General features: G+C 36.2%; 40 protein-coding genes, 2 tRNA genes, 1 other RNA gene and 1 pseudogene (1 of these 44 only partly in view). 26 read left to right on the top strand and 18 right to left on the bottom strand.

Annotated elements, in window-relative coordinates:
• The first annotated feature begins 147 nt into the window (after window positions 1-147).
• The 5 genes from AACP56_RS16085 to AACP56_RS16065 all read left to right on the top strand — a co-directional run bounded on the left by AACP56_RS16085 (window position 148) and on the right by AACP56_RS16065 (window position 5,207).
• Entirely contained in the window at window positions 148-774 is a 627-nt protein-coding gene (locus AACP56_RS16085) for a hypothetical protein (RefSeq protein WP_339335278.1), read from the top strand.
• 757 nt (window positions 775-1,531) lie between these two features.
• The gene (gene istA, locus AACP56_RS16080; protein WP_116186017.1) at window positions 1,532-3,076 is read left to right on the top strand and encodes an IS21 family transposase; all 1,545 of its coding nucleotides are present in this window, start codon (window positions 1,532-1,534) and stop codon (window positions 3,074-3,076) included.
• A 24-nt stretch (window positions 3,077-3,100) separates the two neighbouring features.
• Entirely contained in the window at window positions 3,101-3,838 is a 738-nt protein-coding gene (gene istB / locus AACP56_RS16075; RefSeq protein ID WP_116186018.1) for an IS21-like element helper ATPase IstB, read from the top strand.
• Window positions 3,839-3,951: 113 nt separating this feature from the next.
• Window positions 3,952-4,260: a putative quinol monooxygenase gene (locus AACP56_RS16070; RefSeq protein WP_339335280.1), complete on the top strand. Its 309-nt coding sequence runs from the start codon at window positions 3,952-3,954 to the stop codon at window positions 4,258-4,260.
• A 74-nt stretch (window positions 4,261-4,334) separates the two neighbouring features.
• Window positions 4,335-5,207, top strand: coding sequence for a helix-turn-helix domain-containing protein (locus AACP56_RS16065; RefSeq protein WP_339335282.1), 873 nt, complete (start codon window positions 4,335-4,337; stop codon window positions 5,205-5,207).
• Between the two features lie 153 nt (window positions 5,208-5,360).
• Here the strand turns inward: AACP56_RS16065 and AACP56_RS16060 are convergent, their stop codons facing one another.
• Entirely contained in the window at window positions 5,361-6,290 is a 930-nt protein-coding gene (locus tag AACP56_RS16060) for an AraC family transcriptional regulator (protein WP_339335284.1), read from the bottom strand.
• Window positions 6,291-6,462: 172 nt separating this feature from the next.
• Between AACP56_RS16060 and AACP56_RS16055 the strand changes: the two genes are divergently transcribed.
• The 5 genes from AACP56_RS16055 to AACP56_RS16035 all read left to right on the top strand — a co-directional run bounded on the left by AACP56_RS16055 (window position 6,463) and on the right by AACP56_RS16035 (window position 11,436).
• Window positions 6,463-7,962, top strand: coding sequence for an aldehyde dehydrogenase family protein (locus AACP56_RS16055; protein ID WP_339335286.1), 1,500 nt, complete (start codon window positions 6,463-6,465; stop codon window positions 7,960-7,962).
• A 66-nt stretch (window positions 7,963-8,028) separates the two neighbouring features.
• The gene (locus AACP56_RS16050) at window positions 8,029-8,382 is read left to right on the top strand and encodes a DUF779 domain-containing protein (protein ID WP_339335288.1); all 354 of its coding nucleotides are present in this window, start codon (window positions 8,029-8,031) and stop codon (window positions 8,380-8,382) included.
• Between the two features lie 917 nt (window positions 8,383-9,299).
• Entirely contained in the window at window positions 9,300-10,025 is a 726-nt protein-coding gene (locus AACP56_RS16045; protein ID WP_339335290.1) for an HNH endonuclease, read from the top strand.
• A 188-nt stretch (window positions 10,026-10,213) separates the two neighbouring features.
• On the top strand, window positions 10,214-10,585 hold the full coding sequence (locus tag AACP56_RS16040) for a transposase (protein WP_339335292.1): 372 nt from the start codon (window positions 10,214-10,216) through the stop codon (window positions 10,583-10,585).
• Window positions 10,543-11,436, top strand: coding sequence for an IS3 family transposase (locus AACP56_RS16035; protein WP_339339997.1), 894 nt, complete (start codon window positions 10,543-10,545; stop codon window positions 11,434-11,436). The genes AACP56_RS16040 and AACP56_RS16035 overlap by 43 nt, the downstream gene beginning before the upstream one ends.
• 279 nt (window positions 11,437-11,715) lie before the next feature.
• On the opposite strand, the gene AACP56_RS16030 is transcribed toward AACP56_RS16035, so the two are convergent.
• From AACP56_RS16030 to AACP56_RS16000, 7 genes are all read right to left on the bottom strand, one after another.
• Window positions 11,716-12,099 carry a DUF6730 family protein gene (locus AACP56_RS16030; protein WP_339335294.1) on the bottom strand — a complete coding sequence of 128 codons (384 nt, stop codon included), beginning with the start codon at window positions 12,097-12,099 and terminating at the stop codon, window positions 11,716-11,718.
• Between the two features lie 12 nt (window positions 12,100-12,111).
• Entirely contained in the window at window positions 12,112-12,981 is an 870-nt protein-coding gene (locus AACP56_RS16025) for a relaxase/mobilization nuclease domain-containing protein (RefSeq protein WP_339335296.1), read from the bottom strand.
• A complete protein-coding gene (gene mbpA / locus AACP56_RS16020; RefSeq protein ID WP_339335298.1) occupies window positions 12,978-13,274 on the bottom strand; it encodes a mobilization protein MbpA in 297 nt (98 codons plus the stop codon). The genes AACP56_RS16025 and mbpA overlap by 4 nt, the downstream gene beginning before the upstream one ends.
• Before the next feature lie 236 nt (window positions 13,275-13,510).
• Window positions 13,511-14,779 carry a site-specific integrase gene (locus AACP56_RS16015; protein ID WP_339335300.1) on the bottom strand — a complete coding sequence of 423 codons (1,269 nt, stop codon included), beginning with the start codon at window positions 14,777-14,779 and terminating at the stop codon, window positions 13,511-13,513.
• A 218-nt stretch (window positions 14,780-14,997) separates the two neighbouring features.
• Window positions 14,998-15,072 (bottom strand) — tRNA-Pro (locus AACP56_RS16010).
• Window positions 15,073-15,098: 26 nt separating this feature from the next.
• A tRNA-Ser gene (locus AACP56_RS16005) sits at window positions 15,099-15,182 on the bottom strand.
• Between the two features lie 168 nt (window positions 15,183-15,350).
• Entirely contained in the window at window positions 15,351-17,390 is a 2,040-nt protein-coding gene (locus AACP56_RS16000) for an HD family phosphohydrolase (protein ID WP_339335302.1), read from the bottom strand.
• Between the two features lie 115 nt (window positions 17,391-17,505).
• Between AACP56_RS16000 and AACP56_RS15995 the strand changes: the two genes are divergently transcribed.
• Together AACP56_RS15995 and AACP56_RS15990 are read left to right on the top strand one after the other, a co-directional pair.
• The gene (locus AACP56_RS15995) at window positions 17,506-18,681 is read left to right on the top strand and encodes an acetyl-CoA C-acyltransferase (RefSeq protein WP_339335304.1); all 1,176 of its coding nucleotides are present in this window, start codon (window positions 17,506-17,508) and stop codon (window positions 18,679-18,681) included.
• A 14-nt stretch (window positions 18,682-18,695) separates the two neighbouring features.
• The gene (locus AACP56_RS15990) at window positions 18,696-19,448 is read left to right on the top strand and encodes a C40 family peptidase (protein WP_339335306.1); all 753 of its coding nucleotides are present in this window, start codon (window positions 18,696-18,698) and stop codon (window positions 19,446-19,448) included.
• Between the two features lie 50 nt (window positions 19,449-19,498).
• On the opposite strand, the gene AACP56_RS15985 is transcribed toward AACP56_RS15990, so the two are convergent.
• Both AACP56_RS15985 and gyrA read right to left on the bottom strand, forming a co-directional pair.
• Window positions 19,499-20,743: a tetratricopeptide repeat protein gene (locus tag AACP56_RS15985; protein ID WP_339335308.1), complete on the bottom strand. Its 1,245-nt coding sequence runs from the start codon at window positions 20,741-20,743 to the stop codon at window positions 19,499-19,501.
• Window positions 20,744-20,773: 30 nt separating this feature from the next.
• Window positions 20,774-23,305 (bottom strand): DNA gyrase subunit A, encoded by a 2,532-nt coding sequence (gene gyrA, locus AACP56_RS15980; RefSeq protein WP_339335310.1) that lies wholly within the window; start codon window positions 23,303-23,305, stop codon window positions 20,774-20,776.
• Between the two features lie 258 nt (window positions 23,306-23,563).
• Between gyrA and AACP56_RS15975 the strand changes: the two genes are divergently transcribed.
• Entirely contained in the window at window positions 23,564-26,116 is a 2,553-nt protein-coding gene (locus AACP56_RS15975) for an ATP-dependent Clp protease ATP-binding subunit (protein WP_339335312.1), read from the top strand.
• Between the two features lie 207 nt (window positions 26,117-26,323).
• Complete coding sequence (locus AACP56_RS15970) at window positions 26,324-26,746, top strand: STAS/SEC14 domain-containing protein (RefSeq protein WP_339335314.1); 423 nt, start codon at window positions 26,324-26,326, stop codon at window positions 26,744-26,746.
• A gap of 5 nt (window positions 26,747-26,751) precedes the next feature.
• On the opposite strand, the gene AACP56_RS15965 is transcribed toward AACP56_RS15970, so the two are convergent.
• Window positions 26,752-28,287 (bottom strand): NAD(P)H-hydrate dehydratase, encoded by a 1,536-nt coding sequence (locus tag AACP56_RS15965; RefSeq protein ID WP_339335316.1) that lies wholly within the window; start codon window positions 28,285-28,287, stop codon window positions 26,752-26,754.
• Window positions 28,288-28,536: 249 nt separating this feature from the next.
• On the opposite strand from AACP56_RS15965, the gene thrA reads away from it, so the two are divergent.
• The 8 genes from thrA to AACP56_RS15925 all read left to right on the top strand — a co-directional run bounded on the left by thrA (window position 28,537) and on the right by AACP56_RS15925 (window position 36,870).
• A complete protein-coding gene (thrA, locus tag AACP56_RS15960) occupies window positions 28,537-30,981 on the top strand; it encodes a bifunctional aspartate kinase/homoserine dehydrogenase I (protein WP_339335318.1) in 2,445 nt (814 codons plus the stop codon).
• Window position 30,982: 1 nt separating this feature from the next.
• Window positions 30,983-31,906, top strand: a complete 924-nt coding sequence (locus tag AACP56_RS15955) for a homoserine kinase (protein ID WP_339335320.1) — start codon at window positions 30,983-30,985, stop codon at window positions 31,904-31,906.
• Between the two features lies 1 nt (window position 31,907).
• A complete protein-coding gene (gene thrC / locus AACP56_RS15950; RefSeq protein ID WP_339335322.1) occupies window positions 31,908-33,203 on the top strand; it encodes a threonine synthase in 1,296 nt (431 codons plus the stop codon).
• A 91-nt stretch (window positions 33,204-33,294) separates the two neighbouring features.
• Window positions 33,295-34,380: a glycine cleavage system aminomethyltransferase GcvT gene (gcvT, locus tag AACP56_RS15945; protein ID WP_339335324.1), complete on the top strand. Its 1,086-nt coding sequence runs from the start codon at window positions 33,295-33,297 to the stop codon at window positions 34,378-34,380.
• 10 nt (window positions 34,381-34,390) lie between these two features.
• Window positions 34,391-35,218, top strand: coding sequence for a sugar nucleotide-binding protein (locus tag AACP56_RS15940; RefSeq protein WP_339335326.1), 828 nt, complete (start codon window positions 34,391-34,393; stop codon window positions 35,216-35,218).
• 21 nt (window positions 35,219-35,239) lie between these two features.
• Window positions 35,240-35,524 carry a 4a-hydroxytetrahydrobiopterin dehydratase gene (locus AACP56_RS15935; RefSeq protein WP_339335329.1) on the top strand — a complete coding sequence of 95 codons (285 nt, stop codon included), beginning with the start codon at window positions 35,240-35,242 and terminating at the stop codon, window positions 35,522-35,524.
• 71 nt (window positions 35,525-35,595) lie between these two features.
• The gene (locus AACP56_RS15930) at window positions 35,596-36,306 is read left to right on the top strand and encodes a YebC/PmpR family DNA-binding transcriptional regulator (protein WP_339335331.1); all 711 of its coding nucleotides are present in this window, start codon (window positions 35,596-35,598) and stop codon (window positions 36,304-36,306) included.
• Between the two features lie 69 nt (window positions 36,307-36,375).
• Window positions 36,376-36,870 carry a hypothetical protein gene (locus tag AACP56_RS15925; protein ID WP_339335333.1) on the top strand — a complete coding sequence of 165 codons (495 nt, stop codon included), beginning with the start codon at window positions 36,376-36,378 and terminating at the stop codon, window positions 36,868-36,870.
• A gap of 110 nt (window positions 36,871-36,980) precedes the next feature.
• On the opposite strand, the gene AACP56_RS15920 is transcribed toward AACP56_RS15925, so the two are convergent.
• The 6 genes from AACP56_RS15920 to AACP56_RS15895 are packed head-to-tail and all read right to left on the bottom strand — an operon-like array spanning window position 36,981 to window position 42,150.
• Window positions 36,981-37,520: a 1-acyl-sn-glycerol-3-phosphate acyltransferase gene (locus tag AACP56_RS15920; protein WP_339335335.1), complete on the bottom strand. Its 540-nt coding sequence runs from the start codon at window positions 37,518-37,520 to the stop codon at window positions 36,981-36,983.
• A 27-nt stretch (window positions 37,521-37,547) separates the two neighbouring features.
• Complete coding sequence (locus AACP56_RS15915; protein WP_339335337.1) at window positions 37,548-38,678, bottom strand: iron-containing alcohol dehydrogenase family protein; 1,131 nt, start codon at window positions 38,676-38,678, stop codon at window positions 37,548-37,550.
• The gene (locus AACP56_RS15910; protein WP_339335339.1) at window positions 38,678-39,385 is read right to left on the bottom strand and encodes an HAD family hydrolase; all 708 of its coding nucleotides are present in this window, start codon (window positions 39,383-39,385) and stop codon (window positions 38,678-38,680) included. The genes AACP56_RS15915 and AACP56_RS15910 overlap by 1 nt, the downstream gene beginning before the upstream one ends.
• A complete protein-coding gene (gene kdsB, locus AACP56_RS15905; RefSeq protein WP_339335490.1) occupies window positions 39,376-40,089 on the bottom strand; it encodes a 3-deoxy-manno-octulosonate cytidylyltransferase in 714 nt (237 codons plus the stop codon). The genes AACP56_RS15910 and kdsB overlap by 10 nt, the downstream gene beginning before the upstream one ends.
• A 26-nt stretch (window positions 40,090-40,115) precedes the next feature.
• Window positions 40,116-40,685 carry a DUF4126 domain-containing protein gene (locus AACP56_RS15900; protein ID WP_339335341.1) on the bottom strand — a complete coding sequence of 190 codons (570 nt, stop codon included), beginning with the start codon at window positions 40,683-40,685 and terminating at the stop codon, window positions 40,116-40,118.
• Between the two features lie 25 nt (window positions 40,686-40,710).
• The gene (locus tag AACP56_RS15895) at window positions 40,711-42,150 is read right to left on the bottom strand and encodes an ATP-dependent DNA helicase (protein ID WP_339335343.1); all 1,440 of its coding nucleotides are present in this window, start codon (window positions 42,148-42,150) and stop codon (window positions 40,711-40,713) included.
• A gap of 101 nt (window positions 42,151-42,251) precedes the next feature.
• Between AACP56_RS15895 and AACP56_RS15890 the strand changes: the two genes are divergently transcribed.
• From AACP56_RS15890 to AACP56_RS15880, 3 genes and pseudogenes are all read left to right on the top strand, one after another.
• Entirely contained in the window at window positions 42,252-42,899 is a 648-nt protein-coding gene (locus tag AACP56_RS15890; protein WP_339335345.1) for a hypothetical protein, read from the top strand.
• Entirely contained in the window at window positions 42,880-43,704 is an 825-nt protein-coding gene (locus AACP56_RS15885) for a DUF3822 family protein (RefSeq protein WP_339335347.1), read from the top strand. The genes AACP56_RS15890 and AACP56_RS15885 overlap by 20 nt, the downstream gene beginning before the upstream one ends.
• 5 nt (window positions 43,705-43,709) lie before the next feature.
• Window positions 43,710-44,240 (top strand): annotated as a pseudogene (locus AACP56_RS15880) (RsmD family RNA methyltransferase); the annotation flags it as partial.
• On the opposite strand, the gene rnpB reads toward AACP56_RS15880, so the two are convergent.
• Window positions 44,238-44,537: RNase P RNA component class A (rnpB, locus tag AACP56_RS15875), an RNA gene on the bottom strand. The pseudogene AACP56_RS15880 and the gene rnpB overlap by 3 nt on opposite strands.
• Window positions 44,538-44,644: 107 nt before the next feature.
• Here rnpB and AACP56_RS15870 point away from each other — a divergent pair.
• On the top strand, window positions 44,645-46,079 hold the 5' portion of the coding sequence (locus AACP56_RS15870; protein WP_339335349.1) for a DNA polymerase III subunit gamma/tau. It continues 299 nt past the right edge of the window; only the first 1,435 of its 1,734 coding nucleotides appear in the window; the start codon lies at window positions 44,645-44,647; its stop codon lies off the right edge, out of view.

The following is a 46,079-nucleotide window of genomic DNA, read 5'->3' as shown; positions in this document are numbered from 1 at the left end:
CGTGTAAAAGTAATAGCGACTTGGTTTTTTTAATTCAAGTCGCTATTCTTTTTTATTTTGTAAATTACTTTCCGAAAGTGATCGCAAAAATTTCGCTACTACTCATACACAAATACGTTGGCAAACATTTAATCCGAATATCAAACTATGAGATTAACATTCATATTTATCCTTTTTACTTGCCTTACTTTCGGTCAAGAAAAACCAATAGTTTTCTATAATGAAAGTGGAGAAAAAATAAGTAAAGAAAATTTCATAAAAACTAAAGATTATAGTAAAAATTTAGATTTATATTTTGAGAACGATACAACTCAAATAGGTTTATTGGTAACTCGAAAAAAATTTGGACAACTTGACAAAAATACTTTTGAGAATTTAAAATCATACTTAACTGAATTGACCGAAAAAAAAATTGACTCAACTCAAAATATTGTTATCAACTACTTAACTGCATATCCGAAAAAGAATGAAAATACTAACTCAAAATCAGGATGGAATGTTTTACACAGAGATTACTTAAAAAAACTGCACAAAATCGCGAATATTAATCAATTCTGGATACACTCATCCGAATGTGATAATGTTGAATATAATCATCAAAGAAGAATAAATTGGAAAGTAGACAAAGATGATTTACTAAAAAAACTCTTTTTCCCTTACGAAGTCAGATATGGAAATTTTATTCTAATTAAGCCTGACGGAAAATTTTACTATTATTTAGGAGAACATAGTAAATATCAAATTTGGGAGGATGCTAAAAAATATTTTAAATAAAAAAACGATTTGCCAACAATGGCTATAAGTAATTGCTTGTTATCGCCTACTTTGGAAATTCCTGCGGAATTTCCAACTTGGTGTGTACTTGCAAAGTTAATCGCTAAACCACGCAACTACTCATAGCCGAGACCGTTGTGTAAAATTCAGCTGAAGCTGACCTATGTTGCTATACTTTGCTATGCAAAGCCCCGCACCACAGGAAATTTTACACAACGCCCCGCTAAACCAAATTGCTTTCCCCTACAAACAACAATCAGCTTTGGCACTGCCGCCTCAAGCCGAGCACATCACACAACAATCGCTAAAAGCAATTTGGCAAGGTTCACTTGTCATTTAAAATCAAGGGAATAAATTCCCTATTTTTAAAAAACAGAACCTCACTACGTTTAGCGGGGCGTTCTCTGCAAGTAAAAGGAAAAAAATCACCAAAGAATAAATTATCCATGCTAAATATAGAATTGTCCATGTTTTAGAATACTTGAGGGAAGTAATTTTGTGAATAAATAATTAAAACAATTCAACATGTAAAATCTAAAAGTTTATTTACTTGTTTTTGGAGTTGCAATTTTTGGACTCCTTTCACTTTTTTCTTTCACAAATTGGAAACGCCGGACATAGTATACCACCCTCGCCGGGTTAAAGTGACCATAGCTGGCCGGACGAAAGTGACCCACCCCCGCCGGGCCAAAGTGACCCACCTTTAGATTAGATCTATCTGTAAAAAGTCTAAGTGCTTTTTTTGTTAAAAAGCACCATGGCGAACAAGCAGATAGACATGCGAAAAACAAAACTGATTTACAAACTGTACACCTCCGGTACGAGCAAGCGTGGGATAAGCCAACAATTGGGCATATCCCGTGTCACGGTCAGGAAGTACATCGAATTCTTCAGGCGGTACCGTTTTACCGCCTACGAAGTGGAGAAGATGACCCTAGAGGAACTCCACAACCTTTTTAAGGACGGGCAAAAGCGCAAGAGCCAACGTTTGCTGACCTTAAGGCAGTACTTTCCCTATTTTGACAAAGAGCTTCGCAAGACCGGGGTGACCAGACAATTGTTATGGGAAGAATATTATGCCAAGCACCCCGATGGCTTCAAGCTCTCACAGTTCAAGTATTGGTACGCCGAATGGCGCAAGGAGACCTCTCCGGTAATGCACATGGAGCACAAGGCCGGCGACAAGCTCTTTATAGACTTCACGGGAAAGAAACTCCATATTGTTGACAGGGACACCGGTGAACTGAAGGAACTGGAGGTGTTCGTGTGTATACTCGGTAGCAGCCAATACACTTATGTAGAGGCCTGTGCAAGCCAAAAACTGGAGGACTTCATCCGCTGCACCGAGAACGCACTATGGTTCTACGGCGGCGTACCAAAGGCCTTGGTGCCGGACAACCTTAAGTCGGCGGTTACCAAGAGCAGCCGTTACGAGCCCAAGGTCAACGAGGTGTTCGCCGACTTTGCCGAACACTACGAAACGGCAGTACTGCCCACACGTACCTATAGGCCAAGGGACAAGGCCATAGTGGAGAACGCCGTGAAGATAATCTACACCAGGGTGTTCGCCCCTTTACGGAACCAGGTCTTCCATAGCATGACCGATATCAACATCGCGATAAGGGAACTGTTGGAAAAACACAACGCAATGTCGTTCAGGGGAAGGGAATATTCCAGGTGTTCGCTTTTTATGGAGATCGAGAAGGGCGAACTGATGCCGTTACCGGCGAAACGCTATGAGGTAAAACGCTATGCCCAGGCCACCGTACACAAGAACAGCCATGTTTATTTTGGGAAGGACAAGCATTATTACAGCGTGCCCTACAGGCATATAGGCAAACAGGTCAAGCTGGTCTATACCGACAGTATCGTCGAGATCTACCATAAGCACGAAAGGTTCGCCGTACATACAAGGAACAGGAAGAAATACGGCTATACCACCTTGGCCGACCATATGCCCTCGCACCATCGTTTCATAAGCGAGTGGAGCAGTGAAAAGTTCATCGATTGGGCAAGCGATATCGGCGGACACTGTAAAGGGTACATCATTGCCATCCTGGAGAAGAAGCAACACCCGGAACAATCCTATAAGTCCTGTCTGGGCGTGCTCCACCTTGCCAAAAAGTACGGAAGGGAACGTCTTGACGGTGCCTGTAGGCGTGCCGCGGAATATGGTGCGTACAATTACAATATGGTCGAGCGCATCCTGAAAAAGGGGTGGGACCAGATCGATGAAGGTATCGACGGGGACATGGAAATGCCCGAGCACAACAACATAAGGGGAGGAAAATACTACGAATAGGAACAATACTTAAAAACAGAACATATGAACGAAAAAACAATGCAATCGATGAAAGAAATGAGGCTCTATGGAATGCACAGGGCCTTCACCACAACAATGGAAACCGGCGGTCCGTCCACCGGTTACACCAACGATGAACTGATCGCCTATCTCGTCCAGAGCGAATGGGACGACCGTCACAACCGTAGGATAGAGCGATTGACCAAGTCCGCAAGGTTCAGGTATACGGCCGTCATGGAAGCTATAGACTACCGACCGTCGCGCCAACTGGACAAGAACCTGGTCCGGCGGCTCGGTTCCTGCGGGTTCATCCAAAAAAGGGAGAACATACTTATTACCGGTAGTACCGGCGTGGGCAAAAGTTACCTGGCATCGGCCATCGGCCACCAGGCCTGTTCCATGGGGTCAAAAACGATGTACTTCAATACTGCGAAGCTCTTTACCCTGCTCAAGACATCAAAGGCAGACGGTTCCTATCCAAAACAGATAAACAAACTTGAAAAACAGGACTTGCTCATCTTGGATGACTTCGGCCTTAAACCATTGGACAACATCAATAGGCATGCACTTATGGAGATCATCGAGGACAGGCACGGCAAAAAATCCACTATAATAGCATCACAATTGCCCGTATCAAAGTGGCACGACATTATCGGGGAGAAAACACTGGCCGATGCCATCCTCGACCGTTTGGTGCATACAGCCCACAGAATAGATATAAAAGGAGAATCAATGAGAAGAAAATTGAAAAATAAAAACTAAGTTTAACCCAAGGATAGATCAAATCTGGGCAGTCCATTTGCCATGGTCAGTTTCATCCGGCGAAGGTGGGTCAGTTTACCCGGCTTATCCACACAAATCAAAATTTTAAATCAATGGAAAATTCAGAAAAATTAGGATTATTTGTAATTGTCAATGCTAAACCTGAAAAAGCAAATGATGTCAAACAATTCCTAATGGGAGCCTTACCTCTCGCCAATCAAGAATCGGGTACAAAATCTTGGTATGCTTTCCAAATTGACGAAACCACTTTTGGTATTTTTGACACCTTTGCAGATGAAGATGGACGAAATGCTCACTTAAATGGAGACATCGCAAAAGCTTTGCTGGAAAATGCGGACGACTTATTGGTAGGTTTCAAAGTAAGCGATATTAACAAGCATGAGATTATTGCTGTAAAGTAGGATTTCTCTAAACATTTATTTCATATCTGGAGTAAATTCAATTGCTCCAGATATGATTTTTAATTTTAATAGATATGGGATTTCAAAGCATCAATTCTACAATTCTTACTAAGAGTACCAATGAATTAGCGTTTAAATTAACTTCGTTTAAAAATTTAGATGTCTTTGACCATTTGGTCCGTTATAATTATTATTCCATCATATTAATCGAAAAGGGTGATTTTCAGTTAAAAATAGATTTGGACACTTACGATGTTCCTCCTGAAACAACAATCTGTCTTTCTCCCTATCAACCATTCATGATGACAAGTAACGAAGAAACTGTTGGGTATATGCTAAATTTCCATCCTGATTTTTTTTGTACTTATCGTCATCAGAATGAGATAGAGACAGAAGGGGTGCTATTCAATAATTTTTCTTCAGAACCATTTTTTTCAGTTAATAACATATCCAAACTCATTGGACATATTCACAATATGAATTCGGAGATTAAAGAAAATGGAATTGGAATCCATGAAGTGCTTATTTCATCTCTAAAAATTTTTTTAATCATTCTTGTTCGAGAAAAACGAACTTTTGATAAGACAAATAATTTATCCAAGGTAAATGAAAAACCAGCTTTGATGCAGAGTTTGGTTGATAGTATTGAAAATAATTATAAAAGTTTGCACACCGCAGGCGACTATGCGAAGATTCTTTTTGCTACACCTCAACAATTAAACAAGGTGGTAAAATCATATTGTAACATTTCCGTTTCTCAAATGATAGTAAACAGGATTATGATTGAAGCCAAAAGAGAATTATATTTAACTTCAAAAGCCGTAAAGGAAATATCTGGTGACTTAGGATATAAAGATGAATTCTATTTCAGTAGAGTGTTCAAAAAACAAGTTGGTGTCTCACCAAAATTGTATCGTGATACAGTTGGCTTTGCTAAAATGGAATAAAAGACCAGCAGAGAACAATGCATAAAACGGCAATAACTCCCATTCGGTCGTTACTGCGTTTATGCGGGACCGTTGGCATTCATTATGCTCCGTCCCGAATAAGAATCGCATAATTTAAAAATCTTGTGCTAAAATGACAAAATAACCTCTGTGCTATTTAGTTACTGACTTTTTGAATTGTTGAGGTGTCATCATTTCCATTTTTTTAAATTGCCTGTTAAAATAACTCGTGTTGTTAAACCCAGATTTAAAAGCAATTTCAGACATTCTAAAATCTTTAGATTCTTTAATAAGTTTTTTTGAAAACTTAATTTTTTCAGAATTTATATAATCAATCGGAGAAATACCTAAAGTGTCTTTAAACTGCTTATGAAAATGAGAAGTACTCATATGCGCTTTTTTAGCCAATATATCTACATTAATATCTTTATTAGTTAAGTTGTCTTTAATGTATTTAATAACTGTTCCTATTCTTGTATCATTAAAAATTTGACACGGATCATTAATTAATAAAGACTTTGCTTTGGTTTGTAGCAATCTTACAATTAATTCTTGTATCATTAAATCTAATAATACATCTTTGGATTTATTATTATTATTATTATTATTAGTAAAAGTATAGGTTAATCTTTCAATTAAATGATTTACATCTGCATTGTTTATTAAGTGAGAAGTAGTCTCGTTTAAATTCCATGTATTGTTTTCATTTTCAATAGCTACTTGCTGATTAAATTTTTCAACAACTTCATCAATTTTAAAAGCATCAATCCCTAAGGCTAAACATTGCGTAGGATTATTTTCTGTAGCTAATGGAAAATCAATAACCATTTCCTTATTGGTTGGCATAACTACGGATTCTCCAGGAAAAAAATCAAAAGCTTCAAAACCATCAATATGCATGATCTTTTTACCAGTAAGCATGCTTGCAATAATCGGAAAACCAAAAGTTAACGATACTTTTTCTGCAAAAGCATGGGTTTCATAAATATTAAGTTCTGCATAATCTGCATTGTATGTGGTTCTGTTTTCCACTAATGTGGTTAGTTTTCTGTTGTTTCTATGCTGATTTAATAAGGGTTTCATATTCAATACTACAAAAATTTAACACATAAACCTTAAAATAACAGATATGTTCAAAACAATAATAATTATGTGCAAGATAATTAGAATTTGATAAAATATATTTATCAAAACTAAAAATAATCTAAAAAATAGATTAATAAATTATCTAATCATTAATTAAACACAAAATTATATGAGTTATTCAAAACCAAAGTTTAAAGAGAAATATAGCAACTTCATAAATGGCAAGTTTGTTGCTCCATTGGATGGCCAATATTTCGATAACACATCTCCAATAGACAATAGTTTTATTGCGAAATATCCGCGATCGCAAAAGGAAGATATTGAGCTAGCACTAGATGCAGCCAATGCAGCAAAAGATGCTTGGGGGAATACTTCAGCAACAGAAAGAGCAACATTACTAAACAAAGTAGCAGATATTATAGAAGCAAATTTAGAAGAGTTTGCTCTAGTTGAAACTTGTGATAATGGTAAGCCTATTCGCGAAACTTTAAATGCAGATATTCCTTTATGTGTAGACCATTGGCGTTACTTTGCAGCGTGTATTCGTTCTGAAGAAGGTAGTGCAACAGAACTAGACCAGAACACTTTATCTATGAATATTAAAGAACCACTTGGAGTGGTTGGTCAAATAATACCATGGAACTTTCCACTTTTAATGTTGTCTTGGAAATTACCACCAGCATTGGTTACAGGTAATTGCGTAGTATTAAAACCAGCAGAACAAACACCATCTTCCGCAACTTTATTAATGGAAAAAATTGCAGATGTTTTTCCTCCAGGAGTTGTAAATATTGTTCATGGTTTTGGTCCAGAAGCAGGAAAACCTATAGCTTCAAGTCCTAAAGTAGACAAGGTAGCCTTTACAGGTGAAACTACTACAGGTCAATTAATTATGCAGTATGCCTCTAAAAACTTGAATCCAGTCACTATGGAGTTAGGAGGAAAATCACCAAATATTTTCTTTAATTCTGTAATGGATGCAGATGATGAATATTTGGATAAAGCTATTGAAGGTGCAGTATTATTTGCATTTAATCAAGGAGAAGTTTGTACCTGTCCTTCAAGAATTTTAGTACAAGAAGATATTTATGATGCATTTATGGAACGTGTTATTGAACGTACAAATGCGATCATTCAAGACAGTCCATATGATGTTAACACCATGATTGGTGCACAAGCATCTAACGATCAATACGAAAAAATACAGTCATATTTTAAAATTGGTAAAGACGAAGGTGCTAAAGTACTTACAGGTGGAGAAGCAAATAAATTGGAAGGCGATTTAGCCAATGGTTTTTACATTAAGCCTACAATTTTAGAAGGTCATAATAAAATGAGAGTCTTTCAAGAAGAAATTTTTGGACCAGTAGCTTGTGTTACTAAATTTAAAGATGAAGCAGAAGCCTTAGAGATTGCAAACGATACACTTTACGGATTAGGTGCAGGTGTTTGGACACGTGATGCGCACCAATTATACCAGATACCAAGAGCTATAAAAGCGGGTCGTGTTTGGGTAAATTGTTACCATGCTTATCCAGCACACGCACCATTTGGCGGTTATAAAAAATCAGGTTTCGGTAGAGAAAATCATGTAATGATGCTTAACTACTATCGTCAAACTAAAAACATGTTAATTTCTTACGACAAGAATAAGTTAGGGTTCTTTTAATAGAACGTTTATTAACAAAATAAAGGCTGAATTGTATTGATTCAGCCTTTTTAATATCTTTAAATTATGGAAAGAATTGCAATTACTAAAAAAGCTTCAGAAATTTTAGAACAATTAAAAGCAAAACATGGCGAATTAATTTTTCATCAAAGTGGTGGTTGTTGCGATGGCTCTGCTCCTATGGTTTTTGAAAAAGGCGATATGTATTTAGATGAAAGTGATGTGTTGTTAGGCGCACTTAATGGCGTTAATTTTTATATGAATCAAGACCAATTTGAATACTGGAAACATACTCATCTAACCGTAGATATTACAGAAGGAAGAGGCGCAAGTTTTTCTCTTGAAATACCACTTGGAGTTAGGTTTATTATTCACTCAAGACTTTTGACTAATGAAGAGAGTGAAACCTTAAATAAATAACGAAATGCCAACAATGGCTATAAGTAATTGCTTGTACTCGCTTACTTCTGAAAATCCTCGCGGATTTTCAGTTTGGTGTGTACTTGCAAAATTAATCGCTAACCCACTCAACTACTCATAGCCGTGAGCGTTGTGTAAAATTCAGCTGAAGCTGACCTATGTTGCTACACAACTTCGTTGTTCCCACAATACAGGAAATTTTACACAACGCCCCGCTTAACCAAATTGCTTAACAACCATTCTACAAACAGCTTTGGCACTGACGGCTCAAGCCGTGCACATCACACAACAATCGCTAAAAGCAATTTGGCAAGGTTCTATTTGTTATTCAAAAATTAAGGAAATAAATTTCCTATTTTTAAATCCCAGAACCTCACTACGTTTAGCGGGGCGTTAGCAAACATATTGCAAGAAAAGTCCAATCGGTTCGCAATTAGCCTGAATATCTAAAAAATAATAAGAGTTTGGTTCGGGTAAACCAGCATTTTTAAAATGGTTTCTTTAGGCTTGTTACTTTCTCAAAATTCAGTTGTTTAATTAATAAATTACCTTGCCAAAGTTCTCGCTCGGACGGACTTCACTCAGACGTAACTGTTGCGTGGACGGACTTGTCAATTTCTTGGATAAGTCTGCATAAAAACGATATACATAAATCCTTTTCTATTTGGTTTCGACGGACTTAAAAAAGAAACCATTTTAAAAGAGTTCGGGAAATCTATCAGTGATCTGCGACCAGGCAAAGGTTTGCGCTGCAACACGTTTGCTAACAATATGTATAATCTATACTGTCCGATTTTCCGTCGGAAAATCTACGTATATTTAGAATGTTATCGTACGGCGGGAAATCCTACGGATTTCAAAGCCGTACAGATCATACATTAACCGTTGCCATTAATACCCAAAAACACTCGAACTGAATGGGAAAAATTACGAATGAACAAATTCATAAAGCATTTGAAGTCGGAAAAAAGATTTACCTGAATCAAATGTCATTAAACGAAGGAACAGAATCCCTTACGAATATGGGAATGAAAAAAAGTTCTGGACTTGATTATATTTATGCCTATTCAAACCTAATCCAAGGGAAATTATTTACGCGAACTATCAACTCTTATGGAACTGAATATTATCTCGAACGGATTTATAACGAAAATGGTGTTAGTGGATTAAAAACTGCTTTACTTTCCCTTTATCAACATATAGAATATTATGAAGAAACTTCTGGTGCTTCTGTAAAAACTGGAAGAAAAATTTATCAGAAATTTTATGATTTAGTAAAAGATGATTTCGGAGAAACTGTTTTCCCGAATGAAGTTGATTCTGACCAAAAATATTCGGAAGGAAAAACAAGACAAGTAACTGTAAATAGTTACGAAAGAAATCAATTAGCGCGTCAAGAATGCATTGAACATTTTGGATTAAATTGTCAAGTTTGTGATTTTAACTTTGAGCAAAAATTTGGAGATTTAGGAAAGAATTTTATTCACGTTCATCATATTGTTGACATTTCAACAATCGGAAAAGAATATTCTGTAAATCCTAAAACTGACTTAATTCCTGTGTGTCCGAATTGTCACGCTATGTTACATAAACAAAAGCCTGCTTATTCAGTTTCGGAATTGAAAAGAATAATGGAAAATTAATAAAAAGTACTAATGGCAACACCGTGTATAGCTCATTGCGGTTGAATTCCTAATCGGAATTCATTGCAATTTGCTATCTTTCGGTTACGGCGGAAAATCATAGTTGATTTTCCGCAACGAGCCATACACAATACCGTTGTGTAAAATTCTGACCCGTCCTGAATAAAGGCTACATAATTCTTACAATTATGTACAAAAATGACAAAGTAATTAGACGGTATTCCGAATCTTTCAAACTCAAAATTTTAGACGAACTTACCACTGGAAAATTAAACAAGTATCAACTAGGTAAGGCCTACGGTATTGCTCCTACCACCATCAATGAATGGATTAAAAAGTATAATCGTAAAGACCTTATGAATACCAGAGTAACTGTGAAGACTAAAGATGAAATAACTCGTATTAAAGAGCTGCAAAAAGAGATTGAACAACTTAAAAAACTACTCTTAAAAAAGGATATGGATGCCCTTGTGGATGAATCCTATCTTGAAGTAGCTGCTGAACAGCTGGGCTATAAATCTGTTCTGGAGCTAAAAAAAAAGCTAAATATAAAGCCCTAATAAAAGCTAGGGAAAAATCTAAGGGGTTTGTTTCTTTACTTACTATTACTGCCTGCTTTGGCCTTAAACGTGATGCGTACTACAAGTACAAAAGTAGAGCTGACAAACGTTTGAAACTTGAACAAAAGGTATTGAAAATAGTCAAGCAAAAACGCAAATCCCTGCCTAGAGAAGGCGTGCGTAAACTCAAAAAATCTTTGAAAAACGAGTTTGAAAAAGCTAACCTTAAAGTAGGTAGGGATACCCTATTTAACATTCTTAGAAAATACGATATGCTAACTCTTAGAAAGAAACCTAGCTACAGAACAACAAACTCTTTGCACAGGTTTCATAAGTATAAAAACATCATAAAAGATGTGCGGGTTACTAGACCAAATCAGGTCTGGGTAAGCGACATTACATACATTAGAACAATAAAGGGATTTTGTTATCTAGCACTCATTACCGATATGTTCTCACGTAAAATCGTAGGATATGACATCAGCAACAGCCTTGAACTTAAAGGTTGCGAAAGGGCATTGAACAAAGCAATATATCAAGCTAAAAATAGCACTGGACTTATCCACCATTCCGATAGAGGTATTCAATACTGCAGCAACGTCTACACCCAAATACTCAAAAGAAATAACATTCAAATCAGCATGACTGAGGATAACCATTGCTATGAAAATGCCATTGCCGAGCGCGTAAATGGCATCCTTAAAGACGAATTTTATCTTGACCAAACCTTTGATAGCTTGGCCCACGCTAAACGAGCTACAAAAAATGCAATCAATCTCTACAATGAAGTAAGATTACATTTATCTTTAGAATACAAAACACCGAATATGGTATATAAATTAACAGCGTAAATCTATTTTTTAACCTGTAGCCATATTTCAGGACTAGACATTCAGCTGAAGCTGACCTAGGGCGTTGTGCTTCATTATAAAAATCTACTAGTTCTATTTAGGTATTCTTTTGTCTATTTAGGGACGTAAGTCCTAATTTTTTTTGATTATAAGCGAGCGAAACATAGTTTCGTGCTGCAAGCCCCAAATCCTTACCCTTAAACTTTGCGCGTGGATCCTGTTCCGATTTTATAGTGTTCGGGAAGATAAGCGTTAGGTAAAATCGGAATAGGGCGCATTCTACTTATTCATTTGTAGTTCTACTTTTTCTTTCCCAAGAATTGCCATCTTGTCCTTATTCAATTGCACAACCTGAAAACTTAAATATCCAATTACGATAGTAAGCATTATAAGTACAGACAGAAAGAGAATCAACAACCATTTGGGAACAAGCTTTGCCCGTTTTAATTTTTGATTTAACTCTTTTAATGTTTGTTTATTCTGTGATTCAATCCTTTCCTGTGCTCTAAGATGTTCTTTTAAGCGGTATTCCATATTGGAAGTGTCCGCTTTTACTTTTATCTCATTTAGGTTCTTTGATAGACACTCTAGCTTTTCAACTGATTTTTCGAACCCATTGATTTCTTCGGTCAACAGTTCCATGATTTCATCTATTTTTTTCATAATATGTGCTGTTTAAATTCCCATTCCAAGGTCAATGGCTTTTTTGATGGTTCTCTTTATCATTTGTTTCGCTAATGCTGTTGCCATATTTGTACTCAGTTCAATTGCTTTTCCAGAAAGTTTTATCGTAGGTATATTTGGTTTGGTTATTCCTTTATTCATGTTGTCCGAGATTTGAAAGATTAACCTTCCTCCAGACATGGAACGGTGCACTTCACTTCCCTTTAGGTTCTGTCCTTTATACTCAAATCGAAAGCCTTGAAGTTTATTTTGTATGTTGATACTAGGGATAACCTTGATATCCTTTTCCTTCATCAGTTTGATATAGGCATCAAGGCTTTTGGGTCTTTCTGTCTCTATGACCTTTTCATGAAGTTGTTTTATCTCGCTTCTTATCTGTTTGATATGATCAAGTCTATGGTATTGGATATCTCTTGCATTTGTAAGTCCCATTGCTTTTGCTACTTCATAGGCTTTCTGTTGGCTTCTTTTTCCAATGAAGTTGTCCTTGTATGCCCTTCCATCAAAACTTATCCTGTTCACATATAAATGGATATGTGTATGTACTTTGTCACGATGTACAAAAGCAATCGCCTGCCTTTCTTTTAAGTCCATTGCTTTTATAAACTTTTTGGTGAGTTCCTTTAATTCTTGTTTGGATAGTCTTTTGCCATCTTCAATACTTGGACTTAGTACAAAGCTTAGGGTGTTTTTTTGTGTTCTTTGATTCTGCGATTGGATGATTTTAAACTCTTCCGTTATCTCTGTTGGATTCTCCCCTGCCAAATGTTGGCTATGGATAATCTCCGCATCTTTTTCTTGGTTCCATCCATAGGAGATGGAAGCCTTGGTATGTGATATGGATTTTCCCTTAGCTATCATTTGTTGAAATTGTATAGATGGTTTCGTATTTCATTTGCCAATTGCTCTACTTCTTTGGAGAGTTTTGGATTCCTTTTCTTGAACATATTACTTATGCGTTTAAAGTTGTTCTTGTACTTGACCAACATGGCATAATGTTCTAATTGTTCTGGTGTCAATCGTTCGATGATGTTATGCCCAAAAGCCGAACTGCGGCAATATTCGGATAGGGAAAGTCCAGCCCTTTTGGCCTTGAGCTTGAGCAGCTTCTTTTCATAGATGCTACATCGGAACTGGACGTATTCCCTTTTCATTTTCCTTTTTTTCTTTTGCGACCTTCGGGAGAAAAAGCAAGATTGTCATGACAATGACACATCTTGAATTGCCTCCTCAACTTCAAATTATACTTAGTTTAAAACAGCTGCGAAAAGCTGTCTTGTTTTAACAGTTTGAAAACCTTGATTATAGATATAATGCCAGGAACTATCGTAATCATTTAAATCTTAAAAATGAAACTTCAAATAATATGTATATCTCTCCTAATTGATTTTTAATTCTGGTAAGGTTTGGAAATTTCTCTGCTTCTTTGCTTCTTTTTTGTTTCGAAAAGATTCATCAAATTTTGCATGTCCTCACCTACTTTCTTTTCCAATACCCTTGCATAAATTTGAGTCGTGGTTAGCTTAGCATGACCCAGCATTTTCGAAACCGTCTCAATAGGCACCCCATTAGATAAGGTCACCGTTGTAGCAAATGTATGTCTGGCAGAATGGAAAGTTATGTTCTTATGGATGCCACAAGCCTTGGCAATCACTTTCAAATAGCTGTTCATTTTTTGGTTACTGAAAACGGGAAGTAACTTACCTTCTGGGTGTTGCTTCATTTCTTCAGAATACTTTTCGATAATTGCCCTTGCTTTGAGTAATAATGGAATCTTTACAACCTCATCGGTCTTTGCCCTTCTAGTATGTAACCAATAGTTTCCATCCATACCCAATAACAGTTGTTCCTGCAGCAGTTCCTTGACATCTATATAAGATAATCCCGTATAACAGGAAAATAGAAATACATTCCTGACCTTTTCATATCCACTGCCTTTGAAAGTTGTTTCTTCGATTAGTTCTAATTCTCTTTCCGATAGGTAACTTCGATTGTGTTTTTGAAAATTGAGCTTGAACTGATGAAATGGGTCTTTATCCAACCATTCCAGTTTAACGGCGAGATTGGTCATTTTCATCAAACGTTCCAAATGCTTCATTGCTCCATTATTGGAACAAGTCTTTCTTGCTTTCTCTGGTCTATAGTTTAAAAGATACTGCTCAAAATCGATAATGAACCTATAGTTCAATTGTTTTAGGTAGATGTCGGGGGTCTTGAATTTATCCCTTATGAACTTGTGGAGATATCGTTCCGTTGAATAGTAATTTTTCATCGTGCCATATTTTAGCACTGAATCCATATTCATATTGTGATAGGTAACTAGTTCCTTTAAGGTCTTATGTTGGTCGTCCTGCCCAAGAAAACGAGCCTTTATAGCCTGTGCCGTAATCAACTTACCCTCTTGAAGCAATTGCTTATGTGCCTCCATAATTTGCACGTAAACCTCATCTAAATAGCTATTGAGCATTCGAGCTCTTTGGGTAGTTCCGATGACCCGTCCCTTGGAAACGTCCCAAACATTCACCGAAGTGTAACGCTTCAAACTGATTTCCGCCCGTCTTCTATCTACCGTTATTCGGGCATAAATGGTAAGTTTTTCAGGATTGTAATTAATATCCCTTGTAAAAATTAGTACTGCTAAAGTGCTGTTGTTTCGCATGATACGTGTCTTTTAAGTTAAACAAACCTTGTTTGCAAAGACGACACTAAATAGTCGTATACACTACCAAAATTATGCACAACAAACGTACCAATCCATTCACCGAACTCTACACCTTTTATTTGATATTAGATGATATCGGATGAATTCATTAAAAATGAAAAGCACTGTCAACCAGTCAGTTAACAGTGCTTTAATACCACTTAGAAAGTGGTTCGTCGGGGTGGCAGGATTCGAACCTGCGACCTCCGCGTCCCAAACGCGGCGCGATAACCGGGCTACGCTACACCCCGATGGTTATCTCTATTAAAAGAAATTGCGGAGAGAATGGGACTCGAACCCATGCGACACTTACGCGTCGACAGATTAGCAATCTGCTCCGTTACCACTCCGGCACCTCTCCTTTAACCTTTGTATTTGTATGAACTTGCGTAAAACGCGGTTGCAAATGTACATTTTTCAAACACTATAAAGCAACTATTTATTTGATTTTTTTAAGCAGAGTAAGACTGGATGAAATAAATAGAATATGTTTTATTAAATTATTAAATATCTAACCTTTCAACTACTGTTATTCCGGATATTCAACACGTAAATGATAGATATTGGTCAGTTTCTGTTTCAAGACTTTTTTTACCATCTCTATCTCTTTAAATGTAATATTTGCATTTAGGAATTGATTAGCTTGCATTTGTCCTTTTACAATTTTCTCAACAAATTCATCTAATATAGCATATGTTGGCGATTTTAAACTTTTAGATGCTGCTTCTACAGAGTCTGCCATCATAAGTATTGCAGTTTCCTTAGAAAAGGGTGTAGGTCCAGGGTATCTAAAATTATTTTCATCCACATTTTCATCGAGCTCCTTTTGCTTCTTATAAAAATAGTACACCAAAGTAGTGCCATGATGTGTTCTCAAAAAATCGATCACCCTGTCTGGTAAGTTATTTTTTCTAGCTAATTCTATTCCTTCAATCACGTGATCTATTATAATTTTAGCACTTTCTTTTGGAGGTAAATCGTTATGCGGGTTCGCATTAGTTATTTGGTTTTCCGTAAAAAAAGTTGGCTTGTTCATTTTTCCAATATCGTGATATAGTGCGCCAACCCTAACCAACATGGCATTTGCTCCAATTTCATTTGCAGCCGCTTCGGCCAAATTAGCCACTTGCAAAGAATGGTGGAAAGTTCCAGGTGCCTTATTGGCCATTTCTTTTAAAAGTTTAGAGTTTGTATCTGATAATTCCAATAGGGACACATCAGAAATCAACCCAAATATTTTCTCGTATAGATATATGAGCGGTTGAGCAAATAGGGTAAGCATTCCATTTAAAAGAAAAATACCAAAGGTTATCCATTCAATATTATCCAAATTCCCTTCATGTATAATATGAAAAGCAAAATATCCTACAATGTAAATGAAGGTAATCTGCCCTACTGATATAAAAAGATTAGCTCTCTTGTAAAGTTCGGATACCGACAAAATAGTGACTATCCCAGCAATTATTTGCAAAAAGATATATTCAAAACTATTTGGCACTACAAAACCAAGAATTAATATCGTAAGCACATGAACAAATAATCCTAACCGTGCATCAAAAAAGTTTTTTAAAATCAAGGGAAGTATACAAAGTGGTACCACATAAACATAATTCTCATCATTTTTTACAACTAACGTAGTTATAAATACCATAAGAAGAATATTAACAAAAATGAATGTGACCTTATTGTTGTTTGCAAAAATCTCAGGGCGATACTTTTTAAGAAATAAAAACAGCATAATGAGCACCAAAGCAACTAAGACTGTATATCCAAATAGAATGAAGTAGTAATTGTTTCCATTCCATAACTCAGACTCAAACTCCTGCTTTAGAGAGTTCAAAATATTAAAGTTATCTGCTTCTACAACTTCCCCTTTAGCAATAATGAGTTTGTCTTCTAATACATTCCCCCTAGTAAGGGAAATTTTTGACAACTCTTCTTCTAATGCCTTATCAGAAAGACTTCTGTCATACTTAAGGTTCGGTTTTAAAACTGCGCCAACAATTTTAGCCAATCTAGCGCGGTCATCTCCCAGATTAGGAGTGTCAAATATTCTCAGCAACTTACCTTGAAGATTCTCTGGGTTGACTACATCGTTCTTTAAAACCTTTTTAGCCCTATTTTCCCTAACCAAATAGACTTCTTTGCTTAGAACCTCCCCATCAAAAAAGCCCATATCATAAATTGAGTCAAGAGCGGAAATACCTATTCTCGAAAGGCGTGAACGTTTTTGTGATGAATAACTGTTTGAGGGGAAAACTTGATCAAAATTTGAAGAAAATGCTTCTAAGACTTTATGGTATATTTCTTCATCAAAAGTATAATAATCAGCTTTATTTGACCTGAGTTCTCTTTCCTCTAAAGCTATATCAGTATCTGTTTTTTTTATGGAAAAGTCAAAAGGCGCATATAAATTTTCATATTGCCAAGGCTTTCCTTTTTGGAAATCATATTTGAATTTACCTCCTCTAGGAAAGAAGAAGACAATTAAGGCTATTGAAATAAAATAAAGGACATACTTATAAATAAGAGATTGTTTTTTATAAAAGTCATCAAGTGTTTTGCCCATTTGTAAAACCAATAAGTCCAAAAATAAAGAAATCTAATTTCATCTATCCAATTATTGGTCAAACTGTTGCAATGCCTTTAATTTTAGTATTTTCGCAGCAACAAATTTTTATGGAATGAAGGAAGTGGTCATTGTATCTGCAGTTAGAACACCGATAGGTAGTTTTATGGGTTCATTATCAACAGTACCAGCACCAAAATTAGGTGCAATAGCTATTAAAGATGCTTTAAAAAAAGCTAGAGTAGATGCCAAAATGGTAGATGAAGTTTTAATGGGTAATGTAGTACAGGCTGGCACTGGGCAAGCACCTGCAAGACAAGCTGCGATTTATGCTGGCATCCCTGATTCTGTACCATGCACTACTATAAATAAAGTTTGTGCATCAGGCATGAAAACAGTTATGCAAGCAGCACAATCAATAGCACTGGGTGATACTGATATTGTTGTGGCTGGTGGAATGGAAAATATGAGTCTTATCCCTCATTATGTTCATATGAGAAACGGGAATAAATTTGGACCAACCACATTAATAGATGGAATGCAAAAAGACGGTTTGGTAGATGTTTATGACCAAAATGCCATGGGAGTTTGCGCCGATGCTTGCGCAGTAGAACATAATTTTAGTAGAGAGGAACAAGACAATTTTGCCATACAATCTTACAATCGTTCTGCAGAAGCTTGGAAAAATGGAAAGTTTAATAACGAAGTTGTATCCGTAGAAGTACCTCAACGAAAAGGAGAGCCTGTAGTGGTTAGTGAGGATGAAGAATATAAGAACGTGAGAATGGAAAAAATCCCTATACTAAGACCTGCTTTTTCCAAAGATGGTACCGTAACTGCAGCCAATGCATCTACAATTAATGATGGAGCAGCAGCAATGGTTCTAATGAGTGCTGATAAAGCAGCCGAGCTAGGTATAGAACCAATGGCAAAAATAAAAAGTTATGCAGATGCAGCCCAAGAACCAAAATGGTTCACTACTGCACCTGCCAAAGCATTACCAAAAGCTTTGGAGAAAGCAGGAATTAAAATACAAGATGTTGATTATTTTGAATTTAATGAAGCCTTTGCCGTTGTCGGGTTAGCCAATATGAAACTTCTTGGTCTAAACGATAAAATCGTAAACGTAAACGGTGGGGCGGTCTCACTTGGACATCCACTTGGTTGCTCAGGGGCAAGAATTATGGTTACATTGCTTAATGTGCTGGAGCAGAATAATGCCAAAATTGGGGCAGCAGCCATATGTAACGGTGGCGGTGGGGCATCTGCAATTGTAGTAGAACGCGTTTAATCTAGGCTATTTTTATGCAATATGGTATTTGCCATTTGAGCATTGTTCCAGTTAGGGTATCACCTGATGATACCTCAGAGATGCTTACACAGTTGTTGTATGGTGATCTCTTTAAGGTGAAGGATACTCGAAAATATTGGGTCCGTATCGAAATAATTTTTGATGGCCAAGAAGGCTGGATAAGTAAAAAACAGTTTCAACTTATCACAGAAACTGATTTCAAAGAATTGAACATTGAAAAAAATCAAGAGCTTTCAACTGATTTTATTTCAAACATTATTATCAGGAAAAATGTTCTTCAGCCAATTACCATAGGTTCTAGAATTGACGTTTCAAACTTTTTAGGCCATGAACATGATGGTAGTTCAAAGTATCCCATTGAAGATAAATCCAATCTGGTAAATACAGCTCTTGTTTTTTTAAATGCTCCTTATCTATGGGGTGGTAAAACCCCTTTTGGTGTGGATTGTTCTGGTTTTACCCAAATGGTGTATAAGCTTAATGGGTATAAACTATATAGAACCACTGAAAAACAAGCTACACAGGGTGAAGTACTAAGTTTTATTGAAGAAAGTGAACCTGGTGATTTAGTTTTTTTTGACAATACTGATGGGCTCATAGACCATGTTGGTATTATTTTAAAAGACAATTACATTATACATGCCCACGGATGTGTACGTATAGACCGTATAGATCATACAGGTATTTTTAATACAGAAGAAAAAATATACTCCCATAAGCTAAGGGTTATCAAAAAAATTATATAAAAAAAGCCTTGACAATGTCAAGGCTTTTTTACTTTAAAGAAAAGTGTTTACTACTCTCCCAATAATTTTTTGATGCGCATAAAATTCTCATTATCGCCAAGTGCACCGTATATGTTCTTTAGCTGAGATAAGACACCCTCGTTGTCAGGGTTCATTTTTAAAGCTTCTTCCAATATTTTGGATCCCTCTATAAATAGGTCATCCTTCTTTTGCTTAAGTTCATCATAACGTGCAGTATCCGCTCTTGAGGTTCCCAAAGTGTTCATTTCATCAATTAAACTGTTTCCTTCATTTACATATGAAGTAGAAAGGTTTAATTGCGCGTTAACATAACTTGGGTCAATTTCCAACACTTTACGATATGCAACACGGGCTTCTTCAAGGTTTCCTTGCTCCATGCTTATAACACCGATGTTGTACAGTAAGTCTGGATTATCAGGAGCCATTTCTGAAGCTTTTGCCATAAGTTCTTTAAACTTTTCCTTATCACCCATTGTATAGTATAGGTTAGCCTTGTTCAAGATAAGGTTCACATCACCTGGATTACTAGCTATCGCATCTTCATAAGCAGCCAAAGCCTCATCATTTTTACCCTGTTGTTGGTATATCAGAGCAACGTTTTTAACAATTTCTGCCTTTTTTGAAGGTGTCTTCTCTTCTTTTGGATCTTTATGGGTACCAGCTTTAACGTATAAATCCCGTGTTGCCTTATCCATTTCCTCTACCTCTCCAGATTCTATATTAACAGCTGTATATTTTACTCCACTACCATCATAACCTACTTCTTTTAGCTCATTATAATATTTTAAAGCAGTGTCATAGTCAGCACCATTTACAGCACTACTTGCAGCATAGTAAAGATAGATGGTGTCTTTTGGGCTCAATGTATAGCCCATGTACAATTTCTCCGCTCCAGCTTTAAAAGCTTTATTGTTGTTATCTTCTACTGCAGCATTGATCAAATCTGCTGTCATTTGACCCAATTTCTGTTGTGCATCAGCAGTAAACTTCTTTTTTCCAGTTGATTCTTCTACTGAAACAACTTTACGAAAAGCTTCGATAGCAGGTTTAAATTCTGAAAGGCTGGAATAAGCATTTCCTAAAACTGAGTAGTACTGCGCCTGTAGCTTTTCATCAGCAGAGCCAATGGTGGAAGATATTCCTTCTAGTGTACTTTTTGCCGTTGCAGCATCACCGCTTTTTAAAGCTTTATCAGCAGCTTTTATTTCGTTTTTCTGAGAAAATCCTACCATTGAAATCATTACGGTAAGAAGAATTAGAATCTTAGTTTTCATTTTAATGTAATTAATATTTAGTGTTTATTGTTATTCTTTTGTTTCGTTGTCTGTATTATCAAGAGCCGTGCCATCTTCCTCATTCACCTCAATATCAAGTAAATCTGTTTCTTCTACAGCATCTTCATCTTTCATTACTTTGGCTACGGCCGCAATGGAATCGCTATCCTTTAAATTAATCAGTTTTACTCCTTGCGTAGCTCTTCCCATTACTCTTAAATCTTCAACACCCATTCGGATTGCGATACCAGATTTGTTGATGATCATCAAATCATCAGAATCGGTAACGTTTTTAATTGCAACCAATCCGCCTGTTTTATCTGTAATAGAAATGGTCTTAACTCCCTTACCACCCCTATTAGTTACGCGATAATCATCAATGTTGGATCTTTTTCCATACCCATTCTCAGAAACAACAAGAATATTATCTTCAAAATTATGTACGGACACCATTCCTATGACCTCATCATTATCATCTGCCAAGGTAATCCCACGCACACCAGAAGCATTCCTGCCCATGGGCCTTGTTTTACTTTCTTCAAATCGAATTGCTTTACCAGATTTGAGCCCTAAGAAAATTTGACTTGTACCCGTAGTAAGCTTGGCTTCAAGCAACTCATCATTTTCTCGAATGGTTATCGCGTTAATTCCATTCTGTCTAGGTCTAGAATATTGCTCCAAAGAAGTTTTCTTCACCGTACCTCTTTTGGTGGCCATAATAACATAGTGACTATTAACGTAATCTTCATCTTTTAAGTCTTGGGTACAAATAAAGGCTTTAACCTTATCCTCGCTCTCGATATTGATGAGGTTTTGAATAGCCCGCCCTTTGGAAGTTCTACTTCCTTCAGGTATTTCGTATACACGCATCCAAAAACATTTACCTTTTTGCGTAAAGAACAACATATATTGATGGTTGGTTCCCACAAACAAGTGTTCTAAAAAGTCTTCGTTACGTGTAGATGATGCTTTTTGACCTACTCCTCCCCTATTCTGGGTTTTGTACTCTGTAAGTGGTGTACGTTTGATATAACCAGCATGAGAAATGGTAATTACCACTTGCTCGTCTGGTATCATATCTTCTATGCTTAAATCGCCCCCAGCAAAATTAATTTCAGAACGTCTTCCGTCTCCGTACTTATTCTTAACCTCAAGCAGCTCATCCTTGATAATCTCCATTCTTCTTTCTTTCTTATCAAGAATGTCTTTTAAGTCTTCGATGGTCTTTAAAAGGGCATCATATTCTTCTCTGAGCTTATCCTGTTCCAGACCGGTCAATTGGCGTAGACGCATCTCAACAATGGCCTTGGCTTGAACTTCCGTTAGCTTAAACTCCTCCATCAAATTATTTCGGGCTTCGTCTACATTAGAAGATGCCCTAATAATTTCAATCACCCTATCAATATTGTCCGATGCTATAATAAGCCCCTCTAATATATGGGCTCTATCCTCAGCCTTCTTGAGCTCAAACTTGGTCCTTCTTACAACAACTTCATGACGATGCTCTACGAAATAATGAATTATCTCTTTTAAGTTCAATAATCTAGGGCGACCATTTACGAGCGCAATATTATTTACACTAAAAGAAGATTGTAATGCGGTGTACTTAAAAAGTGTGTTTAGGACTATATTGGGTATGGCATCCCTTTTTAACATGTAAACGATTCGCATTCCTTTTCTATCCGATTCGTCCCGAATTGCGGAAATACCCTCAATTTTCTTATCATTGATGAGGTCAGCAGTTTTCTTTATCATATCAGCCTTATTGACCTGATATGGAATCTCTGTAACTATGATACATTCTTTTCCCTGTACCTCTTCAAAAGTAGCCTTGGCTCGCATTACAACGCGGCCCCGACCTGTGTGAAATGCCTCTTTGACACCATCGTACCCATAAATAATACCACCTGTTGGAAAATCAGGAGCCTTGATATGGGTAATCAATTCATCAATTTCAATATTACTATCATCAATATAGGCAATGGTACCATCTATTACTTCCGATAAGTTGTGGGGCGGCATATTGGTAGCCATACCAACAGCAATACCAGATGCCCCATTAACAAGAAGTTGTGGAACCCTAGTAGGTAATACAGTGGGCTCCTTAAGCGAATCATCAAAATTCAATTGATGGTCGACTGTGTCTTTATCAATATCAGCCAACATATCGTCAGCAATTTTGCGCATACGAGCTTCTGTATATCTCATAGCAGCAGGACTATCACCATCAACGGAACCAAAGTTACCTTGCCCATCCACTAGCATGTAACGCAAACTCCATTCTTGGGCCATACGCACCATACTGTCATATACCGATGTATCACCATGCGGATGGTATTTTCCTAAAACTTCACCCACAATACGAGCAGATTTTTTATGCGCACTACTTGATCTGACACCTAGCTCATACATCCCATAAAGAACTCTTCTATGCACTGGTTTTAAGCCATCCCTGACATCAGGTAAGGCACGTGACACAATGACCGACATTGAATAATCAATGTAGGCAGATTTCATTTCATCTTCAATGTTGATAGGTATCAATTTTTCTCCTTCAGCCATATTAAAATCGTCTTGATTTTTGTAATTAAAATATCAAGGCAATATACGTAAAAACGCATGTTCCAAAACAGTTAGCCAGTACTTTATTAAAAAAATTATTAACATAAGAATTCACATTAATCTTCTTAAATCAACATGTTAAAAATTTAAAAAAGCTTATTTTTTTCGTCATTTACAGCTTCTTTGTCGAATATGGGTACGGTATTTGACCATTGTTGGATTAGTTTTATTAATTTTAATTGCTGAATAAGGAAATTTATGGATGATAATTTTTCGCCAAGGGTAAAAGATGTTATTGCATTTAGCAAAGAAGAAGCTCTTAGACTTGGTCATGATTTTATAGGTACAGAACATCTGATGCTTGGTCTTTTGCGTGACGGTAATGGAAAGGCCATAAACATATTGGATGCACTGGATGTAGACTTAGAACATTTAAGAAGAAAAGTTGAAATTTTAAGCCCTGCTAACCCAAATACCAGTAACGCACAAAAAGACAAAAAAAACCTGCATTTGACAAGGCAGGCAGAACGTGCTTTAAAAACGACTTTTTTAGAGGCAAAGCTTTTTCAGAGCTCCTCAATAAATACTGCTCATTTATTGCTTTGTATTCTTAGAAATGAGAACGATCCAACAACAAAATTGCTCCATAAACTAAAAGTGGATTATGACAATGTTAAAGAGCAATTCAAATCCATGATTACTAGTGACGATGACTACCTTGATGTAACAAGGGCAGAGTCTTTCCCTGGTGATGCAGAAGACACAGGTGATTCTAAGGAAAGTACTTTTGGCTCATCAGGCAATGCCCAAAAAGGTAGTAAAAAGTCTAAAACTCCAGTTCTGGACAACTTTGGTAGGGATTTGACCAAACTTGCGGAAGAAAACAAGTTAGATCCTGTTGTTGGCCGAGAGAAAGAAATAGAGCGGGTATCACAGATTCTTAGTAGAAGGAAGAAAAACAACCCACTTTTAATAGGGGAACCTGGAGTGGGTAAAAGTGCTATTGCTGAAGGTTTGGCACTACGCATTATAAATAAAAAGGTATCGAGAATATTGTACGGAAAGCGTGTGGTTACCTTGGACTTAGCTTCTCTAGTTGCTGGAACCAAGTATAGGGGTCAGTTTGAAGAGCGCATGAAAGCCGTGATGAACGAGCTTGAAAAGAATGATGACATCATTCTTTTTATAGATGAGATTCATACCATAGTTGGTGCTGGTGGTGCTACCGGTAGTTTAGATGCTTCCAACATGTTTAAACCAGCTTTAGCTAGAGGGGAGATTCAATGTATTGGAGCAACTACATTAGACGAGTATCGTCAATATATTGAAAAAGATGGGGCACTTGAGCGTCGTTTCCAAAAGGTAATGGTAGAACCCACTACAGTGGAAGAAACCATTGAAATCCTTATGAACATTAAAGGGAAATATGAAGACCACCACAATGTAAATTATACAGATGATGCTATAAAAGCATGTGTTAACCTAACGAATAGGTACATGACCGATAGATTTTTACCAGACAAGGCTATAGATGCCCTAGATGAAGCTGGTTCTAGAGTTCACATCGTGAATATGGACGTACCAAAGCAGATTCTAGAATTGGAAAATCAGCTTGAGGAAGTTAGGGAATTAAAGAACAGCGTGGTGAAAAAGCAGAAATATGAAGAGGCTGCTAAACTGCGTGATGACGAAAAAAGAATAGAAAAGGACCTTGCAATGGCCCAAGAAACTTGGGAAGAAGAAAGCAAGTTAAATAGAGAGACTGTATCAGAAGATAATGTTGCCGATGTTGTTTCTATGATGAGCGGAATTCCTGTAAATAGAATTGCGCAGACCGAGAGCAACAAACTGGCTGAACTTCCGCAGTTGATTAAAGATTATGTGATTGGGCAAGATGAGGCTGTTGTAAAAGTGGCAAAAGCCATACAACGTAATAGGGCTGGGCTTAAAGACCCCAATAAACCTATTGGTTCGTTTATCTTCCTAGGTCAGACCGGAGTTGGCAAAACACAATTGGCAAAAGTTTTAGCAAAAGAGTTATTTGATTCTGAAGATGCACTCATTCGAATAGATATGAGTGAGTATATGGAAAAATTTGCTATTTCAAGACTAGTTGGTGCGCCTCCAGGATATGTAGGTTATGAAGAAGGTGGTCAACTAACCGAAAAAGTAAGGAGAAAACCTTATTCTGTCATTCTTTTGGACGAGGTTGAAAAGGCGCATCCAGATGTTTTCAATATGCTTTTACAAGTATTAGATGATGGGTACTTAACAGACAGTCTAGGTAGAAAAATCGATTTTAGAAATTCTATCATAATAATGACATCCAATATTGGTGCCAGACAGTTGAAAGACTTTGGGCAAGGTGTTGGTTTTGGAACTGCATCTAAAAAAGCCCAAGCGGACAGCCACCAAAAGAGCGTTATTGAAAATGCATTGAAAAAAGCATTTGCTCCTGAGTTTTTAAACCGTATTGATGATGTTATAGTATTTAATCCTCTTGAACGTGAGGATATTCATAAGATCATTGATATTGAATTGGATAAGTTGTTCAAGCGTATCAAAGACATTGGATACGATTTAAACCTTTCTGAAAAGGCAAAAGATTATATTGCAGACAAAGGTTTTGATAAGCAATATGGCGCTCGACCCTTAAAAAGAGCCATTCAAAAATATATTGAAGATTCTTTAGCTGAAGAAATTGTAAACTCTAATTTGAATGAGGGTGATAGTATCTTCATGGATCTAGATGAGAAAAAGGAAGAGCTTACCATAAAAATAAAGAAGCAAGAAAAATCTTCGAAAGCCTAACAGAGATTATTTTATCTCATGATAGAAAAGAGCCATAATTATGGCTCTTTTTTAGTATCGGCACTGTAGATAAAACATATGTATTCAATGGAATTTATTTGTTGGCAACATTTAAAACGATATTTGAGCTTTTAATCTATTATTTTTCTCAAAACACACAGCTACGGCTACATTCGCCATAGAGACACACTATAATACTTTTGGGGAATGAAAATGGGATTTAGCAAAAAAACCATTATTGTTAAAGAATATCATTTAGATATTGGAATAGTACAGGTATTTGATGACTATATGGTATCCATCTTTGAGGAAGGAGCAACACTTACGCTTGAAAGGGCTTACCAAATCATAGGGATATCAGAAATTCACTTTAGAGGAAGAAAATTTGGATATGTAAGCTTACGAAAGAATTCTTATGCCATAGATCCTGTTATCTACACGTATTTAAGGGGTTTAGAAAACTTAAAGGCCTTTGCTATCGTTTCTAAAAAGGAAATTGATATGCATAATTTCAAAATTGAAAAGATGTTCTACAAAAAGAATATGGAATTCTTTATAGAATATGACAATGCAATCAATTGGATAAAAAAACGTGTCTCCAAAAAAAATAAGGGGAAGAAGAGTGCCTAGTTTATTTATTGTGCTTCTTGATTTTCAGCAGAAGGTCGCTTAAATAGTTCTACAAAAGCTTTTCCTATATTATTTAAAATATCGGTAGCTGTTACAGCTTCATATCCATTCTCCATAACAGTCATATCACCTGCTAACCCATGTAAGTAAACTCCAAAAATGGCAGCATGAATTTGGGGGTAATTTTGAGCAACTAAAGCGGTTATCATCCCTGTTAAAACATCACCGCTACCAGCCGTTGCCATACCTGGATTTCCAGTAGCGTTTATATAACCCTTTCCATTATAAAAAGTGATTGTATGAGCTCCTTTTAAAACTAAAATACAATTGTACTTGATCGAAAACTCTCTTGCCTTTCTTAGTTTGTCAAAATCATCCTTCCATTTACCCGCCAATCGTTCAAACTCTTTTGGGTGAGGGGTTAAAACAGATTCTTTAGGTAATTTTTTGAGCAATTCCTTGTCATCAGCCAAAATATTCAGAGCATCTGCATCCAATACCAATGGGCAAGTGTTTTCGTCTAAAAACTCAGAAAAAGCAATAGTTGTTTTTTCCTCTACTCCCATCCCCATGCCAATTCCGACTACCGCTGCTTTTTTGATACTTTCAATTTCGGTTAGGATTTCATCTTCATCATCAGTCATTACCATTAGCTCTGGTGTACTAGCTTGTAAAGGAATGTAACCACATTTAGGAACATATGCAGTAACCAATCCACTTCCAGTTTTCAAGCATGCTTTAGCTGCTAAATTCACAGCTCCAATCTTTCCGTAGCTTCCACCTACAATCATAGAGTGTCCATAACTGCCTTTATGGGAAAACTTAAGCCTAGGCATGTACATAGGCAAAACCTCCGACTTACCGATCAGCTCAAAATCTGTTTCCGTTTTATGAAGACATTCTTGGTCTAGTCCAATATCGAGCAACTCCCATTGATTTAGAAAAATTCCAGTTTCAGGAAGAAAGAATACTAGCTTAGGTGCCTGGAAACTTAGTACGTGTGAAGCTCTCACGACTTTTTTACTATCCTCGGGGATTCTATCTAAAAATAATCCTGAGGGAACATCTATAGAAAGAATAAAAGCTCCAGAATCGTTTATATGATTAATAAGTTTAACTACCCAATCGTCAGGACTTCTATTCAATCCTATTCCAAAAATAGCATCTACAATAATGTCGTCATGGCCAAGCTCAGGGAACTCACAATCAGAATCTAAAAATTCTGGCCATAGCTTTCTTTCTTTAAGCCTATCCAGATTTATCAAAAAATCTTTGGAGCGTTTCTCACTATAATTGACCACATAGACCAAAATAGAATACCCATTTTCTTTTAAATGTCTAGCTAATGCAATGCCATCACCCCCATTATTGCCAATACCACAGAACAAATGTATTCTTACATTAGCTCCTTGAAGCCTGGAATTCATCCATTCAAATATCTGTGATGCCGCTCTTTCCATTAGCGAATCACTCGTTATCTGCTGTTTTTCAATTGTGAATTTATCAGCAGCGTATATTTGTTCAGCATTAAATATTTTCATTCAGCAAAGAAAATTATTTAAAATTGTGAAAATCATAAAAATTTAGGAATCATTTGATGGGGTATCCAAATGTACTACTTTTGATATCACTTTTAGAAATATGCAATTTAAACAATTGGACACAACTAGCTTTTTGACAATTACGACTACTTCGTCAATTGCTACTATCACTATTACCCCTTTGGGGTAACTTTCTATTAATATTCGTCCACATATTCAATTGTTCCACAATTTTTCAAAAATATCTAAATGAAAGTATTAAAATTCGGAGGTACTTCTGTTGCCAACGAGGAAAATATAGAAAAAGTAAAGTCAATAGTTCAAAACAGTTCTAATGGTAAAATTGGTGTTGTAGTATCTGCCTTGGGTGGAGTGACTGATGTTCTATTGAATTCCTTAGCGCTTGCTTCACTTCAAGATATAGCTTATGAAAATGGGCTTAATGAAATTGAAGAAAGACATTTTAGGGTAATAAAAAGTCTTTTTCCTGTAAATGCTCAAAGTAGTATTTTAAGCAAAGTTAAAAGTGAGCTTAACAATCTTGAAACACTACTCGAAGGTGCTTTCTTGATAGGAGAGACTACCCAAAGGTTGTCTGACAAAGTGGTGAGCTATGGCGAATTGCTTTCTTCATATATAATAAGTCAGTATTTTATTTCAGAAGGTTTGGATGCGGTTTTAGAGGATGGTAGAAGTCTTATTACTACAGACGAGAGCTTTGGTAATGCGAATGTAGATTTTGAATCTACAAATGCCAATTGCAAAAAATACTTTTTTAATACAAAGAAAAAAATAACCGTAATACCCGGTTTTGTTTCTTCATCCAAAAATGGGAACTCCACTACCCTAGGCAGGGGTGGTTCAGATTATACTGCTGCAATTATCGCTGCGGCTACAGATGCTGATGTCTTAGAAATATGGACCGATGTTAGTGGCATGTATACAGCAAATCCTAAATTGGTAAAACAGGCAAAATGTGTTTCCCATATTTCTTATGAAGAGGCTATGGAGCTTTCACATTTTGGTGCAAAAGTTCTTTATCCTCCTACTATCCAACCAGTTTTAACAAAAGGGATTCCCATTGTTATTAAAAATACTTTTTCACCTGAAGATGAGGGGACATTAATTACCAAAAACAAAAACGGTAAAGGAAAATCCGTAAAGGGAATAAGCCATGTTGGCAATATCACTTTGCTATCTCTGGAAGGTTCAGGAATGGTAGGTATTCCTGGGATTTCTAAACGTTTTTTTGAAACCTTATCGCAAGAGGGCATAAGCGTTGTGATGATTACTCAAGCTTCTTCAGAACATTCCATATGTGTAGGTATTGCAGATAAAGATGCAGAATTGGCTGCAACCACAGTTAACAACACATTTGAATATGAAATTGTTACTAAAAAAATAAAGCCTGTTCTTGTTGAGAGCAATTTGGCTATAATTGCATTGGTTGGTGATAATATGAAAAGTCATCAAGGGCTTAGCGGAAAAATGTTCAGCACCCTTGGTAAGAATAATGTAAACATACGTGCTATTGCTCAAGGAGCTTCAGAACGAAACATCTCAGCGGTAATTAAAAGAGATGATGTTAAAAAGGCGCTGAATACTTTACATGAGGAGTTCTTTGAGGAAAACATAAAACAATTGAACCTCTTTGTAATGGGTGTCGGCAATGTAGGGTCTAGATTTTTAGACCAGATTCGTCAACAAAAAAAATATTTAAAATCAGAGCTTAAATTAAATATCAGGGTCATCGGAATTTCAAATTCTAGAACCATGGTTTTTGACGATAGTGGAATATCCTTGGATAATTGGGAGAAAGAATTGGCTTCCGGTGAAAAAGCCAATAGAGCTATATTTATTGAAAAAGTAAAAGGGTTGAATTATCGAAACAGTATTTTTGTTGATAATACGGCAAGTGAAGAAGTGGCTACAACTTATTCAGACTTCTTAGCGAACAGTATTTCAGTTGTTACTTGTAATAAGATAGCGTGCTCTTCAAATTTCTCTAACTATAAAGAGCTAAAGCAACTATCTAAAAAATACAATTCTCCCTTTTTATTCGAAACTAATGTAGGTGCGGGATTACCTATTATAGATACTTTAAAGCACCTCATTGCATCTGGTGACAAAGTGAATAAAATTCAAGCTGTCCTTTCTGGTAGTTTAAATTTTGTTTTTAATAATTTCAATGACAAGACTACTTTTCATGATGTAGTAAAACAAGCACAAGAAGAAGGTTATACTGAACCAGACCCAACCATTGACCTAAGTGGCATAGATGTAATGCGGAAAATTTTGATTTTAGCCAGGGAAAGTGGGAATCAGCTCGAAATAGAGGACATTGAGAATGAACCCTTTTTACCCAGAGAGAGTTTAGAAACCAAATCCAATGAAGAGTTCTTTGAATCCCTGAAAAAGTATGAAGCTAGTTTTCAAAAGTTATATCAAAACGCTGGGCAAAACAATAGCAAACTAAAATATGTTGCCCAATTCGAAAATGGCAAAGCAAAAGTAGGCTTGCAAGAGATTCCTAAAGGACACGATTTTTACAACTTAGAAGGGAGTGACAATATTGTACTTTTCTTTACGGAAAGATATCCAGCCCAGCCTATGATAATCAAAGGTGCTGGAGCTGGTGCAGAAGTTACCGCATCTGGTATTTTTGCAGATATCATTAGAATAGGAAACTTTTAATATGGAAGAAATCAAGGTTTTTTGCCCAGGTACTATTGCCAATGTTTCTTGTGGATTTGATGTCCTCGGCTTAGCATTGGAATCTGTTGGTGACGAGATGATAGTCCGAAAATCTAAAACCCCAGGCATAAAAATCACTAAAATAGTAGGTCAAGAACTTCCTTTGGAAACCAATAAGAATGTTGCTGGTGTAGCAGGGCTTGCACTCCTAGAGAAAAGTGATTATGAAGGTGGTTTTGAAGTTGAAATCCATAAGAACATAAAACCAGGAAGTGGTATTGGCAGTAGTGCCGCTAGTTCAGCTGGAGCGGTATGGGGCATGAATCATCTCTTAGGTGAGCCATTTTCAAAATTAGAATTGGTCCAGTTTGCCATGCAAGGTGAGAAATTGGCCAGTGATGTTGCGCATGCGGATAATGTGGCTCCAGCAATATATGGTGGCTTTACCTTGGTAAGAAGCTACAATCCATTGGATATTGTACCTATACATACTCCAAAAGAATTATTTGCCACCGTAATACATCCGCAGATAGAAATTAAGACCTCTGACTCCAGAAAGATTTTAAAAACCTCTATCACCTTGGAAAAAGGTATAAGGCAATGGGGAAACCTTGGAGGTTTGGTCGCAGGACTTTTTGCTGAAGATTACGATTTAATCGGTCGTTCCTTAGAAGACCATATCGTGGAGCCAATACGTTCTATACTTATTCCTGAGTTCAAGAGATTGAAAAAAGAAGTTGTTTCTGCAGGTGCTCTCGGTTGTGGTATTTCTGGGTCGGGACCTTCGGTCTTTGCATTAAGTAAGGGAGAAGAAGTAGCCAAAGTTGTGGCAAAAAGTATGGCAATGATATATACAGCAATAGGAATTGATTATGACATCCATGTCTCTAAAATTTGTTCAAAAGGAGTCAAAGAAATAAAGTGATATGAATTTTTATAGCCTTAACAAAAAAGCAAAAGATGTTTCTTTTAAAGAAGCGGTAATTTCTGGTATCGCGCCTGATAAAGGGCTTTATTTCCCTGAAAACATAACCCCTCTCCCTAATTCCTTTTTTAAGCAAATAGAAAATCTTTCAAATCATGAAATAGCCTTTAGGGCCATAGAACAATTTGTAAAAGAAGATATTCCAGAAACCGTATTAAAGGAAATTTTAACAAATGTGCTGGACTTTGAATTTCCAGTTATAGAAATTAAAAAGAACGTTGCTACACTTGAGCTTTATCATGGGCCAACAATGGCTTTTAAGGATGTTGGTGCTCGATTTATGGCGAACTGTTTGGGGTATTTCTCACAAAACTCAAAAGAAGAAGTTACTGTTCTTGTAGCTACATCAGGAGACACTGGTGGGGCGGTCGCTAATGGCTTTCTGGGAGTTGATGGTGTTAAGGTAGTAATACTTTACCCTAGTGGTAAGGTCAGCGAAATTCAAGAAAAGCAGTTGACTACTTTGGGCCAAAATATAACCGCAATTGAGGTAGACGGAACATTTGATGACTGTCAACAAATGGTAAAAACTGCTTTTTTGGATGAAGAAATAACCTTACATCAAAAACTGACTTCAGCTAATAGCATTAATGTTGCGCGTTGGTTACCACAATTACTTTATTTTCTATTTGCTTTCAAACAAGCTAAAAGTCAAAATAAAGATATTGTGTTTTCTGTTCCTTCAGGGAATTTCGGAAATATATGTGCGGGAATGGTGGCACAACGTTTGGGGATGCCCGTAAAACATTTTATTGCTGCCACTAATGTAAATGATACAGTACCACAATTCATGAAAACGGGTGAATACCATCCCAAGCCATCAACGGCAACGATCTCTAATGCGATGGATGTTGGTGACCCAAGTAACTTTATTAGAATTCGCCACTTGTATAATAATGATTTTTCAAAACTCAACGAAAACCTCTATTCCTATTCTTTTGATGATACGACTACCAAAAAAACTATGAAGTACATATACCAAAATCATGGTTACATCACCGACCCACATGGAGCAGTGGGCTATTTGGGACTAAAAAAGTATCAAGATGAACATCCTAATGTCTATGGGATTTTTTTAGAAACTGCCCATCCTGTCAAATTTTTAGATGTAGTAAAAGACACACTAAAAATAGATTTAGAGATTCCTAAGCAAATAAAGAAGGTTATGGATAAAGAAAAAGTATCCATCAAAATAGCTTCGTACAAAGAATTAAAATCTTATCTGCTAGGGAGATAAAAAAATCAACAACAGTTTGTGCAAAACAATAGTTCATAATTAAAATGACCCCATATTATTTCAATATTTTTACAACCACTAATATTGAATAATGAAAGATACTGCACTCACGCAAGCCCATACTTCTTTGGGGGCAAAAATGGTTCCTTTTGCTGGTTTTAATATGCCTGTTTCCTACGAGGGAGTTAATATAGAGCATGAAACTGTCAGAAATAAGGTTGGTGTTTTTGACGTTTCACACATGGGGGAATTCTTGATAGAAGGACCAAAAGCTTTAAAATTAATCCAAAAAGTTAGTTCCAATGATGCTTCTAAACTTGATGTTGGCAAAGCACAATACAGTTGTCTCCCAAATGAAGCAGGTGGAATAGTTGATGACTTAATTATCTATAAAGTCAAAGATGAAACCTATCTTCTAGTAGTAAATGCTTCGAATATTGAAAAAGATTGGAAGCATATCTCAAAATACAATACAGATATAGGCGCTGTAATGCGTGATTTATCTGGAGAGTACTCATTACTTGCCATTCAGGGTCCAAAAGCTGTTGAAGCGATGCAATCCTTGTCTTCCCATGATTTGTCAACGATTAAATTTTACAATTTTATCGTTGGAGATTTTGCCGGCATAGAACATGTAATCATTTCTGCTACGGGTTATACAGGCTCAGGTGGGTTTGAAATTTATTGTAAAAACTCTGAAGTAAAACAGGTTTGGGAGAAAGTGCTGGAAGCCGGTGCCAATTATGGAATTAAGCCTATTGGTCTAGCAGCTAGGGACACATTGCGTTTAGAAATGGGCTATTGCCTTTACGGTAATGATATTGATGAAACCACCTCGCCTATACAGGCTGGGCTTGGTTGGGTGACCAAGTTTACAAAAGAGTTTGTAAATAGTGAAAATCTGGCAAGGCAAAAACAAGAAGGTGTAACCAAAAAATTAATAGGCTTTGAAATGGATGAAAAAGCCATTCCCCGTCAGGGTTATGAAATTATGGACTCTGAACAAAACCCAATTGGTAAGGTAACATCTGGTACTATGGGCCCTTCAGTTAGCAAAGGGATTGGTTTGGGCTATATATCCTCTCAATTTGCTAAACCAGGTGAAAAAATATATATACAAATCCGTAAAAAGTTAGTTTCTGCAACAGTTGTTAAACCTCCTTTTTATAAAAGCTAGTTCACTCTAATTGGATAAAAAGAAAAAAAAGATTCTCATACTTGGTGCTAGTGGATTCATTGGCAACTCCTTATACAAAGAGCTTTGTAATTACTTTGACACCTATGGCACTTATTATTCAAACAGGTCATTCTCAGATAACAAACAGTTTTTTCGTTACGATTTAGAGGAAGATGACATCTTTAAAATACTGGAAAGAGTACGTCCAGATTTTATAATTTCTTCGTTAAGGGGAAATTTTACGGCTCAAATACAGGCTCACATACATTTATTGGAATATTTATCCAAGCACAACTGTAAACTATATTTTATTTCCTCGGCAAATGTTTTTGATGCGTACAGTAAATTTCCTTCATACGAAAATGACAAAACTTTGTCTGAGAGTATTTATGGTAGATTAAAGATACGTATCGAGAATATGATGATGCGCATGCCAAAAACCAAAGTAGCTATTTTGCGCTTACCTATGGTTTTTGGGAATACTTCCCCAAGAATTAAAGAGTTTAAAACTTTATTGGAAAGTAACGAACCCGTAGAGGTATTCCCTAACCTTATCATCAACGTAACCAATGATGACCGCTTAATGCAACAGGTACATTATCTCATAAACCAAGATAAGTATGGAATTTTCCATTTAGGAAGTACAGATTTGGTTCATCATGAAGATTTTGTGAAAGAAGTCATCAAACGCTTGGGCAACTATCACCCCGTTTTAAAAAAGGTATATACTACCAACGAAGAACGTTATCTAGCAGTTTTACCAAAAAAAAATAAACTGCCAAAAAACTTACGAATAACTTATCAGGAAATTATAGACCATCACTTAATGGTGGATTGAATTGATTAATTTTAGCACAATATGGAAAAATTAAGCGAAGAACAAATTAGAGAAAAACTATCAGCTATAGATGGCTGGATCTTTGATAATGTCGCCATCACCAAATCATATAAGTTCAAAAACTTTAAAGAAGCTTTTGCTGCAATGTCCAGAATTGCTTTCGAATGTGAAGCACAAAACCACCATCCTAATTGGGAAAATGTGTATAATTCTTTGACTATTAAGTTAAATACGCATGATGTAGATGGGGTAACCCAAAAAGATTTTGATTTGGCAACTATTATAGAGAAAATCATCAACCAGTAATTCGCTTTAGTTGGCTTGTGATTATCCATGTCGTTTTGTTAATTTGTCTTTATCCTAAAACTATTTGATAAATGGGAAGAGCTTTCGAATTTAGAAAGGCACGTAAAATGAAACGATGGGCTGCTATGTCCAAGGCCTTTACCAGAATTGGTAAAGACATTGTTATGGCGGTTAAAGAAGGAGGGCCAGATCCCGATGCTAATTCTAGACTAAGAGCCGTTATACAGAATGCAAAATCTGTAAACATGCCCAAAGACAACATTGAAAGGGCAATAAAACGAGCAAGTGATAAGAATCAAGGGGATTATAAAGAAGTGCTTTTTGAAGGTTACGCCCCGCATGGCATTGCTATTCTAGTTGAAACAGCTACCGATAACAATACGCGTACCGTTGCGAACATCAGAAGCTATTTTAATAAATGCAATGGCAATTTGGGAACATCGGGCTCAGTGGAATTCATGTTTGACCATACCTGTAATTTTAGGATTCCATCTGAAGGGATTGATGCAGAAGAACTTGAATTGGAATTTATCGATTTTGGAGCGCAAGAAGTTTTTGTTGATGAAGATGGAATATTGATTTATGCCCCTTTTGAAAGTTTTGGTGCTATACAAAAAGAGCTGGAAGCCAGAGAAATAGAAATTTTATCATCAGGTTTTGAACGTATTCCTCAGGTCACTAAAGAATTAAATGAGGAACAAACAGCCGATGTTGAAAAATTGCTTGAAAAAATTGAGGAGGACGATGATGTACAGAACGTATACCACACTATGAAAGAGTAGCTCGCATTTTATTAGAAGTCAATTGCAAATTGAAGCGTTTTTTGGCGACTTATTTATAAACAATTTACTATGCGCTATCTAATTACTATAATGCTTGTCCTTTTTGTTCTCAATGCCAGTGTTTCACAGGAGATGAATGCTGATTCATTACTTGAAATCCTAGAAGAACAATCTGATACACTGAAAGTAAATGGAAATTCCTACCAATTTTTGGTGAATGATGCAGTGCTAATTTGTGTCTTTGATGAAAATGCAAATCGAATGCGAATTATTTCACCAATTGTAGAGCGTGAAAAAATAGGCGAAGAAGAGCTTCTAAATGCGCTTGTTGCTAATTTTCATTCTGCATTAGATGTAAAATATGCTCTTAGCGATGAAATCATATGGTCCGTATTCATCCACCCATTAAAGGAACTTTCCAAAGAACAGGTGATTGATGCTGTAAAACAAGTCTATACTGCTGCCAAAACCTTTGGAGATTCATATTCAAGTACTAATCTGGTGTTTCCTGGAAACACAAAAAAGAAAGAGAAAACACTTCCTAAAATTTTAAAAAAGACATAAAAAAAGGACCGCCCCACGCAGTCCTTTTAACCAATTAATACTTATAGAAAAATCTACTTTATGGTACTTACGAAGTTTTAATCAAAGTAGTTTTACTTTCCAAAAAAAAATTAAAAACTATATTCTGGAACCTTTCCTATAACACCTTTAAAGAAAGAGGTGTACAATTTAAAATCTGCCTCTTTGTCTTCTGTAGGAAAGTGGGGTTCTGAAATCTGAATTTGCTTTTTACCATAGTCAAAAGTGACCATAACAATGGGAACATTGGCAGTTTTAGCAATGTAATAAAAACCTGTTTTCCATGTTGTCACCTTTTTACGAGTTCCTTCTGGCGATAGCGCCAACCTAAATTTATCTCTATCATTGAAAATGTTGGCAATTGAAGTAACTGTATCGTTATTTTTACTTCTATCGATTGGTGCGCCACCCATCCACTTAAAATACCAGCCAAAAGGGAATTTAAAGAGACTTTTTTTTGCTATAAAATTGATTTCTTCGTTCCAAACCCTCCGAATCAGCAACCCTAAAAAAAAATCCACCCAGCTTGTATGGGGCACAACAATAAAAACGGCCTTATCAATTTTAGGGAAGTCGCCTATTAGTTTCCACCCCAGTATTTTAAAATAAATGTATTTTGCAAGGTGTTGCATTACTTGGTTTATGGTGATATAAGATTCTTAAATCTTTAAATAAATCGATTTAAGCTTTTCTGGCGAAATTTTATTACGCCAGTCACGCCCTAAGGCATTCTCCCATAGTGCATCCATTGAAAGGGAAACGGAAACCATACTATCCAATTCATCGTCGGTTAAATTGTCGCAAATACCAGTTGGAAAAACAATTCCATGTTTTTGCTTCATCTCGTTGAATAATTTCACGCCCTCAGGGTAAAATTCGCTTAAATGTTGAAAAACTAAACAGTTTCCAATACCATGCTTCACACCCAATAAATGTGAAAGTCCATAGCTCATTGCATGTGCAATCCCAACTTGGGAATACGCAATACTCATGCCTCCATGCCATGAAGCCATCATTAATTTTTCTTCAGAATCCTGCTGACATATATCCCCAAGAAATACTTCTTTACATAAATCAAGAGCCTTTTCGCCATAACTTTGGCTAAAGGCATTCAAGTAAGTACCACTTAAAGATTCTATACAATGTATAAAACAATCCATACCTGTGTAAAACCATTGTTCTTTTGGGACGGTACCTACCAAATCAGGATCTAAAACCACTTGATCATACGTGGTAAAATCTGAGTTTATTCCCAATTTTTTATTTGGTCCTGATAATACGGCTGTTCGGGAGACTTCAGCTCCAGTACCGCTTATCGTGGGAATTCCAACATGATAAATTGATTTTTTTGATACTAAATCCCAACCTTGGTATTTTTCTGAAGATCCGTTATTTGTGAGCATTATAGCTACTGCTTTTGCTAAATCCAATAAAGTACCCCCTCCTATTCCGACGATACCCGATGGTAGTTCCTCAAAGTCAGTTTTTATCTTATTGACTAAAGCATCAACCTGTTCTGTTTTGGGCTCTTCATCTGCAGAAATAAAAATAATCTGGTCATTAAACAACCATGGTATTTGTTGTTCCAACTCTTTACCATGAAAAAAATCATCTACCAAAAAAATAAAAGGTGCATCTGAATTACGTCTTTTGGGCAACAAAATTTCTCCAAGCTGATTAAAACTTCCCCTTCCGAATACCACTCGGGGCACCATGGGAAAATTTCTATGAACCTTATTTATTGTCGAAACTTCCCTTTTCTGATTCGCTATTTCCTTTTCTATCTTCATTAATTTGATAAGTACTTCAAAATATCACGTATGCTATTCAGCTTTAAGTGATTGTTTATTTTTTCTTCTTTTTGGGATACCTGTTCATGTGCCCAAGTCGTATGAAAGGGTATATGAACAGCCATCGCACCAATGTTTAATATAGGTATAACATCTGACTTTAGAGAATTCCCTACCATTAAAAACTCTTTTTTATCAATTTCAAGATGGTTCAATAATTTCTCATAGTTGGATTCTTTTTTATCACTTAATACTTCTACATGATGAAAATACTTGGACAAACCTGACTTTTCCAGTTTCCGCTCTTGGTCTAACAAATCTCCTTTTGTCAAAACGATAAGCCTATAGTTTTTCTCTAACTTTTCTAGCACCTCCTCTACTCCATCCAAGAGTTCTACAGGGTGCAAAATCATTTTTTTGCCAAGATTCAAAATTTTAGAAATGGTTTCTTGTGGCAGGTTATTATTGGATAAATCAAGTGCGGATTCTATCATTGAAAGTACAAAACCTTTAATACCATATCCGTAAGCTTTAAGATTTTGCATTTCCATCTTAAATAACTCTTGGTCTATTTTATTCTTTGTTTCATATCCTTCTAAAAGTTCAGCAAAATGTTCTTCCGTTTCCCTAAAATAAGTTTCGTTTACCCATAAGGTATCGTCAGCATCAAAGCCAATGACCTTGATAGTAGAAAAATCTATTTCCATGCTTTTTTTGCTCTTTCTAAATCTTCTGGGGTATCTATCTCTATTCCTGTGATATCTGTCTCCACCATTTTTATTTTTTTGCCATACTCTAAAAACCGAATGGCTTCTATTTTCTCTGTGGCTTCTAATTCTAACATTGATAGTCTTTGAAAATCCACTAAAGCTCTTTTCCGAAATGCATAAATACCTTTGTGTTTATAGTAAGTAGTGGCTACTTCTTTATCCCTGGGATAAGGAATCGGCGATCTAGAAAAGTATAAGGCAAAATTTCTATTGTCCACTATTACTTTAACCGTATTGGGGTTTGAAATTTCTTCCCAATCTGTAATTGGGGTCATTAAGGAAGCTAAATCAATTTCAGCTTTAGTATCAGCTTTGAATACTTCAATAGTTTTTTCAAGGCTTTTCTTATCTATAAAAGGTTCATCTCCTTGAACATTAATCACAATATCCACGTTCATGTTTACAACAGCTTCTGCAATTCTATCACTCCCACTTTCGTGTTTCTGCTTACTCATGATGGCTTTTCCACCCGTATCTTCAATAAGGTTATAAATAATTTCACTATCGGTTACCACATATACCTCATCAAAAAGTTTAGTACTTACAGTTGCTTCATAGGTTCTGAGAATAACTGGTTTCCCTTCCAAATCCTGCATTAATTTTGCTGGAAATCTAGATGCTTGGTAGCGAGCCGGAATCATTGAGATTATTTTCACTTTGCTAGGGGTTACGTTCTGGTCTTAGGTCTTAGTTTTCTATATATTCTGAAAATAATAGCTAAAATTATGATAACGAGTACCGCAGCTAAAAGTGGGGCAAATATAGACGCTGTGGAAACCACGACTGCAGTCCCAGTCTCAACCGTTGACACTACTGGATTGGCCAAACCGCCTGTCGTAGCAGTAGAGGTAAGTCTTCCGGTAGCGTTTGCACCCTTTATAGCGGCGGCTGTTCCACCACCAGCAATTATGGCTAAAGACCAAGTTACTACTGGATCAAGATTTGCAATTGTAGAAACCATTACAGCTGTACCTGCAATGGCGGCAAGTGGTATGGCGATACTATCCAATGCATTATCCACCCAAGGAATAAAATAGGCAAAAATCTCTGCAACAGTAGCTACTCCAAGAGTAATTACAGCAGCTAAACTACCTATCCATACCCAATTTTCATTCAAATCCCAAACTCCAAAATAAGAAGCCAAGCTTAAGGCAAACAAGGGTAGAAACACCCTAAACCCTGTAGAGGCAGCAAGACCAATACCTAGAAAAATGCTCAATATAGTTTCTGGTGTCATTTTAAACGGTTTTTACTAAAATAGGCTATTCAGAAGCAACAAAAAAATCATCTTTAAACCCAATAAGATATAACTGATTTTTTGCTCTTGTAACAGCCGTATACAACCATCTTAAATAATCCCTATCTATTCCGTTGGGCAAATAAGGCTGTTCTACAAAAATGGTGTTCCATTGTCCTCCCTGAGATTTGTGACAGGTTATCGCGTAAGAAAATTTGACTTGGAGCGCATTAAAATATTTGTTGTTCTTTACTCCAAGAAATTTCTTGTACTTGGATTTTTCGTGGGCAAAATCTTTAGACACCTCATGGTACAAGCGGTTACTTTCTTCATAAGGTAAAGAGGGTGTCTCTGCTTTAATGGTGTCTAACAATAGTGCGGTCTCAAAAGGTTTTTGATTAGGGTAATCTACCATTTGCACTTTTACCTCAGCAAAGGTAAAACCATATAACTCCTTTATGGAAAAGAGCTCCAATATTTCAATTATATCCCCATTTGCTATAAAACCAGCTTCAGAAGTTGGTTTAAGCCAAAAGTAATTGTTCTTGACCACCATCATAAAATCTCCAACGGCAATCTGATTCTCTAAATAAAGAATACGCTCCCTGATATTCTCATTATATAAATTTGCCCTTTTATTGGAACGAACAATTATTGCGGTTTCTTCTTTGCCATTTTGCGAGTAAGATGAATCTATGGCTTCCTGTATTTCATGTCCATCTATCAACCTAACAATATCACTAAAAGTGTTTAGATGAAACTTAAATTCTTCAAAAAAATCGCTTTGTAATTGTTCACGTAGGTTGGTTGCATTGAACAAGATTCCAGAATCACTTGTCTGTCGCATCACTTCATCCAGTTCAATCTTAACTACAGACTTATTATAATGTAGCTCTAGCTTATTTTCATCTAAAGCTGGGCTCAAATCCAATTTAACAGGGGGCAACTGCGCAGTATCACCAATTAAAATCAACTTACAATTATGACCAGAGTACACATAAAAAATAAGGTCATCCAATAAAGAGCCATTTTCAAATAGTTTGGAATCTGCCGGAGCATCAGGAATCATAGACGCCTCATCAACTATGAATATGGTATCCCTATGTTTATTGGGCGCCAGAACAAATTGAATAGCACCACTTGATTGCTTTTTAGGAAAATATATTTTTTTATGAATTGTAAAAGCCTTGGTATTAGCGTAGTTTGACATCACTTTTGCAGCCCTGCCGGTTGGGGCCATTAAAACCGATTTCATTTTTGCATGCCATAAGTTCTTTACGATGCTGCCAATAATGGTTGTTTTTCCCGTTCCCGCAAAGCCTTTCAATAAAAACAGTTTTCCCTTTTCTTTGGACAGTACAAAATCTGCCAATTTATGTAAGGTAACGTCTTGTAAACCTGTTGGCGAATGTGGAAACTTCTCTACTAAAACCTTATGGAAATCTACGGTTGTAAAATGAGTCATAAAGCCCCAAATATAGGCATGATTTTTATGGCAAAAACTTTCGTGATTGAAAAAAAATTGTAGATTTGTCTAAACCACTAAATTAATTAACTCATACACTAATGAAAACCATTTTACAAGTAGTTCTTTGGATTGTCTGCATCGGGTTAGGTTTCTTAATCTACAAATCAATCAATGCACCTATAGAATTCAATAAAGTTCGTGAAGAGCGATTTTCAGCCGTAATCAATAAGTTAAAAGACATTAGAGACTCTCAAGATGCATATAAATCCGTAAATGGAAGATATGCCGGCAACTTTAATAGTCTTGTCAAGTTTATTGATACAGGCAGTTACACTATAACACAGCAGAGAGATACTTCGTTTATGCGTTTTGATAAAGTCTATCAAATTGAGCTACAACAAGATTCTGTTGTTATAGACACCCTAGGTTTTGTTAAAGTAAAAGATTCTTTGTTTAAGAATGATGACCGTTATAAAACAATGATGAATGTTCCATATGCCCAAAATGATGAAAAATTTGAAATGAAGGCAGACATCATAGACAAGAGTGGATATAAAGCTCCCGTTTATGAAGTGAAAGTTAAAAAGAACGTTGTATTATACGATCAACCTAAAGATTTGATTGCAAAAGAAAACTCTTACAATAGTGTTGAAGAAGTAAATGGTACCGAAATAAAAGTAGGGTCATTAACAGATGTTAGTACGAATGGTAACTGGCCACCACTCTATGACAGAAAAGACAACTAATACTGAAGAAAAAAGTTTAGTAAACTCCTATAAGAAATTGTCCATTCAAATTAGTTTGAATGGACTTTCTTTTTGTATTACCGATACTATACGAAATAGTATTATTTTGTCTGACTCTGTTTCCTTTAAAACGGAGTTTACTCCGTACTTAGTACTAAAGGAATTAAAGTCCCAGTTGGGGAAACATAAAATACTGGAACAGGAATTTTCTGAGGTATTAGTGGTTCACAAAAACAATTTGTTCAGTCTAGTGCCAAAAACATTGTTTGATGAAAAAGAACTTGCAAACTATTTGAAGTTCAACACTAAAATACTGGCCAACGACCATATAGTTTATGATGAGTTGGATAATCAAGATATTGTCTGTGTTTATGTTCCTTTTACAAATATCAACAATTATGTTTTCGAAAATTTTGGGGAGTTTATATTCAAACATAGTAGCACGGCCATTTTACAGACCTTACTTTTACAAAAGCCAAGCTCTAAATCTATATGTTATGTTCATGTAGCTGAAAGAGAGCTAGAATTAGTAGTATTGGACCAAAAGAAACTTCTAATCTATAATCAATTTGAATATCGAACAAAAGAGGACTTTCTTTACTATGTTTTATTCACATTTGAACAACTTCAACTAGATGTGAGTACAACTAAACTAAGACTTTTTGGCGAGGTTGAAGAAGGTGACGAGTTGTTTGAAACTTGTTATACTTACATTAAAAAAGTATCTGTTTTTCTTCCAAAAAACAATTCATACACGTTTAATGAAGAGGACAAGGAATCTATAGACCTTACTATGTTCAACTAGTCCTAATGCGTATTATTTCAGGAAAATATAAGGGCAAGCGACTAACAGCTCCAAAGAAATTACCAGTGAGGCCCACTACGGATATGGCCAAAGAAGCTTTATTCAATATTTTGAATAACCGTTATTTTTTTGAGGACCTTTCTGTATTGGATTTATTTTCGGGTACTGGCAATATCAGTTTTGAGTTTGCTTCAAGAGGTTCAGGCAATATAACGGCTGTCGACGGCCATACTGGTTGTATTCGATTTATTTCAAAAACTTCTACAGAATTAAATTTTGAAATAGATACTGTAAAAAGTGATGTTTTTAAATTTCTTGAACGAACTAAAAATAAATATGACATCATTTTTGCCGATCCACCATATGATTTGGGTTTAGATAAGTTTTCTAAAATTCCTGAATTGGTTTTCTCCAATGGATTATTACTAGAAGAAGGTGCATTAATCATTGAACATGCAGAACAAACTGATTTAAGTGAACTATCCCACTTTACAGAAAAGCGAAAATATGGTAGTAGCGTTTTTAGTTTTTTTGAAAAAAGCAGGTCATAAGCCGGATTCTGTCTAAGCCTTATCATTTATCTAGACCTTTAGTTGCCCAAAGGTTCTAACCGCCTACCCTCCAGCTTTAGCGTGCAGCCATTTAACGCTGGTTTACATGACGTTTCACCATATAGAGTTTACCTGATTTCACTACAGCCGAACTGTACTTGCTTTCTGTTGCACTAGTCCGCTTCGCCTAAACGAATGACGGGTATTACCCGCTATATTGCACTTTGGTGTCCGGACTTTCCTCGTTTCAATAAATTGAACCGCGATAAGGTGACCTGCCGACCGCAAAGGTAAAGTAATTGTTAATAAAAAGATGGCTTAATTCCAGTATACAATCTGTAATCGAATGTGCTATTTTTATATTTGTATAGCATCAAAAATTTGTTGTATTGGAACCCTTTATAGTCTCAGCTAGAAAATACCGTCCCCAAACCTTTAAAGATGTAGTTGGGCAACAAGCTATCACCAATACTTTAACAAATGCTATTGAAAACAACCATTTGGCCCAAGCTTTACTTTTCTGTGGACCACGTGGCGTAGGTAAAACTACATGTGCTAGGATTTTGGCAAAAAAAATAAATCAAGATGGCACCGAAAAAGAGAATGAAGATTTTGCATTTAACATTTTTGAGTTAGATGCCGCCTCTAATAACTCTGTAGATGACATCAGAAGTCTTATTGATCAAGTTCGTATTCCACCGCAAGTTGGAAAGTATAAAGTATATATTATTGATGAGGTTCATATGCTATCCCAATCTGCATTTAATGCATTTTTAAAGACTTTGGAGGAACCTCCAAAACATGCCATTTTTATTCTAGCAACTACGGAGAAGCATAAAATAATTCCAACTATACTTTCTAGATGTCAGATTTTTGACTTTAAACGAATTACGGTAAAGGATGCAGCGGAATATTTAAAATACATAGCCCAAGAGCAAGGTATTAATGCTGAAGAAGATGCATTACATATTATAGCTCAAAAAGCCGATGGCGCCATGCGTGATGCATTATCTATATTTGATAGGGTCGTAAGTTTCTCAGGAAAAGAACTAACCCGAAAAGCGGTTACCGAAAATTTAAATGTTTTAGATTACGATACTTTTTTTGAAGCTACAGACTTAATTCTTGAAAATAAAATTCCTGAACTTCTTGTTCTATTTAACAAGACATTATCCTTAGGGTTTGATGGGCACCATTTTATAAATGGTATAGCTACACACTTTAGGGATTTATTTGTTTGTAAGTATGAACAGACCATTGAGCTACTGGAGGTTGGAGAAAATACCAAACACAAATATCAAGAACAGGCTAGGCTGTCTAGTCAAGATTTTCTGGTCAAAGCCTTGGATATCGCAAATGATTGTGACCTCAAATATAGGGCCAGTAAAAATCAACGCCTTTTAGTTGAGCTTACTTTGATGAAGTTAGCTTCATTGACTTTTGATACAGAAAAAAAAAAGCCTGATTTCTTAGTTCCAGCAACTTACTTTAAAAGCCAAGATTATACCCAAGCACCTTCTTACTCTATCAAAGAAGAAGTTACTATTAAGCCAACTGCTAGGGATGAACATAATACCGCAAGAAATACACCGGACTTAGCCGAAGAAACAGTTAAAATTGAAGTAAAACCTGTTCCAAAAAAGATTCAACTAAAAAACTTGCCCAATAGGGTTTCAGGGTTATCAATTTCCAGCCTAAATGCTAAAAAAGAGCATGAGAATAATAAATCGGGGTTAAAAACAGAAGAAGAAAAACCCACACAACCTTTTTCAGAAGAAGAAATGCAAAAGCATTGGGTCGATTTTGTAAAAAAGTTGGATGATA

It is taken from the genome of Croceitalea sp. MTPC6 (assembly GCF_036985525.1).
In the GTDB taxonomy this organism is placed as follows: Bacteria; Bacteroidota; Bacteroidia; order Flavobacteriales; family Flavobacteriaceae; genus Croceitalea.
Note: the sequence above shows the minus strand (reverse complement) of the source record. Positions and strands in the feature narration are given on the sequence as shown.

What these genes read in the sequence shown, in the direction of transcription:
- AACP56_RS16015 (WP_339335300.1), bottom strand. Translation starts at nt 14,779, where the DNA reads ATGCGAAACAACAGCACTTTAGCAGTACTAATTTTTACAAGGGATATT.
- AACP56_RS16060 (WP_339335284.1), bottom strand. Translation starts at nt 6,290, where the DNA reads ATGAAACCCTTATTAAATCAGCATAGAAACAACAGAAAACTAACCACA.
- gyrA (WP_339335310.1), bottom strand. Translation starts at nt 23,305, where the DNA reads ATGGCTGAAGGAGAAAAATTGATACCTATCAACATTGAAGATGAAATG.
- AACP56_RS16085 (WP_339335278.1), top strand. Translation starts at nt 148, where the DNA reads ATGAGATTAACATTCATATTTATCCTTTTTACTTGCCTTACTTTCGGT.
- AACP56_RS15975 (WP_339335312.1), top strand. Translation starts at nt 23,564, where the DNA reads ATGGATGATAATTTTTCGCCAAGGGTAAAAGATGTTATTGCATTTAGC.
- AACP56_RS15935 (WP_339335329.1), top strand. Translation starts at nt 35,240, where the DNA reads ATGGAAAAATTAAGCGAAGAACAAATTAGAGAAAAACTATCAGCTATA.
- istB (WP_116186018.1), top strand. Translation starts at nt 3,101, where the DNA reads ATGAACGAAAAAACAATGCAATCGATGAAAGAAATGAGGCTCTATGGA.
- AACP56_RS15955 (WP_339335320.1), top strand. Translation starts at nt 30,983, where the DNA reads ATGGAAGAAATCAAGGTTTTTTGCCCAGGTACTATTGCCAATGTTTCT.
- AACP56_RS16000 (WP_339335302.1), bottom strand. Translation starts at nt 17,390, where the DNA reads ATGGGCAAAACACTTGATGACTTTTATAAAAAACAATCTCTTATTTAT.
- AACP56_RS15915 (WP_339335337.1), bottom strand. Translation starts at nt 38,678, where the DNA reads ATGAAGATAGAAAAGGAAATAGCGAATCAGAAAAGGGAAGTTTCGACA.
- AACP56_RS16065 (WP_339335282.1), top strand. Translation starts at nt 4,335, where the DNA reads ATGGGATTTCAAAGCATCAATTCTACAATTCTTACTAAGAGTACCAAT.
- AACP56_RS15995 (WP_339335304.1), top strand. Translation starts at nt 17,506, where the DNA reads ATGAAGGAAGTGGTCATTGTATCTGCAGTTAGAACACCGATAGGTAGT.
- AACP56_RS15900 (WP_339335341.1), bottom strand. Translation starts at nt 40,685, where the DNA reads ATGACACCAGAAACTATATTGAGCATTTTTCTAGGTATTGGTCTTGCT.
- istA (WP_116186017.1), top strand. Translation starts at nt 1,532, where the DNA reads ATGGCGAACAAGCAGATAGACATGCGAAAAACAAAACTGATTTACAAA.
- AACP56_RS15965 (WP_339335316.1), bottom strand. Translation starts at nt 28,287, where the DNA reads ATGAAAATATTTAATGCTGAACAAATATACGCTGCTGATAAATTCACA.
- thrA (WP_339335318.1), top strand. Translation starts at nt 28,537, where the DNA reads ATGAAAGTATTAAAATTCGGAGGTACTTCTGTTGCCAACGAGGAAAAT.
- mbpA (WP_339335298.1), bottom strand. Translation starts at nt 13,274, where the DNA reads ATGAAAAGGGAATACGTCCAGTTCCGATGTAGCATCTATGAAAAGAAG.
- AACP56_RS15885 (WP_339335347.1), top strand. Translation starts at nt 42,880, where the DNA reads ATGACAGAAAAGACAACTAATACTGAAGAAAAAAGTTTAGTAAACTCC.
- AACP56_RS15925 (WP_339335333.1), top strand. Translation starts at nt 36,376, where the DNA reads ATGCGCTATCTAATTACTATAATGCTTGTCCTTTTTGTTCTCAATGCC.
- AACP56_RS16040 (WP_339335292.1), top strand. Translation starts at nt 10,214, where the DNA reads ATGTACAAAAATGACAAAGTAATTAGACGGTATTCCGAATCTTTCAAA.
- AACP56_RS15970 (WP_339335314.1), top strand. Translation starts at nt 26,324, where the DNA reads ATGAAAATGGGATTTAGCAAAAAAACCATTATTGTTAAAGAATATCAT.
- AACP56_RS15930 (WP_339335331.1), top strand. Translation starts at nt 35,596, where the DNA reads ATGGGAAGAGCTTTCGAATTTAGAAAGGCACGTAAAATGAAACGATGG.
- AACP56_RS15920 (WP_339335335.1), bottom strand. Translation starts at nt 37,520, where the DNA reads ATGCAACACCTTGCAAAATACATTTATTTTAAAATACTGGGGTGGAAA.
- gcvT (WP_339335324.1), top strand. Translation starts at nt 33,295, where the DNA reads ATGAAAGATACTGCACTCACGCAAGCCCATACTTCTTTGGGGGCAAAA.
- AACP56_RS15985 (WP_339335308.1), bottom strand. Translation starts at nt 20,743, where the DNA reads ATGAAAACTAAGATTCTAATTCTTCTTACCGTAATGATTTCAATGGTA.
- AACP56_RS16050 (WP_339335288.1), top strand. Translation starts at nt 8,029, where the DNA reads ATGGAAAGAATTGCAATTACTAAAAAAGCTTCAGAAATTTTAGAACAA.
- AACP56_RS16055 (WP_339335286.1), top strand. Translation starts at nt 6,463, where the DNA reads ATGAGTTATTCAAAACCAAAGTTTAAAGAGAAATATAGCAACTTCATA.
- AACP56_RS15910 (WP_339335339.1), bottom strand. Translation starts at nt 39,385, where the DNA reads ATGGAAATAGATTTTTCTACTATCAAGGTCATTGGCTTTGATGCTGAC.
- AACP56_RS16025 (WP_339335296.1), bottom strand. Translation starts at nt 12,981, where the DNA reads ATGATAGCTAAGGGAAAATCCATATCACATACCAAGGCTTCCATCTCC.
- AACP56_RS15990 (WP_339335306.1), top strand. Translation starts at nt 18,696, where the DNA reads ATGCAATATGGTATTTGCCATTTGAGCATTGTTCCAGTTAGGGTATCA.
- AACP56_RS16030 (WP_339335294.1), bottom strand. Translation starts at nt 12,099, where the DNA reads ATGAAAAAAATAGATGAAATCATGGAACTGTTGACCGAAGAAATCAAT.
- AACP56_RS15895 (WP_339335343.1), bottom strand. Translation starts at nt 42,150, where the DNA reads ATGACTCATTTTACAACCGTAGATTTCCATAAGGTTTTAGTAGAGAAG.
- thrC (WP_339335322.1), top strand. Translation starts at nt 31,908, where the DNA reads ATGAATTTTTATAGCCTTAACAAAAAAGCAAAAGATGTTTCTTTTAAA.
- AACP56_RS16045 (WP_339335290.1), top strand. Translation starts at nt 9,300, where the DNA reads ATGGGAAAAATTACGAATGAACAAATTCATAAAGCATTTGAAGTCGGA.
- kdsB (WP_339335490.1), bottom strand. Translation starts at nt 40,089, where the DNA reads ATGATTCCGGCTCGCTACCAAGCATCTAGATTTCCAGCAAAATTAATG.
- AACP56_RS16070 (WP_339335280.1), top strand. Translation starts at nt 3,952, where the DNA reads ATGGAAAATTCAGAAAAATTAGGATTATTTGTAATTGTCAATGCTAAA.
- AACP56_RS15890 (WP_339335345.1), top strand. Translation starts at nt 42,252, where the DNA reads ATGAAAACCATTTTACAAGTAGTTCTTTGGATTGTCTGCATCGGGTTA.